Origin of the sequence: Pseudomonas sp. JS3066 (assembly GCF_036328175.1) — a bacterium.
Lineage (GTDB): Bacteria > Pseudomonadota > Gammaproteobacteria > Pseudomonadales > Pseudomonadaceae > Metapseudomonas.
The window spans coordinates 1,524,620-1,582,290 of the sequence record NZ_CP143312.1 but is presented as its reverse complement, the minus strand read 5'-3'; the positions used below and the strand labels follow the sequence as shown (position 1 = coordinate 1,582,290).

The window sequence follows — 57,671 nt, the reverse complement described above, 5'->3', positions numbered from 1 at the left end:
GTTCGGGTTACCCGGATCTTCACGCTCCGGCGAGTAGACCAGGAATAGGTCCTCCCCCACGTGCAGACCGCACTCTTGTACACGCGGCAGCAGCTCTTCCTCAGTGGTGCCGGGGTAAGTCGTGCTCTCAAGGGAGACAACCTGGCCTTTCCGCAGGTAAGGCTTGAGTGCGTCTGTGGTATTGATGACGAAACTCATGTCCGGTTCCCGATACTTGTTCAGGGGAGTCGGAACACAAAGCACCAACGCGTCACACTCGCCAACGCGGGAGAAATCACTGGTCGCTTCAAAACCGCCCTTACGAGCTTCCGCAACTTTCTCAGCAGGAATATGCTCGATATAACTCTGCCCAGCGTTCAGCTTGACTACCTTGCTTTCATCGATATCGATACCGAGCACCCGAAAGCCGATGGAACTATAACGCAGCATTAGCGGCAGACCGACATAACCGAGGCCAACGATACCGATGACAGCCTCTTTCTTTTTGAATCTTGAAATAGTTTCCTGCTTGATGCCAGACATCAAATAAGACTCCAGAGAATTCGTACTCAATACTGATCCAGCCCCACATGCGAACCATCAAAGAGCATATATACTCGTTTGCTGGACCAGTAATCTAATTCCAGAAAATGAAACACTTTCCGCCACGCTCAAAACTAGCTGCATTCACGCGAAAGCCTTTCGACGCCTATGCACAAACGCCAGCAGGGCCACAACAGCCCCTAGCACCACACCAGTAAAGGCGCCACCGATGATGATCAGCCCTTTTTTGGGCTTGATCGGTTCGTCAGGCACCACGACCTCGCCGTCCTGCTGGAAAACCCGAACATTAGACGGGTCAGCCCTGAGACTCGCGTAAAGATTGCGTTTTTGTTCCAACTCACGCAGCTCCGGGATGAAAGGGTCGTCCGAAGCCCGCGATTCGAGCGCCTTGAGCTCCGCGCGAATAGCATTCGCGCCACGCATGTAGGTCAGGCTACCGTCCATGATGGCCATCATCTGTTCCTGAGTCTGGCCGCCGATGATCGGTGGTTTGCTCAGCCCCACCGCCTCAGCCACCTGCAGCGCTTCGCGCAACTGAATGATCCGGTCCTCACGACGCGCCTTGGCGCTGGCGCGCAGTGAACTGATTCGCCGCGTGTAGTTATTCGCCGCGACATCGACTTCCTGGTTAGCATCCTTGATCGCCTGCTGAAGTGACTGACTGGCCACCTGATCAATGTAGCTCTTCACCCATCCCGCTATCTGAAGTGGTTCTCGCCCCTCAGCAGCAACAGCGAAGCGATCCGGACGAGTTCGGTCCGGTGAAATAACGCGGAATGTCCTGTTGAACGCACGGAAAAGATCAGCGTGAGAGCGACCCTGAACGCTAGCTTCGTTCAATGACGGAAGATAAACGGTTTTGAAGAATCGACGCAGCGAATCTTCAGACTGCAGATTCCGCGTGAAGACGGAGTAGACATCCTCAACCTTGAATGGCTTGAGCTGCATCTCATTTCGCGCCAGGCTCAATGGAGCAATATCACTCAAGGAAGGCGGCAGAAGGTAAACTTGAGCCTCGTATACAGGCTTACTGATAAACGCATAAATAGTAGCCAAAGCGGTTGCAACAACAGCAAAAGCCACCACTATTAACTTGTTAACCCAAAGAGACTGTAGCAACTCAAGAAGATCAACTTCATTTGCCTGACGCGCAAAATACGAATTAGAACTATCTTCCACTGAAACTCCGTATCTTTAGAATACTTATACTGACTGCCTCCCTGCAGCAAAGCCACGCGCGCGAAGCCAGACAACTGAAGACGCACATTCTGCCAAGCTGCAGTCAGGATGCAAGCACCAACTGCTATTCAAGCCGTGAAAACCCCAGCAATCCAACAGAGACTTTCGCACGAGCGAAACAGACTCACGAGAAGGTGCGAGGTTCAAAACAGCAGACAACACTTACGACCTAACCGACGAACTGCATTACAGATCAATCGTTGACCCGATCCCGGAGTTCCTTACCCGGCTTGAAGTGGGGCACGTATTTTCCATCCAGACGCACTGACTCACCAGTCTTGGGATTCCGCCCGACTCGAGGCGCGCGAAAATGAAGAGAGAAGCTCCCAAACCCACGAATCTCAATTCGATCCCCCGTCGCCAAGGCCTGGGACATCTGTTCGAGCATAGTCTTGATGGCAAGCTCAACATCCTTCGATGAAAGCTGGCCCTGATGGGTAACGATTCGTTCGATCAACTCCGACTTGGTCATGGTTTTCCCTTCTAATTCAAGCGGCTAGATCAGCTCTATGAGTTTTTAGCACGCCGGCCAGGCTTTGAACAGCCCGGACGCCAGAAGAGAAAACGCAGACAACAAAAAGGGCGGCCTAGGCCGCCCTTTTTGCTAATGGAGCAGGGTGATTAGCCCTGGTTCTCCATCTGAGCACGGATCAGGTCACCAATAGTGGTCGGGCCGGTGGACTCGACTTCCTGCTTGCGCAGTTCCTTCATGGCGTCCTTCTCGTCATCAACGTCCTTGGACTTGATGGAGAGGCTGATTACGCGGCTCTTACGGTCGATGCTGATGATCTTGGCTTCGACTTCTTCGCCTTCCTTCAGCACGTTGCGAGCGTCTTCAACGCGGTCACGGCTGATTTCGGAAGCCTTCAGAACACCTTCGATCTCGCCGCCGAGGCTGATTACAGCACCCTTGGCGTCAACTTCTTTCACGGTGCCGCGAACGATGCTGCCCTTCTCGTGCATGGAGGCGTAGCTGGAGAACGGATCGTCTTCCAGTTGCTTGATGCCCAGGGAGATGCGCTCACGCTCCGGATCAACGGAGAGGATGACGGTTTCCAGCTCGTCGCCCTTCTTGAAACGGCGTACGGCTTCTTCGCCAACTTCGTTCCAGGAGATGTCGGACAGGTGAACCAGACCGTCGATACCACCTTCCAGGCCGATGAAGATACCGAAATCGGTGATCGACTTGATGGTGCCGGAGATCTTGTCGCCCTTGTTGAAGCGGCTGGAGAAGTCTTCCCACGGGTTGGACTTGCACTGCTTGATGCCCAGGGAGATACGACGACGCTCTTCGTCGATGTCCAGAACCTGAACTTCCACTTCGTCGCCAACCTGAACGACTTTCGACGGGTGGATGTTTTTGTTGGTCCAGTCCATTTCGGAAACGTGTACCAGGCCTTCCACACCCTCTTCCAGCTCGGCGAAGCAGCCGTAGTCGGTGAGGTTGGTTACGCGGGCGGTCACACGAGTGCCTTCCGGGTAACGAGCCTTGATGGCAACCCATGGGTCTTCGCCCAGTTGCTTCAGACCCAGGGAGACGCGGTTGCGCTCGCGGTCGAACTTCAGGACCTTCACGTCGATCTCGTCGCCAACGTTGACGATCTCGGACGGGTGCTTGATGCGCTTCCAAGCCATGTCGGTGATGTGCAGCAGGCCGTCTACGCCGCCCAGGTCAACAAACGCACCGTAGTCGGTGAGGTTCTTGACGATACCTTTGACTTGCTGGCCTTCCTGCAGGGATTCCAGCAGAGCTTCGCGCTCGGCGCTGTTCTCGGCTTCCAGGACGCTGCGACGGGAAACGACAACGTTGTTGCGCTTCTGATCCAGCTTGATGACCTTGAACTCGAGTTCCTTGCCTTCCAGGTGGGTGGTGTCGCGTACGGGACGCACGTCGACCAGGGAGCCCGGCAGGAACGCGCGGATGCCGCTGACGTCGACGGTGAAACCGCCCTTGACCTTGCCATTGATAACGCCCTTGACCACTTCTTCGGCGTTGAAGGCGGCTTCCAGAACCAGCCAGGACTCGGCGCGCTTGGCTTTTTCGCGGGACAGCTTGGTTTCACCGAAGCCGTCTTCCACCGCGTCAAGCGCAACGTGGACCTCGTCACCCACTTTGATGGTCAGTTCGCCTTGTTCGTTATAGAACTGCTCGACCGGGATGACGCCCTCGGATTTCAGGCCAGCATGGACGGTGACCCAGTCACCATCAATGTCGACCACGATGCCGGTGATGATGGCACCCGGCTGCATGTCGAGGGATTTCAGGCTTTCTTCAAAAAGTTCTGCAAAGCTTTCGCTCATGTTCATACCTGTAGTCAAAGGCCAGGAAAGGCCCTATTCCGCACTCCAGCCAATGCGGTCAAGTCATCAATAGAAGCGACGGGGATCGAAGCTGGTATCCCGCGCCGCCCCGGTGGCGTCGTCTTCCGCGAATGCGGAAACCGACGCAAAACTCGGGGTTGACATTGGCTTTTTCAACCTCCGGACGGAGGAATCGATCCAACATAAGGGCTGGAATGGTAGCAATGGGGTTGACGCCCGTCAATCACGCAGCCCAGCCATATAGATAGGGGTGCGGCAGTCTACAGCAGGCGGTCTTCGCGCTGCAGATAAAGCGCCAGGCGGCGCAGCATCAAGTCGCACTCCGCCAGCTGTTCCAAGCTGACGTATTCGTCGGGCTTATGGCCTTGATCCATGCTGCCCGGGCCACAGACGACAGTTGGAATGCCGGCCTGGTCGAACAACCCGCCCTCGGTGCCAAATGCCACTGTGCCGAACTCCGCCGAACCACAGATAAGTGCCAACAGACGAGCTGCTTCACTGTCGGGCGGAGTGGCCAGCCCCGGATAGGCACTCAATGGCCTCAGGCTGATGCCCGTGTTCGCTTGTACCCTGCGCATCTGCGGTGCCAGCTCGGCCTCGGCATAAACCTGCAGCTCATCGGCCACCTGCTGCGCATCGAATCCCGGCAGAGCACGCACCTCGAAGTCGAACTCGCATTCCGCCGGGACGATATTCAACGCCCGTCCGCCTTTGATGGTGCCAGTCTGCACCGTGGAAAAAGGTGGATCGAAACGCTCGTCATGGCGTTCCGGCCGGGCCAGATCCGCGCCAATCTCGCCCAGCTTGCCAATCAGCCGCGCCGCGTACTCGATGGCATTCACGCCATAGGGCGCGTAGGCGGAATGGCAGGCGGCACCTTGAATCTGACAGCGCATGGCCAGCTTGCCCTTATGGCCTAGCACCGGCTTCAACTCCGTGGGTTCGCCGATCAGGCACAAGCGCGGCTTATGTGGACGCTTCTCCAACTCCGCCAGCATGGGCCGCACACCCAGGCAGCCCACCTCCTCGTCATAAGAGAAGGCCAGATGTACCGGAAGCGTCAGCGGCTGCTCCAGAAAGGCTGGTACTGCGGCCAGGACGGAGGCGATGAAGCCTTTCATATCCGCCGTACCGCGCCCATACAAGCGCCCTTCCCTCTCCGTCAGCCTGAACGGCTCGACCGTCCAGGCCTGCCCCTCCACAGGCACTACGTCGGTATGACCTGAAAGCACAACGCCACCTCGGTCGCGAGGACCGATGGTGGCGAACAGGTTGGCCTTGGTGCGCTCCAGGTTGTAGAAGAGCTCGCTTTCCACGCCGAGCCCCGCCAGGTAATCGCGGATGAAGGCGATCAACTCCAGGTTGGAATCCCGACTGACGGTAGCGAAACCGATCAGTCGTTCGAGCAGATCGCGACTGGACACTTCACTCATCACCCGGCACCCCATAGCTGGGAGCCGCCGTCGGATTCAGCGCACGGGTGACATAGTCCTGCATCTGCGGCCGATAGGCCCGCCAGAGCGTCTCCAGCTGGCCGATGGGATCCTCATCCGCCCAGTCGACCCGCAGATCGACGAGCGGCCAAGTGAGATCACCCATCACCTTTAGTGCTGCAGAGTGAACCGGACCCGCTTCGCCACCTGCGGCCATCGCGGCATGCATGGCCGCCAGCAGACGGTCCGCGAGAAGCCCGGGTGCAGACTCGAATGCCTGCACCATGGCTTCAATTACTTGGGTTGCAGACAATAGATTCCCTGCTGCGACGCACTGCTCGCCAGCAACCGCGTTGTGAACGCCCAGAGCCTCGCTACCACTGAACAGCGCGGTGCGGCCCTGGCTATCGATCACCGTGACCTGGCGATATTGGCTCCAGCCGTTGGTGCTGAGCGCCCGATCAAGGGCTGCCGCAGGCTCCAGTTGCTGCGCGTCGAGCAGATCGAGAATCTGCGGCCCCAGGGCCGGCAGGGTGACGTTCTGGGTCGCCACCGCACCAACCCCGGCCCGCACCCAGGGGCAACGGGCGCCGACCGCGATACTCGACGAGCTGATGGCGATGCCGAGCTGACCCGTTTCAGGGCAGCGTCCGATGATAGAGAACGTCATGGTCCTGCTCCTTATGCCTGTGCCGACTGCCAGTCGTCCGGAATTACCGCGATCACATCAATCTCCATCAGCCACTGGGGCTGGCCCAGGGCCGAAACCACCAACCCGGTAGAGATCGGGAATACGCCTTTGAGCCATTTGCCGACTTCCTGGTAGACCGGCTCGCGGTAGCGTGGATCGATCAGGTAGGTGGTGGTCTTGACGATGTGGGACAGGTCGCTGCCCGCCTCTTCCAGCAACTGCTTGACGTTTTTCATCGCCTGCTCGGTCTGGGCGCGCGGATCGCCGAGGCCGACCAGTCGACCTTCGAAATCCGTACCGACCTGGCCGCGCACATAGACGGTGTTGCCGGCACGCACGGCCTGGCACAGGTCGTTGTCCAGCGACTGGTTCGGATAGGTGTCCTTGGTATTGAACATGCGAATGCGAGTATGGGTAGGCATCGAATCACTTCCAGAAATCTGATTGTTTGAACACACGAATAGCGGCAGTCGCCTGCACGGAAACGTTTTCGCTCAGTCTTTCGCCTGGCGCTGAGAGGCATCGCGGTAGGCGAGATACTTGTGCTGGGTAGCAATGTGGTCGGCGATATGCTTGGCGTCGTGCCAAACACCCCAGATAAAGGTGGAGCCACGACGGGAAAGCCACGGCAGGCCGAGGAAATAAACGCCCGGCTCGGCCGACACACCGCGCTGGTGTTGCGGCTTGCCCTTGGCGTCGAAGGCATTGACCTTCAGCCAGCTGTAATCGACCGCGTAACCGGTTGCCCAGATGATCGAGGTAACCCCTGCCTTCGCCAGGTCCAGCTCGAGAATCGGATTGCTCATGCATTCCGGGTCCGGGTAAGTAGCGCGGGCTTCGGGCTCCTCCGGGAGGTCGAGTCCATTGCGCTCGATGTAAGCGTCCGCTGCATCCAGCAGGGACAGGTAGTTCTCATCACCGCGGGCGATGTTCTCCACAAGGTCTGCCTGGAAGGTGACCGCGTCGCCATCGAACGACTTGGTGAGCCCAACCAACGTCACTCCCTGATGGGCCAGTCCACGGAAGTCGACCGTATGGCCACCACGGGCCCCGCTCACGGCGATGGTCACGTGTTCCTTGCCAGGTTGGGCGGCCTCCGCGTCCCACAGACCGAGCACGCCAAGCCACCAGCAGAAATCACGGTTGCGATAGGCGCGCGGCGGACGATCATGCGGCCCGACCGAAAGGTAGACCTGCTTGCCGGCACGCTGCAGCTCATCGGCAATCTGCACGCCCGAGGACCCGGCCCCAACCACCAGCACGCCGCCTTCAGGCAGTTGCTGCGGATTGCGGTACTGGGCCGAGTGAATCTGCGTGACCCTTGCATTGGTCGGCGCAATCGGCGGAATGATCGGGCGCTGGAAAGGCCCGGTAGCGGCCACCACTCGGTTTGCCTGGATCACACCCTCGGAGGTTTCGATGGTGAACCCCGGACGGTCGCTATTGCGCACCACTGATTTCACTTCCACGCCGGTGCGGATCGGGGCATCGAACTGCTTGGCGTAGGCTTCGAAGTAAGCTGCAACCTGCTCTTTGGGAGCGAAGGCGTCGGGATCGAGGTCGAATTCCAACCCGGGGAAGCGGTCGTGCCAGGCCGGCCCATTGGCCACCAGCGAATCCCAGCGCCCGGTGCGCCAGGCTTCCGCGATTCGATTGCGCTCCAGTACCAGATGCGGTACCCCGAGCTTGGTCAGGTGCTCACTCATGGCCACGCCGGCCTGACCGGCACCAACAACCAGCGTATCGATCTCTATTCTTTCAACTGCCTTGTCCGCGTACTTCTGAAACGCGGTCTGGTTCAGGTCGGTCATCGCTTGCCTCCTCTGACTCTGATCATTCTTGTTCTGCTGATGCGGCTAACTGTGGGGGTGTTGGCCGCATTCTGTTCAGAGCGAGGCAATCGCGAAATTATGATTTTTGTAGTCGCTGGCTAGGAAAAAGCTGCCAGCACGAAAAGCGCCCGGCCCGCGCGCCAGAAGGCTTTGGATATAGGTTTTTTAGCTTCAGGCGCGACAAAATAAATAGTGTCGTTTCGCTCAAAGGGCGCAGCATTTCAGAACTGGGAGACTGGCTGCCGCCAACTGGGACCCACTGATCGAAATGCATTTGCCGCGCCCCCGTCGCGCCTGATATCTGTATATATCCACAGTAAAAGTCCAGTCTGCCTCCCTCACCATGCCCGCCACCCTCGACGATCCGTTCTACTACCTGCTCAACTTCCACACCCTGCTGGACTGGATCAGCGAGCGTTATCACGACCTCCTCGACGGAGACGAGCAGACGTTCATCGAGAATTTCCGCGCCCTGCCCCGCGCCTCCCAGGCGCTACTGGTTCGCATGGTGATGCGCAAGGGCACACTGTTCCGAGCCAGCAAGTTGAACTACGCAGAGATAGGCGATACCCGTGCGGCGGCCCTGCCGCTACTGGCGCTTGGCTGGCTGGATGCGGCGCCGGAACTGGACCTGGCGCAGCTATTCGGACTGCTTACGCTGGGCGAAGTGGATGCCTGCTTCGGCAAAGCGCCGGGGCGCAAGGCGGAGCGCCTGGAAAACCTGCTAACTCAATACAATGAAGGCCGTACCTTTGCGCTCTGGTGCCCGGCCAGCAGCGATTGCGTCTACGCCCTCGGACTGATGGATATCTGCGACCGCCTGAGGCTAATGTTCTTCGGCAACCTCTACCAGGACTGGTCCGAGTTCGTCCTCGCTGATCTGGGCATCTACCAGTACGAGAAGGTGGAGATCGACACCTCGGCGAGAGGTTTTCGCGAACGCGCAGACCTCGACTACTACCTTTACCTGCACCGTTTGCGGGAACGCTTCGAAGACGGCGAGGCAATCGAGCAATTGCTGCCTGAACTGCCCGCCGAGCCCCACGCCAACCCCTGGCTGGATGCACGTCGACGCAAGCTGCTGTTCCAGGTCGGCCAGCATTGCGAGCGCTGCGCGCTACTTGAAGCGGCGCTGGGCCTGTACGGCCTTTGCGACTATCCAGGGGCGCGGGTGCGGCGCATCCGCGTGCTCGAACGCCTGGAGGCCCATGACGATGCGTTCAGTCTCGCGCAATTCGCCAGTGGGGCGCCCGAGAGCGAGGAGGAGCAGCAGCACCTGACCCGCATCCTGCCGCGCTTGCGCCGGAAACTCGCGCTGCCAAAAGAGCCATCTGTCGGCCGCACAACGGTGCAGCGCATCGACCTCGTGTTGCCGCAGCCCCCTGAACCGCTCTCGGTGGAGCATGCCGTGCTGCTGCATTTCAACGACGACGGCGCGCCCGTGCACTACGTGGAGAACACCTTGCTGAACTCGCTGTTCGGCCTGCTGTGCTGGGACGCCATCTTCGCCGCGCTGCCCGGCGCTTTCTTTCATCCCTTCCACAATGGTCCGGCGGACCTGCTCAGCCCTGATTTCCGTGCGCGCCGGGCGGAAATGTTCGATGCCTGCCTGGCGCAACTGGACAGCGATGCCTACCAGACAAGCATTCGCCGGACCTTCGCCGCCAAACAGGGGGTACTGTCGCCCTTCGTCTACTGGGGCAACCTGGACAAAGACCTGCTCGACCAGGCCCTGGCCTGCCTGCCGGCCGTGCAGCTCAAAGCCTGCTTCCAGCGCATCCTCGCCGACATCAAGTCCAACCGCGCTGGCCTGCCGGATCTGATCCAGTTCTGGCCGGCCGAACGCCGCTATCGTCTGATAGAGGTGAAAGGCCCCGGCGACCGCCTGCAGGACAACCAGCTGCGCTGGCTGGAGTTCTGCGCCCAGCACGGGATTCCGGTGGAAGTCTGCTACGTGCAGTGGGCGGACGCCTGACGTGAGCTACAGCGTCGCCGTACGCGCGCTCTGCGAGTTCACCGCCAAGACAGGCGACCTCGACCTGCGCTTCACCCCGACGCCCACGGCCCAGGAAGGCATCGCGGGTCACGCGCTGGTGGCCAGCCGTCGTGGCGAGGGTTACCAGACGGAAGTGGCCTTGAGTGGTGAATTCGGCCCGCTGCGAGTGCGCGGTCGCGCTGACGGTTACGACCCGGCTCTGAATCGCCTGGAAGAAGTGAAGACCTATCGCGGTGATCTCCAGCGCATGCCGGATAACCACCGGCACTTGCACTGGGCCCAGGTCAAGGTCTACGGCTGGCTGCTCTGCCAGCAGCAGTCGCTGACGGAGATCGAACTGGCGCTGGTCTATTTCGATATCGGCAGCCAGAAGGAAACCCTGCTCACCGAACACCACACGGCCGAGGACCTGCGACTGTTCTTCGAATCCCAATGCCAACGCTTCATCGCCTGGGGGGAACAGGAACTCTCCCATGCAAAGGCGCGCAACACCGCTCTCGAAGCCCTGACCTTTCCCCATTCCGGATTCCGCCAGGGCCAGCGCCAGCTCGCCGAGGCCGTGTACAAGGCGGCAAGCACCGGCTGTTGCCTGATGGCTCAGGCACCCACCGGAATCGGCAAGACCCTCGGCACCCTGTTCCCCCTTCTCAAGGCGGTTCCGCGCCAAGGGCTGGACAAGGTGTTCTTCCTCGCGGCGAAAACACCCGGTCGCCAACTGGCCCTCGATGCCCTGCGCCAGATCGATGCCGAGCCCCTTCGAGTGCTGGAACTGGTCGCCCGCGACAAGGCTTGCGAACACCCGGAGAATGCCTGCCACGGCGAGTCCTGCCCCCTTGCCAGCGGCTTCTACGAACGCCTCCCAGGCGCTCGCAAGGCTGCAGCCGAGCGCCGTTGGCTCAACCGCGAAGCCATTCGCGAAGTGGCGCTTGCCCATCAGGTCTGCCCCTACTACCTGGCCCAGGAGATGGCGCGCTGGAGCGACGTGGTCGTGGGCGACTACAACTACTACTTCGACTCAAGCGCCCTTCTCCATGGGCTGGCCAACGCCAACCAATGGCGTGTCGCGGTGCTGGTGGACGAAGCCCACAATCTCGTGGAGCGGGCGCGCAAGATGTACTCGGCCGAGCTCGACCAGCTCAGCCTCAAGGTCTTGCGCAAGAACTCCCCGGCCGTGCTGAAAAAACCCCTGGAACGAGTGGGCCGCACCTGGAGTGAACTCAACAGGGAACAGGCCGGGGACTACCGCGCCTATGACTCGCCTCCGACAAAGCTGCTGAACGCACTTCAGGGCGCGGTCACTGCGATAACCGACTACCTCACCGAAAACCCCACCGCCATGGATGCCGCCCTGCAGGACTTCTACTTCGAAGCCATGCAGTTCGGGCGCATGGCCGAGCAATTCGGCAGCCATTCACTGTTCGACCTCAGCAAGCGACCTGGCAAGGGCGGGGCCAGCCTGTCACGCCTGTGCCTGCGCAATCTGATACCCGCGCCGTTCGTTGGTCCGCGGTTCGCCGCCAGCCACTCCACCGTGCTGTTCTCGGCCACCCTCAACCCGCGCCACTATTACGGCGACTTGCTCGGGCTGGCGCCCAACACACCCTGGCTGGAAGTGGACTCCCCCTTCAGCGCCGAACAGCTCCAGGTTCGGATTGCCGCCGACGTATCCACGCGCTACCAACACCGCAGCGCGTCGCTCGCCCCCATCACACGACTGATGGCCCGGCAGTTTGCGGAACGCCCCGGCAACTACCTGGCCTTCTTCAGCAGCTACGACTACCTGCAGCAGGTCGCCAGCCTGTTCGCCCGCGAACATCCGCAGGCTCCCATCTGGCTGCAGGCACGGCAGATGGACGAAGGAGCGCGCCAGGCATTCATCGAGCGTTTCGAGGCCGGCGGCCAAGGCATCGGTTTCGCCGTGCTAGGCGGTGCATTTGGTGAAGGTATCGACCTGCCCGGCGAGCGACTGATCGGCGCCTTCGTCGCCACCCTTGGCCTGCCACAGCTGAACCCTATCAATGAGCAGTTGAAGTTGCGCATGGCCGCGCAGTTCGGCGCCGGTTACGACTACGCCTATCTCTACCCAGGCTTGCAGAAAGTGGTACAGGCGGCCGGGCGCGTCATCCGCACGACCGAGGACAGGGGCGTACTGCACCTGATCGACGACCGCTTTGCGCGACCGGAGGTGCAGCGTCTGCTGCCCAGCTGGTGGGAGCTAGAGCCACGAACGTGAGGTGCCCCGCGCGCACCGCTGGCCCTTATGCCGGCTCAGTGGTGCGCATGGCGCACACCACGAATTCTCTGGGTGTGCACAAGGTCGCCCTGGGCGCCGAGTCGCTTAGCTATCGCCGGCAAACACCCATATCCACCTTGCCCACGAACGGATTGCCGTAGCCCATCACGCAGGCCACGCGCTGGTTGCGGTTGCGCTCCCAGGCCTCCACCGGGTACTGGCGGTTCCAGGCGTTGTAGAGCTTGCGATCCTGGCTGGAGAGGCGCAGGCCATAGCGGTCGCTCATATAGAAGTAGGTCCGCGCAATCATGCCGCGGATCTGCTGGCGCGGCATCGCCTTGCGCGCCTTGAAGTCCACCACCATGGGGCAAGCGCCGTACTGGCTCGGTTTCTGCGGCAGCCAGGCGAAGCTGTAGTTGCTGCGATCGCCGTTCACCTCGCCGATGCTCGGCACCAGGTTGTGCAGGTCGGCCTCGGCACGCTGATAGGTCGGATCATTCTCCGCGCAGTTCTTGCGCCCGCCCTTCTGCCAGCACTGGCGCTGATGGCCGATCACCCAGGCCGGCACGATGTGCTCCCACTCGATGCGTTGGGCCCGCTGCGGTGTCTTCCTCGGCACGTAACCGCAGCTTTTCAGATCCACGCGATTGCCCTGGTAACGGCAGCCGCAATAAAACTCCACCGGGTGCGTGGCGTAGAGCTTCCAGGCGGCCTTCTTGGCTTCGTTGAACGTGCGCGGTGCGGCGGCTTCGGTGGCTGCGGAAAACAACAGGCAAAACAGCAGGATAGAGCGAATCATCAGGCTTCTTCTTCCCGGGTACTGCGTCAGGGGGAAATGACTGACAACAGATTTTTCCTTTGGTTTGGTTGCCATCAGACGGCGGCAACTGATATCTGTATAAATATACAGTAATCCAGGAAAAGTCCTATGCCTGTATCAGCCCCGATCCGATTGCCCATACCCGAGCAACCTGTTCCATCAAACGTTCCGCTGCCCTACCAGCTGCCGCTGCCCTTCCCACCCCGTGGCCAGGTGCAGCCCTTGTTCGCCAGCCGGCGGCTGCACTGAATCCGTCCGAGGAAGACCCGATGCTGGACGTACGCCAGTTGAAATACACCGTGAGCCGCATGGCCCCGGAAGAAATCCGCGAAGCGGTGGAAGAATTACGCCTGGAAGGTCTGGTGACCGATGGCAAGACGCCCTTCGGTCGACTGCACTTCAACACCTGCCTGGCGGAGATAGAGGCTCTGTTCCAGCGTGCCGGCTATCACCGGCAACTGGATGTCGTGGGTTACCAGGGCCAGGCCTACGCCCTGTTCGACCCGGCCCGCTGGGAGCCGGTGCAAGTGCTGCGGTGGCTGAAGGATTATGTGGACTCGCGCCAGACGGAAAGCGCCTAGCCAGTTGCTAGCGCTTCTGCGCGTAGGCCATGAACAGACCGCTGCCGACGATGATGGCGATGCCGAGCAGGCCGATCTGATCCGGCGCGTGGTTGAACAGCAGCAACCCCAGCAGGCCGGCGAAAACGATCTGTCCATAACCGAAGGGCGCCAGCAGCGGCGGCGACGCGTGGCGGAACGCCTGGGTCAGCAGCATGTGCCCGCCCATGCCACAGGTGCCCAGGGCCAGCATCAACAAACCATGGCTGAGGTTGTCCGGCAGATGCCAGAAGAACGGCACCAGAGCACTCATGATCAGCGTGTTGGTCAGGCCGGTGATGAAGTTGCTGGTGGCTGAGCTGTCGGTGCGGGTGAGAATGCGCGTCAGCAATTGGTAGAAGGCAAAGCACACGGCCGCAGCCAACGGAAACAGAACGGCCGGGGTGAACAGCGAACCGCCTGGGCGCACGATCAGCAGCACTCCAGCGAATCCCACCAGCACCGCCCCCCACTGCCCGCGAGAAACCCGCTCGCGCAGCAGGGGTACCGAAAGCATCGTGACCAATAGTGGCGCGAGGAAGATTACCGAGGTCGCCTCGGCCAGCGGGATATAGCGCAGACCGGTCGTGAACAGCAGGCTCACCCCGATCAGACAGAGCGCTCGTGCTATCTGCAGCATCGGGCGCTTGGTGCGAAGTACCCGGGTGCCTTCGCGCGGCAGCAGGAAGCCCGCCATCAGCAGCGTGTGCACCAGATAGCGCACCCAGACCACCATCACGATGGGGTAGAAGGCCGACAGGTACTTGGAAATCGCGTCGTGGCTGGAGAACAGGAAAGTAGCCAGGCAGACCAGCACGATGCCTTTCAGCGGCTGGTCGATGCGTTGCGACAAGGGGCTATGGGAGCTCATCAGGGGTCCGGGGCGTCTGCCGGGGAAGGGCTTGGTAGCAGACTAATGATTAGGCGACTCAAGATATCGGCTAAGCGTGCGTGACTCAAGAGCCGGCCGGCATGCATGCCGAACCGGGATGGCAAGCCTTCCATCAGCCGACCGGAGGTGCTGTGGTCATGCGATGAGGCGCTGTAAAAATGCAGCACTCGCACCTCGCATTCAGCTGCAGGCCCCGCGCCAACTGTCCATGGCGGCTGGCACGCAATGTGCGGGCGTAAGTCCGAATCCCGCACAGCACATCTGGAATCGACATGGACCCATTACACCTGCTGGCCGAACGCGGCCTGCTGCTTTCCACCACCCTCTCGGTCAGCGGCCAATTGCTGCATATCTCTCCCAGCCTGAGCGATCAGCTCGGCTACGCGCCGGATGAACTCCCGGGGCTGGGCATCGAGCAAATCTACACCGCCGAATCGGTACGTGCCCTGCACCAGCTTTTCGCCAATCCGCCCGCCGACGAGCGCATCCAGGACCTGGAACTCAACCTGATACGCCACAGCGGTGGGCTCCTGCCGGTGCTGGCCAGCGGCATCCTGGAATGGCGCACGGTGCCAGCGCCGCGCTTGCACCTGATCAAGATGCCGCTCGGCGCCCTCACCCGCCGCGTGAACGAATTGCAGAACGCCAACGAAGTCATGAGCCAGATGCTCTACAGCGCCAAGGTGGCGTACTGGTGCATCGAGTTCGCCGAGGCGGTGGACATCAACCAGACACCCGACGAGATCGTCCGTCAGGTGTTCGAGAACCGTTCCTACTGGCGCATGTGCAACCGCGCCATGGCAGACGTCTACGAGATGCCGGCGGACGTCGACTTCAACCAGCAGCCGGTCCGCCTCTACTGGCCACGCAGCCCCGCCAACGAAGAGTTCGTGCGGCGCCTGGTGGAAACCGGCTTCTGCGTCGATGGTGCCCTGTCGGTGGACCGCCGCCACGATGGCTCCCCCGCCTATGTGGAGAACGATGTGCGCGCCGCCATCCACAACGGCCGCCTGCTGCGTATGTGGGGCAGCATCCGCGACGTCAGCCAGGAGCTGCGCATGCAGCACGACGCCGAGCAACGCATCGACGCGCTGCGCCGGGTCTTCGACGCGGTGCCCGACGCGGTGGTGGTGATCGACGAAGCGCTCCAGCCGCAATGGCGCAACGCCGCCTTCGAGAACACCTTCGGCATCACCCAAGGCACCAACATCGCCCACGCCCTGCTGGACCAGTCGCTGCCGGAACGCACCTGGCACAGCCTGCAGCTGCCCGACCTGAGCGGCCGGCCGCAACTGTTCAACGTCCATTGCTCGCGCGTACTCATGCAAGAGGGCGTGGCCTGGAAAGTAGCGGTACTGCGTGCAGCCGAGCGTGGCCTTCGGCATAGCGACGAGTTGCATCCATGATCGACAAGAATCTCCTGCCGTCCCTGAAAATGGGCATGCGCTCTTCGGTGAGCGTCAGCAGCGAAGTGCTTTCGGCACTCCTGGAAACACCGGCCCTGCACGCACTGCTCGACAGTTTCAGCGAGGCCATCATCCTTTGCGACGGTGAATCGCGGGTACGTTTCCTCAACCTTGCAGCCGAACGGGTCAACCGCCTGTCCCGCCAGGACGCGCTGGGCCTGCCCAACGCCGAGTTCTTCCAACGCTCGGCACTCGGTTTCGACGACTTCCAGCAGGCCATCGGCCGTGGCGCCACCAGTGCCCTGACCCGCTCCCGAGACGGCCGGATGTTCCTCACCAGTACCCAGGCGGTACCCACCGGCGCCTACGAGAAGCCCTACACGCTGTTGGTTCAACGCGACTTCGAAGGCCGCGAGAGCCAGCGCCGCACATCCCCGCAATCCTTTGCTCCAGCAGAGAACAACGGTCTTGGCGACCCGCAGGACAACGCCCTGCACCTTTCACCATTGCTTTCCAGCATTGCCGATACCGGCGTGCGCGCTTTCCGCCGCCGCGCCAGACTGCTCCTGCTGGGCGAACCCGGCGTCGGCAAGACCGCCATCGCCCGGCACATTCACCGCGCCGCCGGGTGGGGCGACCGCCCGTTCATACACGTCAACTGCGGCAGCATTCCTGAAAGCCTGTTCGAGTCCGAGATGTTCGGCTACGAGCGCGGCGCCTTCACCGGCGCCCTGCAGGGCGGTAAGCGCGGCTACATCGAGAGCGCCTCAGGCGGCACGCTGTTCCTCGACGAGATAGGCGAAATCCCGCTGCATGTGCAGGCCAAGCTGCTCAAGTTCCTCGAGGACGGCAGCATCCAGTCGGTGGGCTCGCCGCTCTCCAAGACGGTCCAGGTACAGGTGATCGCCGCCACCAACAAGGACCTGCGACGCCTGGTGGAAACCGGCGAATTCCGCGCCGACCTCTATTACCGCCTGGCGGTGCTCCCGGTGGAAATCCCGCCGCTGCGCCAGCACCTGGAAGACCTTCCGGTGCTCATGGACATCCTCCTGATGCGTATCAACCGCGACCGCCAGCCAACCTTGCGAATCTCAGGTGGCTGCCGCCAGCGACTGATGAACTACGACTACCCCGGCAACATCCGCGAACTGGTGAACGTCTTCGAACGTCTGGCCGTGCTGGCGGACGACGAGGCCCAGGAACATCATCTGCCGCCTGAGTTGCTGGGTCTCATCGCCCCGGTATTCGTCCGCCCCGCAGCGGCGCGGGTAGACGCGGAGAGCATTGCGCCGCCCGGCGAGGAAGCAAGCGGCAATCTCAAGGCCCAGGTGCAACGCTTCGAGCGCCAGCTCATTCTGCAGGCTGTCCAGAACCAGGGCAGCAAGCGCAAGGCCGCCCAGCAGCTCGGCATCGACATCGGCACCCTGATCCGCAAGCTGCAACGCGACTGATCCCGCCGGCACAGGGATGTGCCCAATGCTGCCGTTTCGCCATCCCGGCGTTTCCGCGCAGCGCTGCAAGAATGCCAACAAGGCATTTCATTTCTGCCTACACCAGGCAACACGCAAAAAGTAAAATTTCTTTATTTTCAACATGTTACTAAGTTGGCACGGCGCGTGCTCCAGCTAGCGGCACCCATCCACCTGAGTGGGTCATCGCATAGAAGCCGGGTCCGAGAGACCCGGCAGCTCTGGAGGCAAAACAACAATGCTAATCACAGGTATCAAGAGCCGGCCGGTATACGACCAACTCCGTCCTCTTCCCGGCGGAACCCATCACCTGGTCGCCGGCCAGGGCAGTGGCGGCCGCGCCCTGCTGCGCCTGCTGGACGACATGGCCGGACAGGGCCTCAACATCACCCTGCTCTACTCGCAGGAATCCTTCTCCGGCCAGGACTTCCTCGCCGAGCTGGAACAACGTGACGTCGCCGAACTGCGCGTCTATTCCAGCAACCAGGCGCTGGTGGACGAACTCGAACACATCCTCGGCGATGCCCGCATGGGCACCCGCCTCTACCTCTCCGGTTCGGAAAGCTTTATCGGCACCGCCATGCAGGTCGCCACCCGCTACGACATGAACGGCGACGAAGTGCTCCGCGAACACGCCGGCAGCTTCGTCCGCCGAGTCTGGTGCGTGCACTGCGACAGCTACACCGAGAACGTCACCCAGCGCGTATTCCAGTGCCCCAGTTGCAACCGGATGCTGGTGGTACGTGACCACTACTCCCGCCGCCTCGCCGCCTTCCAGGCCGTGAAGGCCGATGCCGAAGTCCCCGGCGAACTGCCGGCCGCCGAGGAGCTCGACACATGAGCCTGAGCAACGGAACCCTGAACGTGCGGGTGGCCCGCATCGAAGCCGTCACCCCCGAGATCAAGCGATTCACCCTGGTTTCCACCGATGGTGCGCACCTGCCGCCCTTCTCTGGCGGCAGCAACGTGGTGGTACTGATCCCACACGAGACAGGCGCCTACCGCAATGCTTACTCGCTGATGAGCTCGCCGTACGACTCCAGCGCCTACCAGATCGCCGTACGCCGGGTCGAGGAAGGCCGTGGCGGCTCGTTGCGGATGCACGAAGCGGTGAACGAGGGCGATGTGCTGGAAATCCTGCGCCCAGTGAATCTGTTCCCGCTGAGCAAGCACGCCCGTCTGCACCTGTTCATCGCCGGCGGCGTGGGCATAACCCCGGTCTGCTCTCAGCTGGCCGAATTGCGCCTGCGCGGAACGCCCTTCGAGGTGCATCTGGCAGTGCGCGGCGCAGAACACGCGCGCCTGGGCGAAGAACTGGTGCGCGAATACGGTGACGCGGTGCGCCTGTACCGCAATGACATCGATCAGCGCCTGGATATCGCCGCCGTGGTCGCGGACCGTCCGTTGGGTAGCCACCTCTATGTCTGCGGTCCGGAATCCATGATCCAGGACGCCATCGACAGCGCCCGCGCCCAAGGCTGGACCGACAGCCACATCCACTACGAGCGGTTCCTGGAGCAGGGCAGCATCGGCGAGAGCTTCAGCGTCACCCTGGCGCGCAGTGGCGCCACCCTCACAGTCTCTCCCGACCAGAGCCTGCTGGAGGCCGCCGAGGCCGCCGGCCACGAGATCCCCTACCTGTGCCGCGGCGGCGCCTGCGGCATGTGTGAAACCAATGTGCTGGAGCTGGACGGCGAAATCCTCCACACCGACGACTGGCTGTCCGACGAGGACAAGGCCGCGAACAAGAAAATCATGCCCTGCGTGTCGCGCGCCAAGTGCTCGCGGCTGGTCATCGACTGCTGAACGGAGAACGACCATGACCATCCAGTTCCGACCCGACGAAACCTACCGCGACGACTACACCTACGCGAACAGCCCCGAGTGCATTGCCCGCGCGCCCTTCCCCTTCCCGGACGACGAGTACATGTACTCGATGAATCTGGAGCCCCACGTATCGGTGGGCGAGGCAGCGCTCAAGGCCGTCTTCGACATCGACGAGCACTACATCAGCGAATGCCGCGACCGAGCCTTCACCCTGGAAAAAGACCCGGGCATGCACTACGTATCGGCGCCGCACATGATGGAAGCCCAGTGGGACCTGCTCGAGCTGATCATGGAGTCCTACGCCAGCGACTACCCCGAATACTTCACGCTGGAGAAGGACGGCACTCGCTGGCACTGGACCAACAAGCTCCTGAACATTGACGACACCTTCACCTTCGGCGACCCGGCCACCCTGCCCTATGAGCCGATGGAGTACATCACCCGCCAGGCCCAGGGCGACTGGGTATTGCAGGAAGAGCGCGACGGGACCCTGTACTGGGGCGCAGGCATCGCCACCCAGCGGGCCGACTATTCGCTGCGCTTCAACCTCGGCATGGCCTGGCACGAGTTCCACGGCCCGGTGCCACTGGTGAAAGAGACCGGCATGCTCGACCGCGCACTGAAGTTCCTTCTGCGCCTGCGCTGCGGCCATCCGGTGCGCCGCCTGAACTGGTCGCTGACCGTCAACCCGCGCCTGGACGTATCCGCCGAAAGCCTGCCGGACTGGGCACCGGACCGCACCACGGTGACCGCAGAGAACGCCGGCAAGCTGGTTTACCTGCGCATCGAACTACAACCCTTGCACCGCTTGCCGCGCAGCAACGCCATCGTGTTCCCGATCCGCACTTACCTGCTGAACCTGGAAGACATCGCCACCAACCCGGCCTGGGCCAAGCGCATGCACCGCGTGCTCAAGTCCCTCAATCAGGAACTCGTGGACTACAAGGGATTCACCCGTTACCGCGACGCCGCCGTCGAGTGGCTATCGCAGTTCGACGACGGCCGCGACGAGCAGGCGGCCAAATCCGCCTGAACCCGCTTCACGCTTCACGCTTCATCCATAACAACAAAGGCTCTTCCATGAGCACCAGCGGGCACTGCCCCGCTGGCCATGCAAACGACTGCCATTCAAATGAGGAAAAAACAATATGAGTGGGTCTTCTGCGACGCGTGCAACCGCTTCGATCGATCAGGACGCCGAGCAACTGCGTGCGCTCGGCTACAGCTCCAACTTCAACCGCAGCATGAGCCTGTGGGAGAACTTCTCCCTCGGCTTCACATATCTGTCGCCGGTGGTCGGCGTCTACACCCTGTTCGGCCTCTGCCTCGCGGCAGGTGGCCCGCCGATGTTCTGGTCCTACCTGCTGATCGGCCTCGGCCAGTTACTGGTGTGCCTGGTGTTCGGTGAGGTGGTTTCGCAGTTCCCGATTTCCGGGGGCGTCTACCCCTGGGCACGTCGCCTGGTGGGTAAGCGCTGGGCGTGGATGGTGGGCTGGGTCTACGCCTGGGCACTGTGCGCCACCATCGCCGGCGTGGCCGTCGGTGCTGGTCCTTACCTGGCCGCGATGCTCGGCTTCGAGTCCAGCGCAAACGCCAGCATCTACATCGCCCTGGTGCTGATCCTGCTCTCGACCGGTCTCAACCTGGTAGGCACCAAGCTGCTGGCGCGCGTGGCCATGTTCGGTTTCCTCTGCGAACTGGTGGGCGCCATCCTGGTGGGCGGCTACCTGTTGATCTTCGAACGCCACCAGCCGTTCAGCGTGCTGTTCAATACCTTCGAGATCAACGTCAACGGTTCCTACCTGCCGGCCTTCCTCGCAGCATCCCTGGCGGGTCTGTTCCAGTACTACGGCTTCGAGGCCTGCGGTGACGTGGCCGAGGAAACGCCCAACCCCGGCAAGCGCATCCCCAAGGCCATGCGCATGACCATCTACATCGGCGGCGCCGCGGCCATGTTCGCCTGCCTGGCACTGATCCTCGCGGTACCGGACATGCAGAAGGTCATCGCCGGCGAAGACACCGACCCGGTTTCCACCATCCTCTCCAATGCTTTCGGCCCGGTGGGTTCGAAGCTGGTAATGGCTGTCGTGATGGTGTCCTTCATTTCCTGCGTGCTCAGCCTGCAAGCCGCCGCCAGCCGCCTGCTGTTCGCCTATGCCCGTGACGAGATGATCGTCGGCAGCAACCTGCTCAAGCGCCTTTCCGCCAACCAGGTGCCGTCCTTCGCACTGGTGGTGAGCGGTGTCGTTCCGGCGGCCATCGTCTGCCTCGGCCTGTTCATGGCTGACGCCGTGGCCACCATCGTCGGCTTCGCTGCCATCGGCATCTACGTCGCCTTCCAGTTGATCGTGATTGCCGCCCTGATCGCTCGAGCCAAAGGCTGGCGCCCGAGCGGCCAGTTCAGCCTTGGCGGCTGGGGCCTGCTGGTGAACGTTGCCGCGCTGATCTACGGCCTTGGCGCCATCGTCAACATGATCTGGCCGCGCAGCCCGGATGCCGCCTGGTACATCAACTACTCGATGATCCTGACCACTGTCGTGGTGATGGGCGCGGGCTTCCTCTACATGCTGCTGGCCAAGCCCTACGACAAGGGCACCGCCCCAGCCGGCGACGCCTGGAAGTTTTCCAATCCCGTCCCAAAGGCCGCTGACGTAGCTGGCGTTCCGGCGCAGTAAGCCAACCCGTCGCCCCTCCTCCCTCGCTTTCCTCCCCTCTCCCTCCGGGAGAGGGGCTAGAACCGAACAAGGATCACCCCATGCAAACCAAACTCCTGATCAACGGCCAGCTCGTCGCCGGCGAAGGCCCCAGCCTCGCCGTGCTCAACCCGTCCCTGGGCACCGCCCTGGTGGAAATCGCCGAGGCCAGCCCGGCCCAGGTCGATGCCGCCGTGCGCGCCGCCGACGCCGCCTTCCCGGCCTGGTCGCAGACCTCGCCGAAAGACCGCTCCACCCTCCTGCTCAAGCTCGCCGACCGCATCGACGCCCACGCCGAAGAACTGGCCCGCCTGGAATCGCAGAACTGCGGCAAGCCCTACGCCGCCGCGCTGAACGACGAACTGCCGGCCATCGCCGACGTGTTCCGCTTCTTCGCCGGCGCCAGCCGCTGCATGAGCGGTTCCGCCGCCGGTGAGTACCTGCCCGGCCATACCTCGATGATCCGCCGCGACCCGGTCGGCGTGGTCGCTTCCATCGCGCCGTGGAACTACCCGCTGATGATGGCCGCCTGGAAACTCGGCCCGGCCCTGGCCGCCGGCAACACCGTGGTACTGAAACCCTCCGAGCAGACCCCGCTGACCGCCCTGAAGCTCGCCGAGTTCATCGCCGAGATCTTCCCCGCCGGCGTGGTGAACATGGTCTTCGGCCGCGGCCCGAGCGTCGGTGAACCGCTGACCACCCACCCGAAGGTGCGCATGGTCTCCCTCACAGGCTCGGTCGCCACCGGCTCGCGCATCATCGCCGGCACCGCCGACAGCGTGAAACGCATGCACATGGAACTGGGCGGCAAGGCCCCGGTGATCATCTTCGACGACGCCGACATCGACGCCGCCGTGGAAGGCATCCGCACCTTCGGCTTCTACAACGCCGGCCAGGACTGCACCGCCGCCTGCCGCATCTACGCGCAGAAAGGCATCTACGAGAAGTTCGTCGCCAAGCTCGGCGAAGCCGTCGGCAGCATCCGGACCGGCCTGCAGGACAACCCGAATACCGAACTCGGCCCGCTGATCACCGAGCAGCACCTGGAGCGCGTCGAGGGCTTCGTCCAGCGCGCTGCCGCCGTGCCGCACATCCAGGTGGTCACCGGCGGCAAGCGTGTCGACGGCCCGGGTTTCTTCTTCCAGCCCACCGTGCTCGCCGGCGCCCGCCAGGACGACGAGATCGTCCGCCGCGAAGTGTTCGGCCCGGTGGTCTCGGTCACCGAGTTCGATAGCGAGGAGCAGGTGCTGGAGTGGGCCAACGATTCCGACTACGGCCTGGCCTCTTCCCTCTGGACCGCCGACGTCGGCCGCGCCCACCGCCTGTCCGCGCGCCTGCAGTACGGCTGCACCTGGGTCAACACTCATTTCATGCTGGTCAGCGAAATGCCCCACGGCGGCGTCAAGCACTCCGGCTACGGCAAGGACATGTCCATGTATGGGTTGGAGGACTACACCGCCATTCGCCACGTGATGTTCAAGCATTAATGGGCTGGCTTCGGCCAGCGCCTTGTGGGAGCGAATTCATTCGCGATTGGGGCGCCAGGCCCAACCGGAAATAACCGGGGGCAGCTGCGCTGTCCTTGACCGAGATCCTGTGGGGCCACTCAAGTCGCTGAGCAGGCCTGCCCAGAGAAACCCTGGCGCAGCTACGCTGCCCTTAGCGATTGAAATCGCCCCCACAGGAATTAACCCACGCTGCAAACCACCAGGAGCCTCCCATGTTCGACATGCTTGACGGTTTCCGTCTCATCCTCACTGGCGTACTGGCCGACCTGGCCCTGGCGTCAGCCTGAAAAAGCCCCGGCGATTGCCGGGGCGAATCCCTCCGCCATGCAAGCCTTCATCAATGCGGTGAAAACCGAGCAAGCCCTGGCTTCTGGTTGACCGATCGTCGTCATAGCAAATTTGTATTACGACCATCATGTACGTCTTTTTGAATTACGCATATCATTTAACGCATCGAGGCCAACGCCCTCCCACAGGAGCCCTCCATGCAATCCATCGTCATTGCCGGTTACGCCCGCTCGCCTTTCCACTTCGCCAAGAAAGGCGGACTGATCAACCTCCGCCCGGACGACCTCGCGGCCCAGGTGGTGAAGGGCCTGGTGGATCGCCTGGATATCGATCCCCGGCAAATCGAGGACCTGATCCTAGGTTGCGCTTACCCCGAAGCCGAGCAAGGCATGAACCTGGCGCGTATCACCGGCTTCCTCGCCGGTTTGCCGGAAACCGTCGCCGGTGCCACGGTGAATCGCTTCTGCGGTTCCTCCATGAGCGCAATCCACTTCGCCGCCGGACAGATCATGCTGGGTGCGGGCGAGGCCTTTATCTGTGGCGGCGTGGAGTCGATGACCCGCGTGCCCATGGGCGGATTCAACATTTCACCGAATCCCAAGCTGGTGGACGGCTACCCACAGGCGTACATGGCCATGGGTCACACCGCTGAAGTGGTCGCCGGGCGCTACGACATTTCCCGAGTCGACCAGGAGGCCATGGCTGTGGAGTCCCACCGCAAGGCTACCCAGGCACGGGAACAAGGCCGCTTGCAGGACGAGCTCATCGCCATCGAAACGCCCGACGGTCTGGTAAACGAAGACGGTTGCATCCGTCCGGCGACCACCCCGGAAGCACTGGCGCAACTTAAGCCGGCCTTCGGCGGTAGCGTAACCGCCGGCACCGCTTCGCCCCTGACCGATGGCGCAGCGGCGGTATTCGTCTGCACCGAGGATTTCGCAAAGCGCTGGAGCCTGGACGTCATGGCGCGGATCAAGGCCGTTGCCGTGGTTGGCTGCCCGCCGGAAATCATGGGCATGGGACCGCTCTATGCCACCCGCAAACTGCTGCAACGCACCGGCCTTGTGATCGGTGACATCGACCTGTTCGAAATCAACGAAGCCTTCGCCAGTCAGGCCCTGGCCTGCATACGCGAGCTGGATCTCGATCCGGCCAAGGTCAACCTGGACGGCGGCGCCATGGCCATCGGCCATCCGCTGGGCGCCACCGGCGCGCGCATCACCGGCAAGGCTGCGAGCCTGCTCAAACGCACCGGTGGCCGATACGCCGTCGCCACCCAGTGCATTGGCGGCGGCCAAGGCGTGGCCACCCTTCTGGAGCGCGTCTGATCGATCGACCACGGCACCTCGTCCGTGCCGTGGTCGATTACCGCTAGCGCGACAAGGGATGTGAATTACAATCGCCATATCAATCTTGCGAACGAGGCGACCGACATGCGCTACCCCGAAGATCACAAAGCCGAAACCCACAAACGCATCGTCGCCGAGGCGTCCCGTCGTTTTCGCTCCGAAGGCATCGACGCCACCGGCCTGCAACCGCTGATGAAGGCCCTCGGCCTGACCCACGGCGGCTTCTATGCACACTTCAAATCCAAGGATGCCCTGGTGGAAGAGGCCCTCCAGGCAGCAGCGAACGACGCCAACGCCCAATGGGTCAAGGCATTCGCCAAGGACCAGCCGCTGAAGACCTTCTTCGAGCGCTACCTCTCCCCGCAGCATCGTGCCCACCCCGAACAAGGTTGCCCGCTGCCCACCATGTCGGCGGAACTGGGACAGCGCGGCAATGCCAGCGCCATCACCGACAGTGTGCTGAACAACCTGCTGGAACTGGTGACTAAGGAAACCGGCAGTGCTGAGCAGAGCCTGACCATGCTGTCTACCTTGGTGGGCGCTCTGACACTGGCCCGCAGCGTGGCCAGCGAGGAACTGTCAGACCGCATACTCGAAAGTGCCCGCGCCACCCTCCTCTCCCAGGTAGAGGCTGCCCAGGCCACCAGGGCCTGACGACCCTGCCATCCGTCGCCGCCCTCGGCATCCACCGAGGGCAGCCTATGCTTTCCAGGTAGGACCGAAACCGGCTGCACCTGGGTTGCACCCTTCCCTCTACAGCCGCTCATACCCTGCTGAACGCCAGTACTTCTGTGCCTCGGCAGCGATCAGGTGCAACTTTTCCGAGTCATCAATGTGACCTTTCATCAGGAGAATACCGCCAGTCTTACGACCTTTGGTTGCACCAGGTTGCACCCCTTGTAGGACATCGCTACTCTTTGCGCCGCTAATGCCGTGCGACCACGGCCGAGAAGAGGACAAGAAATGGCTACGAGCACCACCCTTGGCGTGAAACTGGACGAAGCTACCCGCGATCGTCTCAAGGAAGCTGCGCGCAGGATCGAGCGCACCCCGCATTGGCTGATCAAGCAAGCGATCTTCAGCTACCTCGAGGCACTGGAAAGCGGCATGACCCTGCCGGAACTCCAAGGCATCGCCCAGCGTCTGGCCGAAGGTGACCACGACGCCCTCGAAGCCCTGCCCGAATCCACGCATCAGCCGTTCCTCGAATTCGCCGAAAGCATCCTGCCGCAGTCCGTGCTGCGCGCGGCCATTACTGCCGCCTACCGCCGCCCCGAGCAGGAAGCCGTGCCCATGCTGCTGGAGCAGGCGCGCCTGCCCGCCGAGATGTCCGACGCCGCCTACAAGCTGGCCTACGGTATCGCCGAGAAGCTGCGCAACCAGAAGAGCGCCGGCGGTCGTGCCGGTATCGTCCAGGGCCTGCTGCAGGAGTTCTCCCTGTCTTCCCAGGAAGGCGTGGCGCTGATGTGCCTGGCCGAAGCCCTGCTGCGAATCCCGGACAAAGGCACCCGCGACGCCCTGATTCGCGACAAGATCAGCACCGGCAACTGGCAGCAGCACCTGGGCCAGAGCCCGTCGATGTTCGTCAACGCCGCTTCCTGGGGTCTGCTGATCACCGGCAAGCTGGTGTCCACCCACAACGAAGCCGGCCTGTCGTCCTCGCTGAACCGCATCATCGGCAAGAGTGGTGAGCCGGTGATCCGCAAGGGCGTGGACATGGCCATGCGCTTGATGGGTGAGCAATTCGTCACCGGCGAAACCATCGCCGAGGCGCTGGCCAACGCCACCAACTTCGAAGCCAAGGGCTTCCGCTACTCCTACGACATGCTCGGCGAAGCCGCGCTGACCGAGGAAGACGCCCAGCGCTACTACGCCTCCTATGAGCAGGCCATCCATGCCATCGGCAAGGCCTCCCACGGCCGCGGTATCTATGAAGGCCCGGGCATCTCCATCAAGCTGTCGGCCCTGCACCCGCGCTACAGCCGCGCCCAGTACGAGCGCATGATGGGCGAGCTTTACCCGCGCCTGCTGTCCCTGACCCTCCTGGCCAAGCAGTACGACATCGGCCTGAACATCGACGCCGAAGAAGCCGACCGCCTGGAAATCTCCCTCGACCTGCTCGAGCGCCTCTGCTTCGAGCCAAGCCTGAAGGGTTGGAACGGCATCGGCTTCGTCATCCAGGCCTACCAGAAGCGCTGCCCATACGTGATCGACTACGTGATCGATCTCGCCCGCCGCAGCCAGCATCGCCTGATGATCCGCCTGGTGAAAGGCGCCTATTGGGACAGCGAGATCAAGCGCGCCCAGGTTGATGGCCTGGAAGGCTTCCCGGTCTACAGCCGCAAGGTGTACACCGACATTTCCTACATCGCTTGCGCCCGCAAGCTGCTGGGCGTTCCGGACGCGATCTACCCGCAGTTCGCCACCCACAACGCCCACACCCTGTCGGCCATCTACCAGATCGCCGGCCAGAACTACTACCCGGGCCAGTATGAATTCCAGTGCCTGCACGGCATGGGCGAACCCCTTTACGAACAAGTGGTGGGCAAGGTCGCCGACGGCAAGTTGAACCGCCCGTGCCGTATCTACGCACCGGTCGGCACCCATGAAACCCTGCTGGCCTACCTGGTTCGCCGCCTGCTGGAAAACGGCGCCAACACCAGCTTCGTCAACCGTATCGCCGACCACAGCATCTCCATCAAGGATCTGGTGGAAGACCCGGTGACCAGTGCCGAATCCATGGCCAGCGTAGAAGGCGCCCTTGGCCTGCCGCATCCGCGCATCCCGCAGCCCAAGGCCCTGTACGGCGAAGCCCGCGTCAACTCCAGCGGCATCGACATGGCCAACGAACATCGCCTGGCCTCGCTATCCAGCGCCCTGCTGAGCTCCGGCCATGCCGACTGGCGCGCCCAGCCCATGCTCGGCTGCCCGACCAGCGAAGGCGTGGCTGAACCCGTGCTGAACCCGGCGGATCACCGCGATGTGGTTGGCCACGTGCAGAACGCCACCACTGCAGACGTCGGAAATGCCGTACTGGCCTCCATCACCGCTGCGCCGATCTGGCAATCCACCCCGCCAGTGGAGCGCGCCGCCGCCCTGGATCGCGCCGCCGACCTGATGGAAAGCGAAATGCAGTCGCTGATGGGCATCCTTGTCCGCGAAGCCGGCAAGACCTTCGCCAACGCGATCGCCGAAGTGCGCGAAGCCGTTGACTTCCTGCGCTATTACGCCGCCCAGGCCCGCCACGACTTCGCCAACGATACCCACCGCCCATTGGGCCCGGTGGTGTGCATCAGCCCGTGGAACTTCCCTCTGGCGATCTTCGCCGGCCAGGTAGCCGCCGCGCTGGCCGCCGGCAACACCGTGCTTGCCAAACCTGCCGAACAGACCCCGCTGATCGCCGCCCAGGCCGTGCGCATCATGCTCCAGGCCGGCATTCCAGAAGGCGTGGTGCAGCTGCTGCCGGGCCTCGGCCACACCGTAGGCGCCGCCCTGGTGAGCGATGAGCGTGTGAAGGGCGTGATGTTCACCGGCTCCACCGAAGTGGCCGGCATCCTGGCTCGCAACGTTGCCGGCCGCCTGGACGCGCAGGGTCGCCCGATTCCGCTGATCGCCGAAACCGGCGGCCAGAACGCCATGATCGTGGACTCCTCCGCCCTTGCCGAGCAGGTGGTGACGGACGTGATCGCCTCCGCCTTCGACAGTGCCGGCCAGCGCTGCTCCGCACTGCGCGTGCTATGCGTCCAGGAAGACGTGGCTGACCGCGTCGTGGAAATGCTCAAGGGCGCCATGGCCGAGTGCCGCATCGGCAACCCCGAACACCTGAACGTGGATATCGGCCCGGTCATCGACGCCGAGGCCAAGGCCAACATCGATAAGCACATCCAGGCCATGCGCAGCAAAGGCCGCAGCGTGTTCCAGATCGCCCGCACCGAGGGTGATGTGATGCAGCGCGGCACCTTCGTGATGCCGACCCTGATCGAACTGGACAGCCTCGCCGACCTGGAGCGTGAAATCTTCGGCCCGGTATTGCACCTGCTGCGCTACAAGCGAGAGGACATGGACGCCCTGCTCGACGAGATCAATGCCACCGGCTACGGCCTGACCCTCGGCGTGCACACCCGCATCGACGAAACCATCGCCAAGGTGGTGGACAAGGCCCACGCAGGCAACCTCTACGTCAACCGCAACATGGTTGGCGCCGTGGTCGGCGTGCAGCCCTTTGGCGGTGAAGGCTTGTCCGGCACTGGTCCGAAAGCCGGCGGCCCGTTGTACATGTACCGCCTGCTCGCCACTCGTCCGGCAGATGGCGTGAGCCGCACCTTCCAGCGCCTGGATGGCCAGAATGTCGCCGACACCCAGCAGCGCAACACCCTGCAGGATCGTCAGGGCAACCCCCTGGAAGCCCTCAAGGCCTGGGCCGCGAAGAACGGCAAGGATGGTCTGGCCAATGTCTGTGACAGCTTCGCCGAGCAGTCCCAGAGTGGCCTGAGCCGCGTGCTTCCCGGCCCGACCGGCGAGCGCAACACCTACGTGCTGCTGCCGCGCGAGGCTGTGCTCTGCCTGGCTGATGACGAAACCGACCTGCTTACCCAGCTGGCCGCGACACTGGCCGTTGGTAGCAGCGCACTCTGGGCCACCAGCGAGCTGACCGGCAAACTGCGCGCCGCCCTACCGAAGGCCGTGCAGGCCCGCATCCAGCTGGTAGCCGACTGGACACAGTCGGAAGTGGTGTTCGATGCGGTTCTCCACCATGGCGACTCGGACCAACTGGGTACCGTTTGCCGGCAAGTCGCTTCCCGCAAGGGCCCGATCATCGGCGTCCAGGGCCTGTCCCGCGGCGAGACCGCGGTACCGCTGGAGCGCCTGCTGATCGAACGCGCCATCAGCGTCAACACTGCCGCTGCTGGCGGCAACGCCAGCTTGATGACCATCGGCTGACACACCGCCGCGCCCTCGGGCGCGGCCCGGCTTCACCCGTCGCGCGCTCACAAGGCGGGCGGCGGTCGCAACACCGGAGGCCTGACCTCCAGGCGAACCGCCTTACCGGGCGACTTCGCCCATCTCACTTCGACGGTTGGCTGTCATCGCTGACGGCAACGGGGGGCACGCCACAAGCGTGCCCCCTTCTTTTTTGCCCGCCAGGGCAGGCCTTCGGCCTGCTTGGCGAATGAATTCGCCCCTACAGGTCATCGCAGGAGCTACTTGCCACCCAGGATCAAGCAGGTCGTGGAGCCAGTCGCATAGAGCTTGCCATCCACGTCATAGATACGCCCTTCGGCCAACGCGGTAGAGCGACCGACATGGATGATCCGCCCCTCGGCACGCACCGGACCAGTCTTTGTGGTCAAGGCACGGACATAGCTGATACGCAAGTCGGTGGTCGTATAGCCCTGCCCTTTCTCCAGGTTGGCGTGAATGGCGCAACCCATGCACGAATCCAGCAAGGTCGCGGCGTAGCCACCATGCACCGACCCGATCGGATTGTAGTGCTGCATCTGCGGCACTCCCTGGAAGACGAAGCGCTCCTTCGACCACTCGACAGGCACGAACCCCATCAGCTCGCCGATGGGCGGCGCTGGCAAGTCTCCACGGCCGATACCATCGAAGAACTCCAGAGGACTGAGCATCGCCACCTCCGCAATGCTCATGGTGCCGGGTTTCAAACGGGCACGAATCTCAGCCTCTGCTGCCAGCCAGACTTGAAGTTTCTCTTCTCGGGACAGATCGCTCATAGGGTCATCTCCTGGATCGCACGAATATATTGAATGTCGCTCGTAATATATCTCAGCCAAAGAAAACCGGAACGCCCTTTCGGAAGTTCCGGTTCGGATCAGAGGTTCATCTGCTTGGCGATGATCTCGTTCATGATCTCCCGCGTACCGCCGCCTATGGAAAGGATCCGGTTGTCGCGATAAAGCCGCTCCACCAGGCTTTCGCGCATATAGCCCATGCCGCCCAGGATCTGCACAGCGTCATAGGTGAGGCGGTCGGCGATGTCGGTGGCGAAGTTCTTCGCCATGGAGATTTCCTTGATCACACTCTTTCCCGCCGCCATCTTCGCCGCCTGGCGGTAAGTGAACTCGCGGGATACCTCAAGCTGCGTGGCCATTTCCGCCATTCGGTGGCGAAGCACCTGAAAGCGGCCAATGGGCTTACCAAAGGCTTCGCGTTCGCGCGCCCAGCCGAGCGACTCCTCCAATGCGAGTTGCGCAGTCATATTGGCCATGATGGCCAGCGCCAGGCGTTCGCTCTGGAAGTTGGCCATGATGCAGGCGAAGCCCATGTTTTCCATGCCAATCAGGTTCTCCACCGGGACCTTGCAATCGTCGAAGAACAGCTCGGCAGTGTCTGAGGCCCACCAGCCCATCTTCTTCAGCTTGCGGCCGACGGTGAAGCCCGGAGTGTCCTTCTCCACCAGCAACAGACTCACCCCACCAAAACCTTCGCCACCGGTACGCACTGCCACCGTGTAGTAGTCGGCGCGCACACCGCTGGTGATAAAGGTCTTGCTGCCGGAGACGCGATAGAAATCGCCATCGCGCACAGCACGTGTCTTGAGATTGGCCACATCCGAACCGCCGGAAGGCTCAGTCACTGCCAGCGCCATGATCTTCTCGCCGGCCAGTACCTCAGGCACGACACGCTCGCGGAGCTCGGCGCGCCCCCACTTGATAACCGGCGGCAGGCCGATATCCAGCGAACCCAGCCCAGCCACCAGCCCGCCGGAACCGCAACGCATCAACTCTTCACTGGCCGCCACCTTGGCGAACACGTCACCTTCATGGCTGCCGCCGAACTCTTCCGGGTAACCGATACCGAGGATGCCGGCGGTGCCGGCCTTGAGGTAGAGCTCGCGGGGAAACTCCTCAGTCTCTTCCCACTCGGCGATATGGGGCAGGATTTCCCGCTCGACGAAACGACGCACCGAATCCCGGACCAGTTGATGGGATTCGTCGAAGTATTCCTGGTAGGCAGACATGGCAAGACTCCCCGGTAAGATCGAACGAACTTACCGAGCGCTTGCTTGGTTTTCAAGGCGAGACTTGTGCCATCGACGCGGCCGTATCAGCCGCGCCCCCCCAAACTCAAAGCCCGATAGGACGACGCCCTGCGAGCGCATGGGCCAGGGTGCCGCCGTCTACCAACTCCAGCTCGCCGCCCAGCGGTACGCCATGGGCGATACGGGAGACCATGATGGATTTGGGTGCCAGCAGCTGGGCGATGTAGTGGGCGGTGGCTTCGCCCTCCACCGTAGGGTTGGTGGCGAGGATCACCTCGACGAACTGGCCCGCTTCGATGCGCGCCATCAGCTCCGGGATGCCAATCGCCTCTGGTCCCAGACCATCCAGGGGCGACAAATGCCCCTTGAGTACGAAGAAGCGACCGCGATAGCCGGTCTGCTCCACGGCGAAGACATCCAGAGGACCTTCCACCACACAGAGCAGGGAATCGTCGCGACGTGGATCAGCGCACTGCGGGCAGAGCGCTTCCTCGCTCAAGGTGCGGCATTGCGTGCAATGCCCAACACCCTCCATCGCAGCCGTCAGCGCTTGAGCCAGGCGCAAGCCGCCAGTGCGGTCACGCTCCAGCATCTGCAGCGCCATGCGCTGGGCCGTCTTCTGGCCCACGCCGGGCAGAATGCGCAGGGCATCGATCAGTTGGCGGATCAGCGGGCTGAAGCTCATTGGCGTCTCGAGGTGCGGATAAATTGGAGAAACTCCAGTGCCGCCCGGCAGCATCGACCGGGGCGACCAGATGATATGCGGCACAAGGCGCGAGCGGCCTCAGGCACCGGAGTCTACGTCTGTTAACGAGGATGCCCGGCGCCTAGCGCAACGCAGTAACGCGTGCCGGCTGGGCGTCACTCACTCAGAAAGGCATCTTGAAGCCGGGGGGCAACTGCATCCCCGCAGTCATGCCTGCCATCTTCTCCTGGTTGTTCTGCTCGATCTTGCGCACGGCGTCGTTCACCGCAGCAGCGATCAGGTCTTCCAGGATTTCCTTGTCTTCCTGCATCAGACTGTCATCCAGGGAGACGCGCTTGACGTCATGACGGCCAGTCATCACCACGCTCACCAGGCCGGCGCCGGACTGGCCGGTAACCTCGGCATTGGCCAGCTCTTCCTGCATCTTCTGCATCTTTTCTTGCATCTGTTGGGCCTGTTTCATCAGGCCTGCCATACCACCCTTCATCATGGTGATTGTCCTCAGCGGTCAAGGGGTTCAATGGTGTCGGCGCGCACCTGGGCACCGAACAGTTCGATCATTTTCAGCACCAGCGGATCGCTTGCAATGGCCTCTTCGGCCTGCCGCTGACGAGCGGCGCGCTTGCGTGCGGCAGCCTGGGCCGGGGTTTCCTGCTCAGGACGACGCACTTCAACTTCGAGTTTCAGGGTACGGCCGTGGTACTGGTTCAGCGCATCGTTCAGGCGGCGCTGCTGGTTCGCGTTGAACAGCGCGCTCTGCGCCGGGTCCAGGTGCAGGCGCCAGACATCGTCCTCCACCGCCACCAAGGTGCAGTTGGCGCCGATATTGCCGGTCATGCCCGACAGCCCCAGGCGCGGGAACAAGTCCAGCCATTCGGCCGCCAGGCCGGTGGCCGGCTGCGCCGCGGGCAGCACCTCGACTGCTGCGACGGGTTCTTCCGCCGGCCCGAAGTCTTCCATGTAGGCAATGCTGTCAGCGTCGCCTTCGTAGTAGTCGTCGTAGTCGCCGGGCGGCGGCTCGTCGTCAGATTCGTCAGTAGGCGCAGCAGCCTGGGCTTCAGCCACTGGCTGGACAACGGCAGCGTCAACAATCGGAACGGTCTCGACCACAGGCGCCGGCTCGGGATCAGCCGGGGGCTCGACCACTGCCGCGAAAGCGACCGGGACCGCAGATTCCTCCCACGGCAGGTCAACCACCTCAGCAGGTTTCTCGACTACAGCTACCGGTTCTTCCACCACGGGCTCTGCAACCGGCTCGGGAGCGGGTTCGACAACATTCGCAGGAACAACTTCCTCGACCGCAGCCGCAGCAGGCGTTTCGACTGCCGGAACAGGCGCAGGCGCCTCAACGACCGGGGCCGGGGCCGCAACAGGCTGGATTGATGCTGGAGCAGGGGCAACCACTGGTGCGGAAACCTGAACGGGAACAGGCTGCGGCGCGGCAATGGCTACCGAAGCCGGCGAGGCGGCTCCGGCCACTGGGTTCGTCTGGGGATCAACCGTGGCCTGGCTGATCCCCGGGTCCTTTAGCTGGACCCGGGGTGCACCATCGGCATCTGCCGGACGGAAGGCCAACATACGCAGCAGCACCATCTCGAAGCCGCTACGGGGATCGGGTGCCAACGGCAAGTCGCGACGGCCGATCAGCCCCATCTGGTAATAGAACTGCACATCTTCGCCAGGAAGAGCCTGTGCCAGCGCCAGTACGCGCTCTCGGTCGCCCTGGCCGTTGTCGACAGCGTCCGGCAACACCTGGGCAATAGCCACTCGGTGCAGCACATTGAGCATTTCGGAAAGCACGCCATTCCAGTCCGGCCCTTGTTCGGCCAACTGACGCACGGCCTCCAGCAGCGCACGGGCATCACCCTGCAGTAGCGCATGGAGTACGCCATAGACCTGGCCATGATCGAGGGTACCGAGCATGGCGCGCACATCGGCGGCCAGCACCTTGCCTTCACCGAAGGCGATGGCCTGGTCGGTGAGGCTCATGGCATCACGCATCGAGCCATCGGCGGCGCGGCCCAGCAACCAGAGCGCATCAGCCTCGAAGGGTACGTTTTCGGCCCCGAGTACGTGGGTCAGATGCTCGACCACGCGCTCCGGCGGCATGTTCTTCAGTGAAAACTGCAAGCAGCGCGAAAGAATGGTAACGGGCAGCTTCTGCGGGTCGGTGGTGGCCAGCAGGAACTTGACGTGGGGTGGCGGCTCTTCAAGGGTCTTCAGCAGCGCGTTGAACGAGTGCGTGGAGAGCATGTGCACTTCGTCGATCAGGTAGACCTTGTAACGACCGCGGCTAGGCGCGTACTGCACGTTATCGAGCAGCTCGCGGGTGTCCTCCACCTTGGTGCGGCTTGCGGCGTCCACTTCGATCAGATCGACGAAACGCCCCTCATCGATCTCCCGGCACACCGAACATTGGCCGCAGGGCGTGGAGCTGATACCGGTCTCGCAGTTCAGGCACTTGGCGAGAATTCGCGCGATGGTGGTCTTGCCCACGCCGCGCGTACCGGTAAACAGGTACGCGTGATGCAGGCGCTGATTGTCCAGGGCGTTGATCAAAGCCTTCAGCACATGGGTCTGGCCGACCATTTCGCGGAACGAGCGCGGACGCCATTTACGTGCAAGGACCTGATAACTCATTGAAAACCATCGCGTCTGGAGAGCAGAAGGAGCTAATGCTAGCGGAGCGATGCGCAAATTGCATCCGATGCGAACGGCGCCCTGTTCAATCCGCTCGGCAACAGGCATTGTGAGGCACCGCCCACCCAGACGAGGGAGCCTGATGCGCTCATTTGTCCTCGCCCTTCTGCTCTGCTGGAGCTCCTTCGGCAACGCTGTGCCGGCCGTCCTGCGCTTCTCGGCGGTTGACAGCTGGGCCATGCCGCTGGCCGAGTTCAAGGACAACCATCTGACAGGCGGCATTCTCCACGACCTGATCAATCGTCTGGCGCAACGCCTCGATATCCCCGCACAGATCCAGGTCCTTCCCCGCAACCGCGTGGAACTGGCCTTGAAACAGGGAGAGATCGACGTGCGCTGCTACGTCAGCCCGAAGTGGATCACCAACAGCACCGAATTCCTCTGGAGCGTGCCCCTCCTCTACCAGCGCGACCTGATCGTGTCGCGCCAGGGAAGCGAACACCTGGCCAGCCCCGACGCCATTTCGGGGGAGAGCGTCGGCACCGTGCTGGGCTACGCCTATCCGCGCCTGCAGCATTTGTTCGATCGCGGCTCCCTGCTGCGCGATGAGGCACGCAACCAGGAGTTGGTGCTACAGAAGCTTCTGGCCGGCCGCTACAAGTACGCAGTAAGCAATGAGTTGGCACTGGGCTGGTTCAATCGCGACCTACCAGACTCGGACCGTCTGGTGAGCGTCGGCACTTTGGACGAAGAACCGGTGGGCTGCCTGATCCGAAATGACCCTGCGATTCCGGCGCAACGCATCCTCCGCACGCTGGTGCAGATGAAGGAATCAGGGGAGATCGATGAGATTCTGGCGCGCTACCAATGAAAATTGGTAACTGGGGAGATTGGAGGTGACCCCACCAGCCACACCCCGGCACACGATTTCACCGCTGCGGCTGCTCCCTTCCGGGCCTGACCGGGTTCACGGCTGATCGTTGCGGGGGGACCGGCAGGGCCACCATCACACAGCTCGCCAGATCGGCGAGCCGCGCCATTGTACCGGCTCTTCGCCAACTTACAACCGCTAAAAACGGTTTCCTTACAAGCACTTGCGAATCAGACCTGGAAGCGCCCCACCAACTGGGCCAGGCCGCTGGAAAGCTGGGAAAGGTGCTGGCTGGCCTGGGTGCTCTGTTCCGAGGTTTGCGCAGCCTCGTTGGAGAGGTCGCGGATATCGCTGATATTGCGGGCGATCTCTTCGGTAACGCTGCTCTGCTCTTCGCAGGCAGTGGCGATCTGAGCCGCCATGTCGTTGATCCGCTGAACCGAGTCGCCAGTATCCGTCAGCGCCTGGTCGACACCAGCCGCGCGCTCTACGCTGTCCCTCGCTTTCAGGCTACCCGTGCGCATGGCCTTGACTGCTTCCTGCACGCCAGCCTGAAGACGCTCGATCATCAATTGGATGTCCTTGGTTGAATCCTGCGTCCGGGCCGCCAGGGCTCGCACCTCGTCTGCAACCACGGCGAACCCCCGTCCTTGCTCGCCGGCCCGCGCGGCTTCAATGGCGGCATTCAGCGCTAGCAGGTTGGTCTGGTCAGCGATGCCCTTGATTACCGCGAGTACGGCACCGATGTTGGCGGTTTCCTGCTCCAACGTGCTGATGGTTGCAGATGCGTTCTCCACCTCCATCGCCAGTTGGCGGATGACGGCGACAGTAGCCCCTACCACCTGCGCTCCCTCCCGGGACTGCTCCTCGGCGAAACGCGCCGCATCCGCCGCGTTCTGGGCATTGCGCGCCACTTCGTGAACGGCCGCGCTCATTTCAGTGGCGGCGGTGCTTACCTGATCCACGGCAGCATGCTCGCTGCTGATCAGGCGATCGTTCGCCGCCGCGAGCCCGGCCAGGCTGCGCGCCGAATCGGCTACTTCTCCAGTCACACGGCTGACTTCACGGATCAGCGGTTGAAGCTTGTCGAGGAAACGGTTGAAGGCTTGGCTGAGCTTGCCCAGCTCGTCCCGCGACAAGACCTCCAGGCGCACACGAAGGTCGCCGTCCCCATCGGCAATCTGCTCGATGCGCTCCAGCAAGTTGTGTAACGGCCGGGTCACCAGCATCGGGAAGCCGATGACTAACACGACGCAAAGAACCAGGCCGAAGGCGATGGCCAGCCCCTGCTGCCAGGTGCGGGCCTCCCCCTGCGAGATAGCCGCCTGCCCTTCGACGTTGGCGGCCTTGTCTTCCAACTCTCCGAGTTTGTCGATGGCATCGCGCATGGACGCGAACTGACGCTCGCTGTCACCGAAACTGAGAGCACTGGCCGCAAACGGGTCCTGGGCAGACAGGCTCACCACCTGCTGCGAAGTCGCCTTCCACTGGGAGTAGCCACGATCGAACTGGGCCACCAATTGCTGGGCCTCGGGACTGGAATCCATCGCGGCGTACTTGTGCACCCGGTCATAGGCCTGCTGCAGATTTTCGGCATGGCCGGCCTTGAGTGCCTGTGCGTGTTCACCGGCCGCCTCGTCCAGTAAGCTGCGCTCGGCGATGAAGGCCTGGTAGAGATCGCGGTCGGCATTGAGCAGCAGACTGATGGCAGGCAGGTAACGATTGGTCAGTCGCTTGCTCGAGTCGGCCACCTTGCCAATTCCCTGCATACCGAGACCGCCTACCAGCACCATGAGAAGGGCCAGCACCAGGATCGGCAAGGCGACTTTCCAGCGGAAACCCAGGTTGGCAAAGGCACGTAGCATGGCGGCTCTCCTTAGCGCTTGTTACATCTAGGGCAAGCGTAGTCGCTCAAGAGAGTTCAGGGCCCACGAGCGACGCTGCGGACTTCGAGATTTGGAGACGTTGGTCCAGAGATGCCAGTGACGACCTGTCGTCGGCTGCCGAGACCGACGGCAGGTTGCGTCAAATCGACGCAAAGCCGGGCATCGAGCACAGGCTCACTGGCCCTTTTGTGCTAGCTTGCCCAGCGGTCGCGGCTCGCAGCTACAACCCGTGCCGCACTTCCAGTCGCTCCGCTGGTCTCATCAGGGCCGGCGCGACCGGCCCGGCCACAAGCCAGACACTTATTGAATGGAGCAACACCATGGCACTCACCAAAGACCAGCTGATCTCTGACATCGCAGAAGCCACCGACACCACCAAGGCCGCCGTGCGCGCCATGCTGGAACAGCTCAGCGAGATCGTCAGCGATTCCCTGGAGAACAGCGATGAGATCACCCTGCCGGGCATCGGCAAGCTGAAGGTAGGCGAGCGTCCGGCCCGCACCGGCCGCAACCCGCAAACCGGCAAGGCCATCGAGATCGCCGCGAAGAAGGTGGTCAAGTTCGTTCCGGCCAAGGCCCTGACTGACGCGGTCAACAAGTAAATAAAAAAGGGGCGGACCATCTGGCCCGCCCCTTCTCATGCCCGGAAGTACGGATCAGCTCAAACTGGCCAGTTCTGCCAGGAATTGTTCCTCATCCAGCACCCGGACCCCCAGCTCATTGGCCTTGGCCAGCTTGGAGCCGGCACCGGGACCGGCCACCACGCAGTGGGTACGCGCCGACACCGAACCCGCCACCTTGGCGCCCAGCGCCTCCAGCTTTTCCTTGGCCACATCCCGGCTCATGACTTCCAGGGTGCCGGTGAGCACCCAGGTCTGCCCGGCAAGAGGCAGTCCTTCCACCGCTTTCCTCTCGCTATCCCAGTGCATGCCGAATTCACGTAACTGGGCTTCGATTGCCTGGGCGCGAAGGACATTCTCGTCGACGGCAAAGTACTCGCGCAGCGCCTGCTTGGCCTTTTCGTTCAGGCCCTTCATCACACTCAGGTCCAGCCAGTCGCGACTAAGGACTATGAGGCCTTCCAGGCTGCCGGTCTTATCCGCAAGGTTCTTCGCGCCAGTGCTGGCAATGCCGGAGACATTGAGCTTTTCGATGAAGCCGGCAAAGGTGGCACAGGCGGCAAATTCCGGGCTGAGACCGCCCTCTTCCTGCAACTCGACGCCACGCTCCAGCAAGCTGCGAATCACCTTCTGGTTGTGGTCATCGGAGAAGAACGCGTGGATTTCGTGGGCAACTTCCAACCCCACGTCCGGCAAGTAGGTGAGTACGTCCGGCAGGGCCTGCTGGATACGCGCAAGGGACCCCAGGGCGCGAGCCAGCAGCTTGGCAGTTTCCTCACCCACATCAGGAATACCCAGTGCATAGATGAAGCGCGCTAGCGGCGGCTTGCGACTGTCGGCAATTGCGGCCAGCAGATTGCGGGTAGAAAGGTCGGCAAAACCTTCCAGCTCCACCACCTGCTCGTACTTGAGGGTGTAGAGATCAGCCGGCGAGGCAACCAGGCCAACGTCCACCAGTTGCTCGACGATCTTGTCACCCAGCCCCTCGATGTCCAGGGCTCGGCGCGAGGCGAAGTGGATGATCGCCTGCTTCAACTGGGCGCCACAGGCCAGACGACCGACGCAGCGATACACAGAACCTTCGCTGGTCGTCTCCTTGCCCTTGCCACGCTTGATGAGCTGCGTGCGTTCCACCGCAGAACCGCAGACCGGGCATTGCTCAGGGATATGCACCGGACGCGCATCGGCCGGACGCCGCTCCAGTACCACCTGCATCACTTGCGGGATCACGTCGCCCGCGCGACGGATGATCACGGTGTCGCCGATCATCAGGCCCAGGCGCTCGACTTCATCCATGTTGTGCAAAGTGGCATTGGACACGGTGACACCGGCCACCTGCACCGGCTTCAGGCGCGCGACCGGCGTTACGGCGCCGGTACGGCCAACCTGGAATTCCACGCCCAGCAGTTCAGTGAGCTCTTCGCGCGCCGGGAACTTGTGGGCCAGCGCCCAGCGCGGCTCGCGGGCGCGGAAACCCAACTCCCGCTGCCAGGCCAGGTTGTTTAGCTTGTAGACCACGCCATCTATCTCATAGGCCAGGCCGTCACGGCGCTCGCCGATGTCGCGGTAGTAATCCAGGCAACCCTGAGCACCTTTCACCAGCTTCAGCTCACGACTGATGGGCAATCCCCAACCCTTGAGCGCCTGGAGAACGGCGTACTGATCGTCCGGCAGCTCACCCTCGACCCGCCCAAACCCATAGGTGCAGAACTCCAGGGGGCGACTCGCGGTGATCTTCGAGTCCAGCTGACGCAGGCTGCCCGCCGCAGCATTGCGCGGGTTGGCAAAGGTCTTGGCACCCAGTTCGAGGTTGCGTGCGTTGAGCGCATCGAAGCCGGCCTTGGACATGTAGACCTCGCCACGCACCTCCAGGACGGCCGGCCAGCCAGTTCCCTGCAGCTTTAGCGGCACATTGCGGATGGTGCGCACGTTGCTGCTGATGTCTTCTCCCGTGGTGCCATCGCCACGGGTCGCGCCACGCACCAGCACGCCGTTCTCGTAGAGCAGGCTCACCGCCAGGCCATCCAGCTTGGGTTCGCAGGTGTACTCCACTTGCGGACCATCCCCGAACAGGTCGCCACCCGGCAGGAGCTCACCCAGCCCCTCGCGCACGCGGCGATCGAAATCCTGCAGATCCTGCTCTTCGAATGCGTTGCCCAGGCTGAGCATGGGCACCTCATGGCGCACTTCACCGAAGGCCGACAAGGCCGCGCCGCTGACCCGCTGGGTCGGGGAATCCGGCGTCACCAGCTCGGGATGTTCAGCCTCCAGGGCTTGCAGTTCGCGGAACAGACGGTCGTACTCGGCATCGGGCACGCTCGGCTCGTCCAGCACGTAGTAACGGTAGTTGTGCGCATCCAGCTCGGCGCGCAGCGCGAGGATGCGTTCGGCGGCGGTTTGGGCATCGGTCATGGTTCTAGCTCTTTCTCTTGAAACAAAAAGAGCAGCCGGGGCTGCTCTTTCGTTGACTGCGCGACGGATCAGCGCTTCTGGGTCAGGTGCTTGCGCTCGAATTCGACGATGCGCTGGCGGTAATGCTCAATCGTTTGCGCAGTCATCACACTGCGCTGGTCATCCTTCAGCTCGCCATTCAGCTCCTGGGAGAGCTTGCGCGCGGCGGCAACCATTACATCGAAGGCCTGCTTCGGATGCCGTGGACCCGGCAGGCCGAGGAAGAAGCTCACGGCGCGAGTGCTGAAGTGGTCGATGTCATCCAGGTCGAACGTGCCGGGCTTGACGCCGTTAGCCATGGAGAACAGCACCTCGCCATTACCGGCCATGCTTTCGTGGCGATGGAAGATGTCCATGGAGCCGAAGCGCAGGCCACTTTCCAGAATGTTCTGCAGCAGGGCCGGGCCTTTGAAGCCAGCTTCGTCGCGGGCAACGACGTTTATGACCAGGACTTCCTCGACCGGAACTTCCTGAGCCTGCATCTGCGGATGGGCCTTGCCGTTCTTCTTGCCTTCATCGACGGGGTTGAGCAGGGTCGGCACCGGCTCGTCGAGGTTCAGGTCGCCCTGCTGCGGCTCGCCGCGGCGTTTCCCGGCCTCGCGGGCGCTCAGGGAAGGCAGGTCTTCCTCATCCAGGGAAGGCTCCTGATGTGAGCGATCCTTGACCCGTGACGGGCCGAGGAGGTTCGGATCTTCATCGTCATCCGCGGCATTGGAGAAGCTGCGATCCAGCTTGAACTTGAGTTTCCCCTTACCACCACTCATGCGGCGCCAGCCATCGAACAGAATGCCGGCAATTACGATGATGCCAATGACGATCAGCCACTCGCGCAGACCGATATCCATGTAGTCCTGTGTCCCCTAGTGAAAATGCAAACAAACGATGGTGAAGAAAGGACATCCCGTCCCCTGAAACGTGGCGCCCAACTCCATGTTCTGAATGGCGTTTTCCACGTGCGACAAAATTGGGCATAAAGCTAGCACGACCAGCCCAGCAGAGAAACCTCTGATAGAGGCTTACTCCGAAGCCAACGCGAATTTGATCTCCGGTCGTACCCGGAGTTCGCATCCGCCGGGCAACTAGGCCTCTACCATCGACATTGCCTCCTCCACATCCACCGCCACCAGGCGCGAGCAACCGGGCTCGTGCATGGTCACACCCATCAGCTGATCGGCCATTTCCATGGCGATCTTGTTGTGGGTGATATAAATGAACTGCACTTTCTCGGACATTTCCTTCACCAGACGCGCGTAACGACCCACGTTGGCGTCATCCAGTGGCGCATCCACCTCGTCCAGCATGCAGAAGGGGGCGGGATTGAGCTGGAAGATAGCGAACACCAGCGCCAGCGCGGTGAGCGCTTTCTCGCCGCCGGACAGCAGATGGATGGTGCTGTTCTTCTTGCCGGGTGGACGCGCCATGATCGCCACCCCGGTATCCAGCAGGTCCTCGCCCGTCAGCTCCAGGTAGGCATGGCCGCCGCCAAATACCTTCGGGAAAAGCGCCTGCAGCCCGGCGTTGATCTGGTCAAAGGTTTCCTTGAAGCGGTTACGGGTTTCCTTGTCGATCTTGCGAATGACGTTTTCCAGCGTTTCCAGGGCCTCTACCAGGTCATCGTTCTGCGCGTCCAGGTAGCGTTTGCGCTCGGATTGCTGCTGGTATTCGTCGATGGCGGCGAGGTTGATCGGGCCGAGACGCTGGATACGCGCGGCAAGTCGCTCGAGCTCCTCTTCCCAGGCGCTTTCGCTGGCATCGGCAACCAAGGTCGCGAGCACCCCATGCAGGTCGTAGCCATCCTCATGGAGCTGGTCCTGCAAAGTCTTGCGACGGACCGTCAGCGCCTGCCACTCCAAACGCTGCTGTTCCAGTTGGCCGCGCAGCAGCTGAGACTGCTGCTCGGCCTGAGTACGGCGCTTCTCGGCGTCGCGCAGTTCGCGATCCGCATCTTCCAGGGCCAGCCGGGCCAGCTTCAGTTCTTCCTCAACGCCCAGCCGCTTCTCCAGCAGCTCCTCCAGTTTCAGACGCAGCTCCTCCAGCGGCGCGGCGCCCTCCTCAAGATTGAGGCTGAGTTGCTCGCGACGCTCATTGAGGCGCTCGAACTGCAGGCTGAGGCGCTCGAGGGCCTGACGCGTGGAGTCGTGTTGTGCCTTGAGCGAGCCGACGCGCACTGCCAACTGGTGAGCGTGATCCTTGTGCTGACGCGCCTCCTGGCGGATACGGTCGAGGCGTTCACGCAGGCCATCGCGCTCGGCCAGCAATTTTTCCCGCTGTTCCGTGTCGCTGGCCATGGCGTCCAGCGCATCCTGCAAGGTGAGGCGAGCCTCACCCAGTTGCTCGTGCTCCAGGGCGCGCTGTTCACCCAGCTCGCGAAGTTCTTCCTCCAGGCGGCGGCGACGCAGCGCCAACTGCTCGACTTTCGCCTGCTGAGCGGACAGTCGAGCCTTGAGCTCACCCAGACTGCGAGATTCGTCTTGCAACTGGCGGCGCTGCTGCTCGCGGGACTCTTCCTGTTGGCGCTGGCCGTCGCGAAGCTGCTGCAGGCGCTCGTCCAATTGTTCCAGGGCGGCTTCACGCTCTTCGCGCTCGGCGTGCAGACGCTCGAGTTCCTGGCCACGCGCCAGCAGGCCACTCTCTGCCTCACTGGCTCGGCGTACCCGAAGGAAGTTGCGCCCGACCCAGTAACCATCGCGGCTGATCAGGCTTTCGCCGTCTCCCAGACTGCCGCGACGGGCGAGTGCCTGCTCCAGAGTTTCCACCGGCAGGACCTTTGCCAGCCAAGGCGCCAGGTCCACCGACGTCTCGACCTTGTCCAGCAAGCTGCCAGGCACTCGTGCCCCGCCCTTGCCAGCGCTGGCCAGACGCAACTCGCCCTGACTGAAGCCGGACAGGTCGAGGTCATTGAAATCATCCAGCAGCACTGCCTGTAGATCGGCGCCGAGTACGGTTTCCACCGCCAGCTCCCAGCCCTGCTCCACCCGCAGGCCCTCAGCCAGTCGCGGGCGCTCTGCCAGTTGCTGCTCGCGCAACCATTCGGCGGCGCCCTTTCCCGGGTTGAGCGCGGCTTGCTGCAGGGCTTCCAGCGACGCGATACGGCCATTCAGGCGCTGTAGTTCACCCTGGGCCTGCTGCTGGGCCTGGCTGGCCTGCTGCAATTCTTCGCGCAGAGCCTCCAGGCGCTCCATCAAACCTTGCTCGGCAGCCTGGAGCTCCTCCAGGCGCATCTCGCCTACCGCGAGCTCCTCGAGCATCTCCTGGATTGCGGCATCTTCCGGGTCGGCCGCCAGTTGGGAAGCTTCGTCATTCAGGCGACGTTCGCGATCCAGCAGGCGCTCCAGGCTGTGCTCCAGTTGCTGGATGCGCGACTGCTGGACCTCCGCCTGGCGACGCGGCTCCGCGCTGCGCTGGTTGAAGCCATCCCACTGCTCCTGCCAGGCGTGCATGCCGGTTTCGGACTCTTCGAGCTGGGCGGCAGCCTCTTCGGCCGCGGCAGCGCTCATTTCCTGCTCAGGGCCAAGCATGTCCAGCTCTTCGCCCAGCGTGGCGAGCAGCGTGCGGTCGTGGCCCAGATGGGATTCGGTTTCCTGGCGGGCGCGCTCGGCCTCACGCAGGTCGTCCTGCAACTGCCGCAGGCGCTGCTGGCCGTGCTGGATGCTTTGCTCCACACGGGCGATATCGCCGCCCACGGAATAGAAGCGCCCCTGCACCAGGTTGAAGCGTTCGGACAGTTCGTGGTGTCCATCGCGCAGGCGCTCGATGCTGGCGTCTGCGTTGCGCTGCTCGGCCACCAAGGCCTCGAAGCTGATTTCCTGGTTGCCGATTACCGCTTCGCGCTGGCCAACCTGCTCGTTCAGCGCCCGCCATTTCAAGGCGGCGAGCTGGGCCTTGAGCTGGCGCTCTTCGGCCTTGTACTCCTGGTACTTCTCGGCGGACTGGGCCTGCCGGTGCAGGCGCTCCAGCTGGCGCTCCAGCTCCTCGCGCAGGTCGGTCAGGCGAGCGAGGTTTTCCTGGGTGCGGCGAATTCGGCTTTCTGTCTCGCGACGGCGCTCCTTGTATTTGGAAATGCCGGCGGCTTCTTCGATGAAATTGCGCAGGTCCTCAGGCTTGGCTTCGATCAGCTTGGAGATCATCCCCTGCTCGATGATCGAGTAGCTGCGGGGGCCGAGACCTGTGCCGAGGAAGATATCGGTGATATCCCGGCGGCGGCACTTTGTACCATTGAGGAAGTAGGTGTTCTGGCCGTCGCGGCTGACGCGGCGGCGAATGGAAATCTCGGCGAAGGCGGCGTATTCGCCCACCAGGGTGTTGTCGGAGTTGTCGAAGATCAGCTCGATGCTGGCCTGGGCGACGGGCTTGCGCGTATTGGAGCCATTGAAGATGACGTCGGTCATCGATTCGCCACGAAGGTTCTTCGCCGAACTCTCACCCATTACCCAGCGAACAGCATCGATGATGTTCGACTTGCCGCAACCATTGGGCCCCACCACGGCGGCCATATTGCTGGGGAAGCTGACGGTGGTCGGGTCCACGAAGGACTTGAATCCGGCTAGCTTGATGCACTTCAGCCGCATCGGTGTGCTCCGCTCAACGTTCGGCCAGGGCTGCGAGCACCAGCTCACAGTTCTGCTTGCCGTAACCCAGCAGCACTTCACGGATCTTCGCCTGGTCGCGGGCGATCACTGCCAGCAGCAGGTCATCGAACACCGCGCCGAGGTTGCCCATCTGGCCGCGACGACGCTCCAGGGCCATGTAGTAGGTGCGGGCGATGGCCGGCTGCAGGTTGTCCAGGGTCTGTTGCAGGTACGGGTTGTCGGCGAAGGGATAAGCCGCCTGCATGATGGCGAAGCTGGAGTCGACGAACGCGAGGATGTCTTCCCGCTGACGCGCTTCGACAAGGCGCTGCTGGATCGCTCGGAACGGCGCGAGGTCTTCCTCGCTACGCCAGTGCTCGGCAACCGCGTAGCCCAGGAGGATGTAAAGCTCCATCACCAGGGTATAGAGGCTGCGCACATGCTGCTGGGTCAACTCGGACACCTGGGCGCCACGACGCGGCAGGATGGTGATCAGGTGACGGCGCTCCAGGATCAGCAGCGCTTCGCGTACCGACCCTCGGCTGACATTCATGGCCAGGGTGACTTTCTGTTCCTGGATGCGCTCACGTTCTTTCAGCTCGCCGCGAATGATGCGCTCGGCCAAATGCTGGGCAATCTGCTCGGAGAGGCTGTCCGGTGCCTTGAACGTCATGGTTTTCCTTTGAACTGGGGAACATTGTGCGCTGCGCTGGAGCTTTCCCGCGCCAAAGCTCAGGCGCTGACAGTACTACGGGTACGGGCAGTGGGTGCAAGAGCGAACAGGGGAAATTTCCGACTCTGCCGCAGGACGCGGACAGGGCCCGCAGTCTATCACAAGGAGACAGCAGCTCTCGCAGCGGCGAATTCACTCACCAATCGCCACCGACCGGCCCCACCCGACTCAAGGGCGGGCCTCCTGCCTGCATGGCGAACGAATTCGCCCCTACGAAAAGCACCCTGCCGGCCCTTACCTACACTTAAGACAGGTGGCACGAAATGCGCCTGCGCCCTGAGACAGAGCGGACGCAGCGTGCTAATAACCGAAACAGATGAAGATTTCCTGACTTTCGAGTCAAATATTTATTGACCCAAAAGTCAGACCTCTCTAAATTTGCCGTCATACGAGCCCTCGTAAAAACAATAAAGTGCCTGGAGGTCGTCCTTGATCCAGTTTTTACTCAATCGGGAGCTGCGCACCGAGCATGCCCTCGATCCTAATGTCACGGTGCTCAACTACCTGCGTGAGCATGTCGGCAAACCCGGTACCAAAGAAGGCTGCGCCTCGGGCGACTGCGGCGCCTGCACCGTGGTTGTCGGTGAGCTTGACGGTGATCGCGTCCGTTACCGCACGCTCAACTCCTGCCTGACTTTCGTATCCTCGCTGCACGGCAAGCAACTCATTACCGTCGAAGACCTCAAGCACCGTGGTCAACTGCACTCCGTGCAGCAGGCAATGGTGGATTGCCACGGTTCCCAGTGCGGTTTCTGCACCCCTGGCTTCGTCATGTCGCTGTTCGCCCTGCAGAAGAACAGTGATGGCTTCGACAAGGCCCAGACCATGGAAGCCCTGGCCGGCAACCTGTGCCGCTGCACTGGCTACCGCCCGATCATCGACGCCGCCGAACAGGCCTGCTGCCAGAAGCAGCCCGACCAGTTCGATGCCGCCGAAGCCCAGACCGTTGCCCAGCTGAAGTCCATTGCACCGCGCGATACCGCTGAACTGAACAGCGGTGACAAGCGCTGCCTGGTTCCGCTGACGGTCGCCGACCTGGCCGACTTCTACGTCTCCAACCCGCAGGCCCGCCTGCTGGCCGGCGGCACCGACCTGGCCCTGGAAGTCACCCAGTTCCACCGTGAACTGCCGGTGATGATCTACGTCGGCCATATCGAGTCCATGAAGCGCATCGAGGAGAACGGCAACTTCATCGAGATCGGCGCCGCTACCCCGCTGTCCGACTGCTACGAAACGCTCTCCCGCGAGTACCCGGACTTCGGCGAACTGCTGCACCGCTTCGCCTCCCTGCAGATCCGCAACCAGGGCACCCTGGGCGGCAACATCGGTAACGCCTCGCCCATTGGTGATGCCCCGCCGCTGCTGATCGCCCTAGGCGCCGAGATCGTCCTGCGCAAGGGCAACCAGACCCGCATCCTGCCGCTGGACGAGTACTTCCTCGATTACAAGGTCACCGCCCGCCAGGAGTCCGAATTCATCGAGAAAGTGCGCGTGCCGCGCGCCCGCAATAACCAGGCTTTCCGCGCCTACAAGGTGTCCAAGCGCCTGGACGACGACATTTCCGCCGTCTGCGCAGCCTTCAATCTGGTGATCGAAAACGGTGTCGTGCGCAAGGCCCGCGTCGCCTTTGGTGGCATGGCCGGCATTCCCAAGCGCGCCAGCGCCTGTGAGCAGGCCCTGATCGGCGCCGCCTGGTACCCGGGTACCGTCGAGCGCGCCTGTGAGGCCCTGGCCAAGGACTTCACCCCGCTCTCTGACTTCCGCGCCAGCAAGGAATACCGCCTGCTGACCGCCCAGAACCTGCTGCGCAAGTTCTTCCTCGAGCTGCAATCCCCAGAAGTCGAAACCCGGGTGACCGCTTATGTCTAACCATTTCCATCACAAGACCCAGGAAGAACTGGCGGAGCTGTTCCGTGCCGACATCACCACCGGCGTGGGCCGCAGCGTCAAGCACGAGAGCGCGCCCAAGCACGTCTCGGGTGAAGCCGTGTACGTCGACGACCGCCTGGAATTCCCCAACCAGCTGCACGTTTATGCACGCATGAGCGATCGCGCCCATGCGCGCATTACCCGCATCGATACCAGCCCTTGCTACCAGTTCCCGGGCGTGGCCATCGCTATCACTGCCGAAGATGTGCCCGGCCAGTTGGACATCGGCCCGGTGGTCGCCGGCGACCCGCTGCTGGCGGACGGCAAGGTCGAGTACGTTGGCCAGGTAGTACTGGCCGTAGGCGCCGACAGCCTGGAAACCGCCCGCAAGGCGGCCATGGCCGCGATTGTCGAGTACGAGGACCTGGAACCCGTACTGGACGTAGTCGACGCGCTGCGCAAAAAGCATTTCGTGCTGGACAGCCACCAACACAAGCGTGGTGATTCCGCCACCGCGCTGGCCGGGGCGAAGAACCGCATCCAGGGCACCTTGCACATCGGTGGCCAGGAACACTTCTACCTCGAGACCCAGATCTCCTCCGTCATGCCCACCGAAGACGGCGGCATGATCGTCTACACGTCCACCCAGAACGCCACCGAAGTGCAAAAGCTGGTGGCCGAGGTACTGGGCGTGCCGATGAACAAGATCGTCATCGACATGCGCCGCATGGGCGGTGGCTTTGGCGGCAAAGAGACCCAAGCTGCCGGCCCGGCCTGCCTGTGCGCAGTGATCGCACACCTGACCGGTCGCCCGACCAAGATGCGCCTGCCACGCATGGAAGACATGACCATTACCGGCAAGCGTCACCCCTTCTATGTCGAATACGACGTGGGCTTCGACGACAACGGTCTGCTCAGCGGCATCCAGCTGGAACTGGCGGGCAACTGCGGCTATTCGCCCGACCTGTCCGGCTCCATCGTCGACCGCGCGATGTTCCATTCGGACAACGCCTATTTCCTCGAAAACGCCACTATCAATGGTCACCGTTGCAAGACCAACACCGCCTCGAACACCGCTTATCGCGGGTTTGGCGGCCCGCAGGGGATGGTCGCGATCGAAGAGATCATGGATGCGATCTCGCGCCATCTGGGCAAGGACCCGCTCGAAGTCCGCAAGCTGAACTACTACGGCAAGGACGAGCGCAACGTCACCCACTATTACCAGACCGTTGAGCACAACATGCTCGCCGAGATGACCGAGGAGCTGGAGGCCAGCAGCGAGTACGCCAAGCGCCGCGAAGAAATCCGCGCCTTCAACGCCAAGAGCCCGGTGTTGAAGAAAGGCCTGGCGATGACCCCGGTGAAATTCGGTATCAGCTTCACCGCCACCTTCCTCAACCAGGCCGGTGCGTTGGTGCACATCTACACCGATGGCAGCATCCACCTGAACCACGGCGGGACCGAGATGGGCCAAGGCCTGAACACCAAGGTCGCCCAGGTGGTGGCCGAAGTCTTCCAGGTGGATATCTCGCGCATCCAGATCACCGCGACCAACACCGACAAAGTGCCTAACACTTCGCCGACCGCCGCTTCCAGCGGCACTGACTTGAATGGCAAGGCAGCGCAGAACGCCGCTGAAACCATCAAGGGTCGTCTGGTGGAGTTCCTCGCCAATTACTTCAAGGCGACCACCGAGGACGTGCAGTTCAAGAACGACCAGGTACGCGTTCGCGACCACTTCCTCTCCTTCGAGGAAATGATCCAGCTCGCCTACTTCAACCAGATTTCGCTCTCCAGCACCGGGTTCTATCGCACGCCGAAGATTTTCTACGACCGCGATAAAGCTTCCGGCCGCCCCTTCTATTACTTCGCCTATGGCATGGCCTGTGCCGAGGTCATCGTCGACACCCTGACCGGCGAGTACAAGATGCTGCGCACCGACATCCTGCATGACGTGGGCGCCTCGCTGAACCCGGCCATCGACATCGGCCAGGTTGAAGGTGCCTTCGTCCAGGGCATGGGCTGGCTGACCATGGAAGAGCTGGTGTGGAACGCCAAGGGCAAGCTGATGACCAGCGGCCCGGCGAGCTACAAGATCCCGGCCATCGCCGACATGCCCATCGACCTGCGGGTGAAACTGGTGGAAAACCGCAAGAACCCCGAACAGACGGTGTTCCACTCCAAGGCCGTGGGCGAGCCGCCCTTCATGCTCGGCATTGCCGTCTGGTGCGCCATCAAGGACGCCGTGGCGAGCCTGGGGGACTACAAGGTGCAGCCGAACATCGATGCGCCGGCCACTCCCGAGCGGGTTCTCTGGGGCGTCGAGCAGATGCGCAAACTCCAACAGCCGGCTCAGGCCGCCGCCCAGGCGGAGACCGAGCTCGCGTAACCCGCAGGAGCCGGCTTTCTGGCGAAAGCGATTCGCCAGCAAGCTGGCTCCTACATAGAAAAAACGGTGCAGAACAATGACAACATCCACCGATCAAACGAAGACCAAACAGCAGGACGGCGATGCCGTGCTGCTGGAAACGCTGCCGGCCCCGGTTCGTCCCAAGGACGACTGGAGGCTGTCGCGGACCACCAGGCCACTGCGTAGCTGGAGACTGAGCAAATGAGCTGGATCAGCGCCCTCGCCGACCTTCAGCACCGTGGTGAACCCTGCGTGCTGGTGACCATCATCGAAGAGCGTGGCTCGACTCCGCGCAACGCCGGCTCGAAGATGGTCGTCACCGCCGAGCGGATCTTCGAGACCATCGGTGGCGGTCATCTCGAGTTCAAGGCGATGGAGATCGCCCGCGAGATGCTCGAGAATCGCAGCCAGGACACGCGCCTGGAGCGCTTCAGCCTGGGCGCCAGCCTCGGCCAATGCTGCGGTGGCGCCACCGTACTGTTGTTCGAACCCATGGGCCAGCCCCAGGCACATATCGCCGTATTCGGCGCCGGCCATGTCGGCCGTGCGCTGGTTCCGCTGCTTGCCAGCCTGCCCTGCAAAGTGCGCTGGATCGACTCGCGGGAAAACGAATTCCCCGAGCAGATTCCGTCTGGCGTGGAGAAAGTGGTCAACGAGGAAGTGATCGACGAGATCGACGAGATGCCCAAGGGCAGCTACTTCATCGTCATGACACACAACCACCAACTGGACCTTGAACTGACCGCCGAGATCCTCAAGCGCGATGACTTCGCCTACTTCGGCCTGATCGGCTCGAAGACCAAGCGCGTCAAGTTCGAGCATCGGCTGCGCGAACGCGGCTTCGCCGCCGAAACCATGCAACGCATGCGCTGCCCGATGGGCATACAAGAGGTCAAAGGCAAACTGCCGGTGGAGATCGCCATATCGATCGCCGGAGAAGTCGTCGCCACCTATAACGCCAACTTCGGTGCCGAAGTGAAGAAAGGCGAAACGGTCGCCAAGCTGGTCCCCGCCTCGCGCCGGGAACAGGCCTGAAATTTTCCTTCGCCCATCGGGAGAAGGTGACGCGTAATGCCGGGTAGGGCGAGCCGCGTGACAGGGCGCCCCCTACTCCGGCCCCTCCCTCAGGCGAGAACGCAAGAATCGCAACGCTAACGAACGAGACTGACATGACCAGCCACGTAACCGCCTACCGCTCCGCCATCCTGCACAGCATCGCCGACCCCGCCCTGGTCGGCGTCGAGCAGTCCTATCAGTATTTCGAGGACGGCCTGCTGGTGGTGGAAGACGGCCGCATCAAGGCCCTGGGCGACGCCAAGTCCATGCTGCCGGGCCTGGACGCCGGCGTCGAGGTGCACGAGTACCGCGATGCCCTGATCACTCCCGGTTTTATCGATACCCACATCCACTTCCCGCAGACCGGCATGATCGCCTCCTACGGCGAGCAACTGCTGGACTGGCTGAACACCTACACCTTCCCCACCGAGAAACAGTTCGCCGACAAGGCCCATGCCGCTGACGTCGCCGGCATTTTCATCAAGGAACTGCTGCGCAACGGCACTACCACTGCGCTGGTGTTCGGCACCGTGCACAAGGAATCGGTGGACGCCTTCTTCGAGGCTGCGCAAGCGCTCGACCTGCGGATGATCGCCGGCAAGGTGCTGATGGACCGCAATGCCCCGGACTACCTCACCGACACCGCCGAGTCCGGCTACGCCGACAGCAAGGAGCTGATCGAGCGCTGGCACGGCAAGGGCCGACTGCACTATGCGGTAACCCCGCGCTTCGCCCCCACCAGCACCCCGGAGCAATTGGAGCTGGCCGGCAAGCTGTACGCTGAGTACCCGGGCCTGTACATGCACACCCACTTGTCCGAGAACCGCAAGGAAATCGAATGGGTCAAGGAGCTGTTCCCCGAGCGCAAGGGCTACCTCGATGTATATGACCATTACAAGCTGATAGGCCAGCGCTCGGTGTTCGCCCACGGCGTGCATCTCTGCGACGACGAGTGCAAACGATTGGCGGAAACCGGCTCAGCAGTAGCTTTCTGCCCCACCTCCAACATGTTCCTCGGCAGCGGCTTGTTCGACCTGCAGAAACTCGAAGAGCACGGCGTACGTGTGGGACTGGGCACCGATGTCGGCGCCGGCACCAGCTTCTCCCAGCTGCAGTCACTGAACGAGGCCTACAAGGTTATGCAGCTCCAGGGCAAGAAGCTCGACCCGTTCAAATCCCTCTACCTGGCCACTCTGGGTGGCGCCCGCTCGCTCTACCTGGACGACAAGATCGGCAACTTCCAGGCCGGCAAGGACGCGGATTTCGTGGTCCTCGACTACAAGGCCACCCCGCTACTGGATTACCGCATGCAGCAGGCCCGGAGCCTTCCGGAAAAGCTGTTTGCCCTGACCATCCTCGGTGACGACCGTACCGTGAAGGAAACCTTTGCAGCCGGCCGCAGCGTGCATCAACGCAGCTGAGGGGCAGCGCGATGAGAGAACCTCGCTTCGGCGGGGTTTTCTTTTGGGCTCCGGATTCGCGAATGAATTCGCTCTCCAACAGCGTGGCATTGGCGCGTAATCCTGTAGCGAATTCATTCGCGACGAAAACGGCACAATTCATTGCCCGCCAGCCCCCAAAACAAAAAGCCCCGCATCTGCGGGGCTTTCTTTTCCGAGCCGGAATCAGGCGCTGCGGGGCGTGCCGCGACCGGGCTTCTTCTTGGTCTGCAACAGGTGCGAGAACACCGCGTGCAGGTCGTCCGAAGCACCGCTTTCGTCCAGGTTCAGCTTGTCGTCGATGTGATCCATGTGATGCATCATCAGCATCACGGCGCGCTCTGCGTCGCGGGACTCGATAGCGTCGATCAGGCGATTGTGTTCATCAAAGGAACAGTGCGAACGACTGCCACTTTCGTACTGGGCAATGATGAGCGAGGTCTGGGACACGAGGCTGCGCTGGAAGCTCACCAGCGGGGCGTTCTTCGCCGCCTCGGCCAGTTTCAGGTGGAACTCGCCGGAAAGACGGATACCGGCGCCACGATCACCACGGGAGAAGCAGGCCTGCTCCTCGAGGACCATTTGCCGCAGTTCCTGCAATTGCTCGGCAGTGGCGTGCTCTACCGCGAGCTCGGTGATGGCACGCTCCACCAGACGGCGGGCGTAGAAAATCTGCCGGGCTTCCTCGACGCTGGGACTGGCCACTACGGCGCCACGATTCGGCCGCAGCAGCACTACGCCTTCATGGGCGAGTCGCGAGAGGGCACGACGAATGATCGTGCGGCTGACGCCGAAAATCTCTCCCAAGGCTTCTTCGCTCAGCTTGGTACCGGGCGCGAGGCGCTGCTCGAGAATGGCATCGAAAATATGTGCGTAGACGATGTCGTCCTGGGTGCCGCTGCGGGTGCTTTTGGCGGTGCGCGGCTGCTTCTTGAGTGGCTGCAACTGTTCGTTCATGGGGGCTCGCGTCAAAGGGGGTCGGCGGTCTTCCAGGGCCCTTTTTGCCCCTTTCCGCCGGGCTGAACGGGTGGATCAGCGAGGGAAATCAGGGAAAAAGCGAATGATATTGTACACAATCATCGCACCTTGAACAGTTTCGCCGCAGCTCGAACCCCATTCCTGACCGGTTGCACAGGTTTTTCCAGCAGTTCTCGATTTGCGTGTCGAGGATCGGCTAGAGCCTCAATACAGCGGTTTCCCTACATTTTTTTGTCATAAGCGCGTCTCGCACGGTGCCATTTCGTGCTTTCGACGCCATCGTCAGGCAGCCATCCCTCATTCGCAAATTCTCATAACTCTTTGTTTTTAAACGACTTGAGTAGTTCGTTAGGCTGCAAATTGTCGCAACAAAACCTAACCAATGAGTCAGCTTTACGGATTGGTGCGTTTTTTCGAACATTGAAAACATTATTTGTTTTTTTTGTATACAAAGGCATAATCGCGCCGTGACTTCCTGACCCAGCGGTCAAGTATTGGAGGAAGTGCACCACTCACGCCATCCGCCTCAGTTAGTCCGGAGCCAACTCCAGGCTCTGGGTGAACAAAACAAAAGAGATGAGGAGTACCACGCTGTGGAAAGCATCAAACAACAAGAACAAGGAACGTACGCCGCAACACCGCCCGCCAACGGTCTGCTTGAACGTCTATTCAAGCTCAGCCTTCACGGCACCACCGTGAAGACCGAACTGGCTGCCGGACTGACCACCTTCATCACCATGGCCTACATCATTTTCGTCAACCCGAACATCATGGCCGATGCCGGGATCGATCATGGCGCAGCCTTCGTTGCCACCTGCCTTGCCGCAGCCTTCGGTTGCCTCCTCATGGGCCTCTATGCCAACTGGCCGGTAGGCCTCGCCCCGGGCATGGGCCTGAACGCCTTCTTCACCTACACCGTCGTCAACACCATGGGCTACAGCTGGCAAATCGCCCTCGGGGCGGTGTTCCTCTCCGGCGTGCTGTTCATGATCCTGACCTTCTCGCGCATTCGTGAATGGCTGCTGAACAGCATTCCGAGCAGCCTGCGATTTGCCATGGGCGCGGGTGTCGGCCTGTTCCTCGGGCTGATCGGCCTGAAGACTGCCGGCATCGTCGTCGCCCATCCGGCGACCCTGGTGCACATCGGCGACCTGACCTCCCCCGGTCCGCTGCTGGCCGCCATCTGCTTCCTGATGATCGCCGTACTGGAGTACCGCCGCGTGTTCGGCGGCATCCTGATCAGCATCCTCACCGTTACCCTGATCGGTGTTGGCCTGGGCATCGTCAAGTTCGGCGGCGTGTTCTCCATGCCCCCGAGCCTGGCCCCGACCTTCATGGCCATGGACATCACCGGCGCGTTCAATGTGACCATGGTGAGCGTGATCCTCGCCTTCCTCTTCGTACACATGTTCGACACCGCCGGCACCCTGATGGGTGTGGCCCAACGTGCCAACCTGGTGCAGGAAGACGGGCGCATCGAGAACCTCTCCCGGGCCATGAAGGCGGACAGTGCCTCCAGCGTGTTCGGTGGCGTGCTCGGTGTGCCGCCGGTGACCAGCTACGTGGAAAGTGCCGCAGGCGTGGCCGCTGGTGGCCGCACCGGCCTGACCGCCGTGACAGTGGGCATCCTGTTCGTCGCCGCCATGTTCTTCGCGCCCCTGGCCGGCATGATCCCCGCCTACGCCACCGCGGGTGCCCTGATCTACGTTGCGATGCTGATGATGGGCGGCATGGCCCACATCGACTGGAAGGAACACACCGAGACCATCCCGGCCATCGTCACTGTGATCATGATGCCGCTGACCTTCTCGGTCGCCGACGGCATCGCCCTGGGCTTCGTGACCTACGTGGCAATGAAGGCCTTCACCGGCAAGTACAAGGATGTGTCGGTGAGCCTGTATGCGCTGTGCGCCATCTTCGTGGCCAAGTTCATCTTCCTGTAATCACAGGCACCGCTTCACCAGGCCCTGTCGCTCTGCGCCAGGGCCTTTTCATTTGTATAGAGAAGGCGCAGTCATGTGCCAGCTACCCTACTCGCTCCCCCCCGATACTTCCCGTAGGAGCGAGCTCTGCTCGCGAACAGTTCGAGCGCGAGCCGTGTATGACGAGCGCGCTCCTGCAGGGCAATCGATAGCGCGACCAAAGGGGACTCATGCAGCGCCATCCCGGAGTGCTGGCTTCCAGAGCTCGACGCGGGACCGCCGCGTTGTCTGACGGCGACGGAGCGAAGCGATTTACGACCACTGGCCAACAACATGCCAGTTGCCGCCTAGACTCTTCCCTGATCCGACATTCGCCCATGCACCTACGCAGCCCCCTTCGGGGCTGGCTCACCGCTTCTGTCTTGTCGTTTATTGCTCCCTTGCGCATCTCCCCGTGATGCGCTTAAGCCCGGCCTTGTGCCGGGCTTTTTTTTACGCCGCAGTTTCTTGCAGGCATAAAAAAGGCCCGCAGTGTGAACGGGCCGTAAAGACTCCAGTGAGTCGAGGGTAACGAGAAAGGTGAACTAGCTACCGCGGTAGGTGGAGTAGCTATAGGGGGAGATCAGCAGCGGGACGTGGTAGTGATCCTGCTCGGAGGAAATGCCGAAGCGCAGGACGACCACATCCAGGAAAGCCGGCTCGGCCAGCTTCACGCCACGGGCGCGGTAATAGTCGCCAGCGTGAAAATGGATCTGGTAGACGCCGCTCTGGTAATCGGCACCCTGCAGCAGGGGCGCGTCGCAGCGGCCATCATCGTTGGTAGTGGTAGTGGCAACCAGCTCCAGGCCTGCGCTCTCGACGCGGTAGAGCTCGATCTTGATGTCACGGCCAGGGCAGCCGTGGGCGGCATCCAGTACATGCGTGGTCAAACGTCCCATTGCTCGCTGGGCGTCCACCGGGCCGTTGCTCTGGCCGCGATCGGAACGCCACACCTCCTCTGTTTGTTCATATAGGTGCGTGGTCAGGGGCCTAGGCCCCTGTACGGTGCGCAGAATAACATGCGCCCCACAGAATGTAAGACATAAATCAAAAAAATTGTACACAATAATAACATCAAATTCGGATCAACCATTGCCGATCCGCGCTAGCAGGGGATTTTCATGTAGCCACCGTCCTCCGGGCCTTTGCTCCTCGACACCTGACCATATGGGCAGGTTTCTTGCTACCACCCCGGTTGACGAATTCAGCGAATTTTTGATTTACAAAACGCATGACAGTTTGTATACAATCACCCCATCCACGGTCGCGCACCATTTTCCCGGGCTGTCGCTGATCGATTCAACAGACGAGAAGGAAGACTGCAGTGAGCGCTGAGTACC

General features: G+C 62.3%; 44 protein-coding genes, 1 other RNA gene and 1 pseudogene (2 of these 46 running past the window's edge). 22 read left to right on the top strand and 24 right to left on the bottom strand.

The window, feature by feature from the left end; translation table 11 throughout:
* The 8 genes from wbpA to SA496_RS07375 all read right to left on the bottom strand — a co-directional run.
* Positions 1-522: the 5' end (the start) of a UDP-N-acetyl-D-glucosamine 6-dehydrogenase gene (gene wbpA / locus SA496_RS07410; RefSeq protein ID WP_330115213.1), read on the bottom strand. The gene continues 792 nt to the left of window position 1, outside the view; the window shows 522 of its 1,314 coding nt (coding positions 1-522); it begins with the start codon at positions 520-522; the stop codon falls past the left edge of the window.
* Positions 523-666: 144 nt separating this feature from the next.
* The gene (locus tag SA496_RS07405) at positions 667-1,722 is read right to left on the bottom strand and encodes an LPS O-antigen chain length determinant protein WzzB (RefSeq protein ID WP_330115212.1); all 1,056 of its coding nucleotides are present in this window, start codon (positions 1,720-1,722) and stop codon (positions 667-669) included.
* Positions 1,723-1,975: 253 nt separating this feature from the next.
* Complete coding sequence (gene ihfB, locus SA496_RS07400; protein ID WP_330115211.1) at positions 1,976-2,254, bottom strand: integration host factor subunit beta; 279 nt, start codon at positions 2,252-2,254, stop codon at positions 1,976-1,978.
* A gap of 149 nt (positions 2,255-2,403) precedes the next feature.
* A complete protein-coding gene (gene rpsA, locus SA496_RS07395) occupies positions 2,404-4,083 on the bottom strand; it encodes a 30S ribosomal protein S1 (protein ID WP_077525291.1) in 1,680 nt (559 codons plus the stop codon).
* 281 nt (positions 4,084-4,364) lie between these two features.
* Complete coding sequence (argE, locus tag SA496_RS07390; protein ID WP_330115210.1) at positions 4,365-5,537, bottom strand: acetylornithine deacetylase; 1,173 nt, start codon at positions 5,535-5,537, stop codon at positions 4,365-4,367.
* On the bottom strand, positions 5,530-6,207 hold the full coding sequence (locus SA496_RS07385; protein ID WP_120651813.1) for a DUF1028 domain-containing protein: 678 nt from the start codon (positions 6,205-6,207) through the stop codon (positions 5,530-5,532). Before SA496_RS07385 ends, argE begins: the two co-directional genes overlap by 8 nt.
* Before the next feature lie 11 nt (positions 6,208-6,218).
* Positions 6,219-6,650 carry a RidA family protein gene (locus SA496_RS07380; RefSeq protein ID WP_077525271.1) on the bottom strand — a complete coding sequence of 144 codons (432 nt, stop codon included), beginning with the start codon at positions 6,648-6,650 and terminating at the stop codon, positions 6,219-6,221.
* Positions 6,651-6,722: 72 nt separating this feature from the next.
* Positions 6,723-8,039: a flavin-containing monooxygenase gene (locus SA496_RS07375; RefSeq protein ID WP_330115209.1), complete on the bottom strand. Its 1,317-nt coding sequence runs from the start codon at positions 8,037-8,039 to the stop codon at positions 6,723-6,725.
* A 364-nt stretch (positions 8,040-8,403) separates the two neighbouring features.
* Here SA496_RS07375 and SA496_RS07370 point away from each other — a divergent pair, with 364 nt between their 5' ends.
* Positions 8,404-10,035 carry a VRR-NUC domain-containing protein gene (locus SA496_RS07370; protein WP_120651815.1) on the top strand — a complete coding sequence of 544 codons (1,632 nt, stop codon included), beginning with the start codon at positions 8,404-8,406 and terminating at the stop codon, positions 10,033-10,035.
* A 1-nt stretch (position 10,036) separates the two neighbouring features.
* Positions 10,037-12,289 carry an ATP-dependent DNA helicase gene (locus SA496_RS07365; RefSeq protein ID WP_280359959.1) on the top strand — a complete coding sequence of 751 codons (2,253 nt, stop codon included), beginning with the start codon at positions 10,037-10,039 and terminating at the stop codon, positions 12,287-12,289.
* A gap of 109 nt (positions 12,290-12,398) precedes the next feature.
* On the opposite strand, the gene SA496_RS07360 is transcribed toward SA496_RS07365, so the two are convergent.
* A complete protein-coding gene (locus SA496_RS07360; RefSeq protein WP_371924370.1) occupies positions 12,399-13,088 on the bottom strand; it encodes an endonuclease in 690 nt (229 codons plus the stop codon).
* Positions 13,089-13,378: 290 nt separating this feature from the next.
* On the opposite strand from SA496_RS07360, the gene SA496_RS07355 reads away from it, so the two are divergent.
* A complete protein-coding gene (locus tag SA496_RS07355) occupies positions 13,379-13,690 on the top strand; it encodes a transcriptional regulator (protein WP_120651817.1) in 312 nt (103 codons plus the stop codon).
* A gap of 7 nt (positions 13,691-13,697) precedes the next feature.
* Here SA496_RS07355 and SA496_RS07350 read toward each other — a convergent pair whose 3' ends face one another.
* Entirely contained in the window at positions 13,698-14,579 is an 882-nt protein-coding gene (locus tag SA496_RS07350) for a DMT family transporter (protein ID WP_120651818.1), read from the bottom strand.
* Between the two features lie 293 nt (positions 14,580-14,872).
* Between SA496_RS07350 and SA496_RS07345 the strand changes: the two genes are divergently transcribed.
* The 10 genes from SA496_RS07345 to putA all read left to right on the top strand — a co-directional run bounded on the left by SA496_RS07345 (position 14,873) and on the right by putA (position 30,081).
* Positions 14,873-16,006 carry a PAS domain-containing protein gene (locus SA496_RS07345; RefSeq protein ID WP_120651819.1) on the top strand — a complete coding sequence of 378 codons (1,134 nt, stop codon included), beginning with the start codon at positions 14,873-14,875 and terminating at the stop codon, positions 16,004-16,006.
* Positions 16,003-17,457 (top strand): sigma-54 interaction domain-containing protein, encoded by a 1,455-nt coding sequence (locus SA496_RS07340; RefSeq protein ID WP_120651820.1) that lies wholly within the window; start codon positions 16,003-16,005, stop codon positions 17,455-17,457. Before SA496_RS07345 ends, SA496_RS07340 begins: the two co-directional genes overlap by 4 nt.
* A gap of 256 nt (positions 17,458-17,713) precedes the next feature.
* Entirely contained in the window at positions 17,714-18,316 is a 603-nt protein-coding gene (locus tag SA496_RS07335) for a dimethylamine monooxygenase subunit DmmA family protein (RefSeq protein WP_120651821.1), read from the top strand.
* The gene (locus tag SA496_RS07330) at positions 18,313-19,281 is read left to right on the top strand and encodes a PDR/VanB family oxidoreductase (protein ID WP_120651822.1); all 969 of its coding nucleotides are present in this window, start codon (positions 18,313-18,315) and stop codon (positions 19,279-19,281) included. Before SA496_RS07335 ends, SA496_RS07330 begins: the two co-directional genes overlap by 4 nt.
* Before the next feature lie 13 nt (positions 19,282-19,294).
* Entirely contained in the window at positions 19,295-20,335 is a 1,041-nt protein-coding gene (locus SA496_RS07325; RefSeq protein WP_120651823.1) for a heme-dependent oxidative N-demethylase family protein, read from the top strand.
* Positions 20,336-20,450: 115 nt separating this feature from the next.
* Positions 20,451-21,977, top strand: coding sequence for an APC family permease (locus tag SA496_RS07320; protein ID WP_120651824.1), 1,527 nt, complete (start codon positions 20,451-20,453; stop codon positions 21,975-21,977).
* 80 nt (positions 21,978-22,057) lie between these two features.
* The gene (locus SA496_RS07315) at positions 22,058-23,482 is read left to right on the top strand and encodes a gamma-aminobutyraldehyde dehydrogenase (RefSeq protein WP_330115208.1); all 1,425 of its coding nucleotides are present in this window, start codon (positions 22,058-22,060) and stop codon (positions 23,480-23,482) included.
* A gap of 506 nt (positions 23,483-23,988) precedes the next feature.
* Complete coding sequence (locus SA496_RS07310; RefSeq protein ID WP_153917068.1) at positions 23,989-25,119, top strand: thiolase family protein; 1,131 nt, start codon at positions 23,989-23,991, stop codon at positions 25,117-25,119.
* A 105-nt stretch (positions 25,120-25,224) separates the two neighbouring features.
* Positions 25,225-25,794, top strand: coding sequence for a TetR/AcrR family transcriptional regulator (locus SA496_RS07305; RefSeq protein WP_120651827.1), 570 nt, complete (start codon positions 25,225-25,227; stop codon positions 25,792-25,794).
* A gap of 309 nt (positions 25,795-26,103) precedes the next feature.
* Positions 26,104-30,081: a trifunctional transcriptional regulator/proline dehydrogenase/L-glutamate gamma-semialdehyde dehydrogenase gene (putA, locus tag SA496_RS07300; protein WP_120651828.1), complete on the top strand. Its 3,978-nt coding sequence runs from the start codon at positions 26,104-26,106 to the stop codon at positions 30,079-30,081.
* Positions 30,082-30,341: 260 nt separating this feature from the next.
* On the opposite strand, the gene SA496_RS07295 is transcribed toward putA, so the two are convergent.
* The 5 genes from SA496_RS07295 to dnaX all read right to left on the bottom strand — a co-directional run bounded on the left by SA496_RS07295 (position 30,342) and on the right by dnaX (position 35,489).
* Positions 30,342-30,875: a PaaI family thioesterase gene (locus SA496_RS07295; RefSeq protein WP_120651829.1), complete on the bottom strand. Its 534-nt coding sequence runs from the start codon at positions 30,873-30,875 to the stop codon at positions 30,342-30,344.
* Positions 30,876-30,973: 98 nt separating this feature from the next.
* Positions 30,974-32,122 (bottom strand): acyl-CoA dehydrogenase family protein, encoded by a 1,149-nt coding sequence (locus tag SA496_RS07290; RefSeq protein WP_153917070.1) that lies wholly within the window; start codon positions 32,120-32,122, stop codon positions 30,974-30,976.
* A 106-nt stretch (positions 32,123-32,228) separates the two neighbouring features.
* Positions 32,229-32,828 (bottom strand): recombination mediator RecR, encoded by a 600-nt coding sequence (recR, locus tag SA496_RS07285; protein WP_120651831.1) that lies wholly within the window; start codon positions 32,826-32,828, stop codon positions 32,229-32,231.
* A gap of 184 nt (positions 32,829-33,012) precedes the next feature.
* Positions 33,013-33,339: a YbaB/EbfC family nucleoid-associated protein gene (locus tag SA496_RS07280; protein ID WP_009619439.1), complete on the bottom strand. Its 327-nt coding sequence runs from the start codon at positions 33,337-33,339 to the stop codon at positions 33,013-33,015.
* 11 nt (positions 33,340-33,350) lie between these two features.
* Positions 33,351-35,489, bottom strand: coding sequence for a DNA polymerase III subunit gamma/tau (gene dnaX, locus SA496_RS07275; RefSeq protein ID WP_153917072.1), 2,139 nt, complete (start codon positions 35,487-35,489; stop codon positions 33,351-33,353).
* A gap of 142 nt (positions 35,490-35,631) precedes the next feature.
* On the opposite strand from dnaX, the gene SA496_RS07270 reads away from it, so the two are divergent.
* Positions 35,632-36,360, top strand: a complete 729-nt coding sequence (locus SA496_RS07270) for a substrate-binding periplasmic protein (protein ID WP_153917074.1) — start codon at positions 35,632-35,634, stop codon at positions 36,358-36,360.
* A 29-nt stretch (positions 36,361-36,389) separates the two neighbouring features.
* Here SA496_RS07270 and ffs read toward each other — a convergent pair.
* The 3 genes and pseudogenes from ffs to SA496_RS29130 all read right to left on the bottom strand — a co-directional run.
* Positions 36,390-36,486, bottom strand: an RNA gene (gene ffs / locus SA496_RS07265) — signal recognition particle sRNA small type.
* Between the two features lie 104 nt (positions 36,487-36,590).
* Positions 36,591-37,748: a methyl-accepting chemotaxis protein gene (locus SA496_RS07260; RefSeq protein ID WP_372240368.1), complete on the bottom strand. Its 1,158-nt coding sequence runs from the start codon at positions 37,746-37,748 to the stop codon at positions 36,591-36,593.
* A pseudogene (locus SA496_RS29130) lies at positions 37,746-38,129 on the bottom strand (MCP four helix bundle domain-containing protein); the annotation flags it as partial. The gene SA496_RS07260 and the pseudogene SA496_RS29130, both read right to left, overlap by 3 nt.
* Positions 38,130-38,566: 437 nt before the next feature.
* On the opposite strand from SA496_RS29130, the gene SA496_RS07255 reads away from it, so the two are divergent.
* Positions 38,567-38,848 (top strand): HU family DNA-binding protein, encoded by a 282-nt coding sequence (locus SA496_RS07255; RefSeq protein WP_120651844.1) that lies wholly within the window; start codon positions 38,567-38,569, stop codon positions 38,846-38,848.
* A 54-nt stretch (positions 38,849-38,902) separates the two neighbouring features.
* On the opposite strand, the gene ligA is transcribed toward SA496_RS07255, so the two are convergent.
* The 4 genes from ligA to SA496_RS07235 form a co-directional block, all read right to left on the bottom strand.
* A complete protein-coding gene (gene ligA / locus SA496_RS07250; RefSeq protein ID WP_120651845.1) occupies positions 38,903-41,278 on the bottom strand; it encodes an NAD-dependent DNA ligase LigA in 2,376 nt (791 codons plus the stop codon).
* 68 nt (positions 41,279-41,346) lie between these two features.
* On the bottom strand, positions 41,347-42,162 hold the full coding sequence (gene zipA, locus SA496_RS07245; RefSeq protein WP_120651846.1) for a cell division protein ZipA: 816 nt from the start codon (positions 42,160-42,162) through the stop codon (positions 41,347-41,349).
* Between the two features lie 234 nt (positions 42,163-42,396).
* Positions 42,397-45,885: a chromosome segregation protein SMC gene (smc, locus tag SA496_RS07240; protein WP_120651847.1), complete on the bottom strand. Its 3,489-nt coding sequence runs from the start codon at positions 45,883-45,885 to the stop codon at positions 42,397-42,399.
* A gap of 13 nt (positions 45,886-45,898) precedes the next feature.
* Positions 45,899-46,558, bottom strand: coding sequence for a GntR family transcriptional regulator (locus tag SA496_RS07235; RefSeq protein WP_120651848.1), 660 nt, complete (start codon positions 46,556-46,558; stop codon positions 45,899-45,901).
* Between the two features lie 489 nt (positions 46,559-47,047).
* Between SA496_RS07235 and xdhA the strand changes: the two genes are divergently transcribed.
* From xdhA to guaD, 5 genes are all read left to right on the top strand, one after another.
* Complete coding sequence (xdhA, locus tag SA496_RS07230; protein WP_153917078.1) at positions 47,048-48,487, top strand: xanthine dehydrogenase small subunit; 1,440 nt, start codon at positions 47,048-47,050, stop codon at positions 48,485-48,487.
* Positions 48,480-50,876, top strand: coding sequence for a xanthine dehydrogenase molybdopterin binding subunit (gene xdhB, locus SA496_RS07225; protein WP_153917080.1), 2,397 nt, complete (start codon positions 48,480-48,482; stop codon positions 50,874-50,876). Before xdhA ends, xdhB begins: the two co-directional genes overlap by 8 nt.
* 76 nt (positions 50,877-50,952) lie before the next feature.
* Positions 50,953-51,102, top strand: coding sequence for a hypothetical protein (locus SA496_RS07220; protein ID WP_153917083.1), 150 nt, complete (start codon positions 50,953-50,955; stop codon positions 51,100-51,102).
* Positions 51,099-51,932: a xanthine dehydrogenase accessory protein XdhC gene (xdhC, locus tag SA496_RS07215; protein WP_120651851.1), complete on the top strand. Its 834-nt coding sequence runs from the start codon at positions 51,099-51,101 to the stop codon at positions 51,930-51,932. The genes SA496_RS07220 and xdhC overlap by 4 nt, the downstream gene beginning before the upstream one ends.
* Before the next feature lie 134 nt (positions 51,933-52,066).
* The gene (gene guaD, locus SA496_RS07210; RefSeq protein WP_120651852.1) at positions 52,067-53,374 is read left to right on the top strand and encodes a guanine deaminase; all 1,308 of its coding nucleotides are present in this window, start codon (positions 52,067-52,069) and stop codon (positions 53,372-53,374) included.
* A gap of 204 nt (positions 53,375-53,578) precedes the next feature.
* On the opposite strand, the gene SA496_RS07205 is transcribed toward guaD, so the two are convergent.
* Entirely contained in the window at positions 53,579-54,349 is a 771-nt protein-coding gene (locus SA496_RS07205) for a GntR family transcriptional regulator (protein ID WP_120651853.1), read from the bottom strand.
* A 614-nt stretch (positions 54,350-54,963) separates the two neighbouring features.
* On the opposite strand from SA496_RS07205, the gene SA496_RS07200 reads away from it, so the two are divergent.
* On the top strand, positions 54,964-56,313 hold the full coding sequence (locus tag SA496_RS07200; protein ID WP_120651854.1) for an NCS2 family permease: 1,350 nt from the start codon (positions 54,964-54,966) through the stop codon (positions 56,311-56,313).
* 563 nt (positions 56,314-56,876) lie between these two features.
* On the opposite strand, the gene uraH is transcribed toward SA496_RS07200, so the two are convergent.
* Positions 56,877-57,230: a hydroxyisourate hydrolase gene (gene uraH, locus SA496_RS07195; RefSeq protein WP_120655236.1), complete on the bottom strand. Its 354-nt coding sequence runs from the start codon at positions 57,228-57,230 to the stop codon at positions 56,877-56,879.
* 425 nt (positions 57,231-57,655) lie between these two features.
* Between uraH and puuE the strand changes: the two genes are divergently transcribed.
* Positions 57,656-57,671 carry the 5' portion of an allantoinase PuuE gene (gene puuE, locus SA496_RS07190; RefSeq protein WP_280357722.1) on the top strand. Its footprint extends 914 nt past the window's final position, so only the first 16 of its 930 coding nucleotides appear in the window; it begins with the start codon at positions 57,656-57,658; its stop codon lies off the right edge, out of view.

Coding starts and splice junctions, on each gene's coding strand:
- SA496_RS07325 (WP_120651823.1), top strand. CDS start 19,295: ATGACCATCCAGTTCCGACCCGACGAAACCTACCGCGACGACTACACC.
- recR (WP_120651831.1), bottom strand. CDS start 32,828: ATGAGCTTCAGCCCGCTGATCCGCCAACTGATCGATGCCCTGCGCATT.
- SA496_RS07370 (WP_120651815.1), top strand. CDS start 8,404: ATGCCCGCCACCCTCGACGATCCGTTCTACTACCTGCTCAACTTCCAC.
- SA496_RS07305 (WP_120651827.1), top strand. CDS start 25,225: ATGCGCTACCCCGAAGATCACAAAGCCGAAACCCACAAACGCATCGTC.
- SA496_RS07330 (WP_120651822.1), top strand. CDS start 18,313: ATGAGCCTGAGCAACGGAACCCTGAACGTGCGGGTGGCCCGCATCGAA.
- SA496_RS07315 (WP_330115208.1), top strand. CDS start 22,058: ATGCAAACCAAACTCCTGATCAACGGCCAGCTCGTCGCCGGCGAAGGC.
- SA496_RS07220 (WP_153917083.1), top strand. CDS start 50,953: ATGACAACATCCACCGATCAAACGAAGACCAAACAGCAGGACGGCGAT.
- zipA (WP_120651846.1), bottom strand. CDS start 42,162: ATGGATATCGGTCTGCGCGAGTGGCTGATCGTCATTGGCATCATCGTA.
- uraH (WP_120655236.1), bottom strand. CDS start 57,230: ATGGGACGTTTGACCACGCATGTACTGGATGCCGCCCACGGCTGCCCT.
- SA496_RS07340 (WP_120651820.1), top strand. CDS start 16,003: ATGATCGACAAGAATCTCCTGCCGTCCCTGAAAATGGGCATGCGCTCT.
- SA496_RS07380 (WP_077525271.1), bottom strand. CDS start 6,650: ATGCCTACCCATACTCGCATTCGCATGTTCAATACCAAGGACACCTAT.
- dnaX (WP_153917072.1), bottom strand. CDS start 35,489: ATGAGTTATCAGGTCCTTGCACGTAAATGGCGTCCGCGCTCGTTCCGC.
- SA496_RS07205 (WP_120651853.1), bottom strand. CDS start 54,349: ATGAACGAACAGTTGCAGCCACTCAAGAAGCAGCCGCGCACCGCCAAA.
- SA496_RS07260 (WP_372240368.1), bottom strand. CDS start 37,748: ATGCGCGATGCCATCGACAAACTCGGAGAGTTGGAAGACAAGGCCGCC.
- SA496_RS07290 (WP_153917070.1), bottom strand. CDS start 32,122: ATGTCTGCCTACCAGGAATACTTCGACGAATCCCATCAACTGGTCCGG.
- SA496_RS07345 (WP_120651819.1), top strand. CDS start 14,873: ATGGACCCATTACACCTGCTGGCCGAACGCGGCCTGCTGCTTTCCACC.
- xdhB (WP_153917080.1), top strand. CDS start 48,480: ATGTCTAACCATTTCCATCACAAGACCCAGGAAGAACTGGCGGAGCTG.
- guaD (WP_120651852.1), top strand. CDS start 52,067: ATGACCAGCCACGTAACCGCCTACCGCTCCGCCATCCTGCACAGCATC.
- SA496_RS07360 (WP_371924370.1), bottom strand. CDS start 13,088: ATGATTCGCTCTATCCTGCTGTTTTGCCTGTTGTTTTCCGCAGCCACC.
- SA496_RS07270 (WP_153917074.1), top strand. CDS start 35,632: ATGCGCTCATTTGTCCTCGCCCTTCTGCTCTGCTGGAGCTCCTTCGGC.
- SA496_RS07235 (WP_120651848.1), bottom strand. CDS start 46,558: ATGACGTTCAAGGCACCGGACAGCCTCTCCGAGCAGATTGCCCAGCAT.
- ihfB (WP_330115211.1), bottom strand. CDS start 2,254: ATGACCAAGTCGGAGTTGATCGAACGAATCGTTACCCATCAGGGCCAG.
- putA (WP_120651828.1), top strand. CDS start 26,104: ATGGCTACGAGCACCACCCTTGGCGTGAAACTGGACGAAGCTACCCGC.
- SA496_RS07280 (WP_009619439.1), bottom strand. CDS start 33,339: ATGATGAAGGGTGGTATGGCAGGCCTGATGAAACAGGCCCAACAGATG.
- xdhC (WP_120651851.1), top strand. CDS start 51,099: ATGAGCTGGATCAGCGCCCTCGCCGACCTTCAGCACCGTGGTGAACCC.
- SA496_RS07350 (WP_120651818.1), bottom strand. CDS start 14,579: ATGAGCTCCCATAGCCCCTTGTCGCAACGCATCGACCAGCCGCTGAAA.
- SA496_RS07355 (WP_120651817.1), top strand. CDS start 13,379: ATGCTGGACGTACGCCAGTTGAAATACACCGTGAGCCGCATGGCCCCG.
- ligA (WP_120651845.1), bottom strand. CDS start 41,278: ATGACCGATGCCCAAACCGCCGCCGAACGCATCCTCGCGCTGCGCGCC.
- argE (WP_330115210.1), bottom strand. CDS start 5,537: ATGAGTGAAGTGTCCAGTCGCGATCTGCTCGAACGACTGATCGGTTTC.
- SA496_RS07310 (WP_153917068.1), top strand. CDS start 23,989: ATGCAATCCATCGTCATTGCCGGTTACGCCCGCTCGCCTTTCCACTTC.
- smc (WP_120651847.1), bottom strand. CDS start 45,885: ATGCGGCTGAAGTGCATCAAGCTAGCCGGATTCAAGTCCTTCGTGGAC.
- SA496_RS07375 (WP_330115209.1), bottom strand. CDS start 8,039: ATGACCGACCTGAACCAGACCGCGTTTCAGAAGTACGCGGACAAGGCA.
- SA496_RS07320 (WP_120651824.1), top strand. CDS start 20,451: ATGAGTGGGTCTTCTGCGACGCGTGCAACCGCTTCGATCGATCAGGAC.
- SA496_RS07255 (WP_120651844.1), top strand. CDS start 38,567: ATGGCACTCACCAAAGACCAGCTGATCTCTGACATCGCAGAAGCCACC.
- SA496_RS07335 (WP_120651821.1), top strand. CDS start 17,714: ATGCTAATCACAGGTATCAAGAGCCGGCCGGTATACGACCAACTCCGT.
- rpsA (WP_077525291.1), bottom strand. CDS start 4,083: ATGAGCGAAAGCTTTGCAGAACTTTTTGAAGAAAGCCTGAAATCCCTC.
- SA496_RS07385 (WP_120651813.1), bottom strand. CDS start 6,207: ATGACGTTCTCTATCATCGGACGCTGCCCTGAAACGGGTCAGCTCGGC.
- SA496_RS07295 (WP_120651829.1), bottom strand. CDS start 30,875: ATGAGCGATCTGTCCCGAGAAGAGAAACTTCAAGTCTGGCTGGCAGCA.